Genomic DNA, 57,671 nt, shown 5'->3' with positions numbered 1-57,671 from the left:
GAGCGCGGATTCCGTGCGATCTCCTCCGGCGTTCCGCAGGCGACGACCTCCCCGCCGAGGTCGCCGCCTTCGGGGCCGAGGTCTATCACGTGGTCGGCCGTCTTGATGACGTCAAGGTTGTGCTCGATGATTATGACCGTGTTCCCCGCCTCGGCGAACATCTGAAGAACCGAAAGAAGCTTCCTGATGTCGTCGAAGTGAAGCCCCGTGGTGGGCTCGTCCAAAAGATATACGGTCTTTCCCGTGGCCCTCTTGGAGAGCTCGCGGGCAAGCTTCACTCGCTGCGCTTCGCCCCCGGAAAGGGTCGTGGCCGGTTGCCCCAGGCGGATGTATCCGAGCCCCACCCGCGACAGGGTGGAAAGCTTGCCGCGGATCGGCGGGATGTTCGAGAGGAATTCCAGCGCCTGGTCGACGGTCATGTCGAGCACGTCTGCGATGGTTTTCCCCTTGTAGGCGATCTCCAGCGTCTCGCGGTTGTATCGCTTCCCGCCGCACTCCTCGCAGGTGACGTAGACGTCCGGCATGAAGTGCATCTCGATTTTAAGGATGCCGTCCCCCTCGCAAGCCTCGCACCTTCCCCCTTTGACGTTGAAGGAGTAGCGGCCGGGACGGTACCCGCGCGTCTTGCTCTCCGGGAGCATGGCGAACAGGTCGCGGATGGGAGTGAAGGCGCCGGAATATGTGGCGGGGTTCGACCGCGGAGTTCTCCCGATGGGCGATTGATCGATGTTGATGACCTTGTCCACCAGGTGGATGCCGGAAAGCGCGTTGTGGGCGCCCGGCCGCTCGCGGGAACCGAATATCTTCTGGGCGAGCGCCCGGTAGAGGGTGTCGAGGACGAGCGTCGACTTGCCGGAGCCGGAGACGCCGGTGACGCAGGTGATCACGCCGAGCGGGAACGAGACGTCTATGTTCTTCAGATTGTTTGCACGGCATCCGGAAACGGCAAGGAAATTCCCGTTCGGGCGCCTGCGGGTCCGCGGCACGTCGATCCGTTTCCTCCCCGAAAGGTACTGCCCCGTGAGGGACGCCCCGTTCCCCACGATCTCCTCCGGCGGCCCCGACGCCACCACCGCCCCGCCGTGCTCACCCGCGCCGGGCCCCATGTCGATCACGTAATCCGCGGAGCGGATCGTCTCTTCGTCGTGCTCCACGACGAGCACCGTGTTCCCCAGGTCCCGAAGGTCCTTCAAGGTGAGGAGAAGCTTGCGGTTATCCCGCTGGTGCAGCCCGATCGAGGGCTCGTCGAGTATGTAGAGCACCCCCATGAGCTGCGACCCGATCTGCGTCGCCAGCCGGATCCTCTGCCCTTCCCCGCCGGACAGGGTGCCGGAGGCGCGGTCCAGGGATAGATAGGAAAGCCCGACGTTTCGCAGGAACGAAAGCCGGGACCGGATCTCCTTCAGGATCCGCGACCCGATCTGCTCCTCCTTCCGGGTGAGGGTGAGCGCCTTGAAGAATTCCTTCGCATCCTTGACGGAGAGCTTCGTCAGATCGTAAATGGACAGGCCTCCGACCCTGACGCAGAGGGCCTCTTTTTTAAGGCGTGCCCCGCCGCAGGAACGGCACGGCCGGTTGTTCATGTACCGCGCCAGCTCGTCGCGGATATCCTCCGAGCCGGTTTCCCGGAAGCGGCGCTCCAGGTTCCCGATAACCCCCTCGAACGGCCGGGTGAAGAAGTGGCGCCGGTCTCCCTCTTCGAGGAAAAACCGCACCGGCTCGTTCGACCCGTGCATGAGGATCTCCTTCGCCCGTGCGGGAAGCTTCCCGTAGGGGGTGTGCAGGGAGAATCCGAAATGTTTCGAGAGCGTTTCCAGCATCTGGTAGTAATAGATCGTCGTTCGCTTCTTCCACGGGTCGATCGCACCCTCGCGGATGCTTTTTTCCGGGTCGGGGACGACTAGGTCGGGGTCGAAATAGATCGTGCTGCCGAGACCGTCGCATTCGGGGCAGGCGCCGTGCGGGCTGTTGAAGGAGAATAGCCGCGGCGCGATTTCGGGGATGCTGACGGCGCAGTCGGTGCATGCGAACTTTTCGCTGTAGAGAGCGCCCTTGCCCCTGGAGTCCGCGATGCGGACCAGCCCGCCCGAAAGGGAAAGTGCGAGCGCCACGGAGTCGGCGAGCCGCCCCTGCGAAGCGGGGGAGATGCGTATACGGTCCACCACCACGTCGATGTCGTGCTTCCGGTTCCTGTCGAGGGCGATATCCTCCTCGAGGTCCCTCGGCGCGCCGTCGACGATCGCCCGGGTGAAGCCGTCCTTGACGAATTTCGCGAGCTCCTTTCGATACTCCCCTTTCCTTCCGCGGACGACCGGGGACAGTACCTGGATCTTTTCCCCCTCTCCCATCCCCATGACGGCGTCCACGATCTGCGTAACCGTTTGCCTCCGGATCTCCTTGCCGCAGGACGGGCAGTGCACCGTTCCGATCGATGAGTACAACAGCCTCAGGTAGTCGTATATTTCGGTGACGGTGCCCACGGTGGAACGGGGGTTCTTGCTGACCTGCTTCTGCTCGATGGAAATGGCGGGGGATAGCCCTTCGATCACGTCGACGTCGGGCTTCTCCATCTGCTCCAGGAACTGGCGCGCGTACGCCGACAGCGACTCCACGTACCTGCGCTGCCCCTCCGCGTAGATCGTGTCGAAGGCGAGGGAGGACTTGCCCGAGCCGGATACGCCGGTGATGACTACCAGGCGGTCGCGCGGGATCTCCACGTCGACGTTCTTCAGGTTGTGCTCGCGCGCGCCGCGCACGACGATCCGGTCGAGAGCCACGGCCGCCTACCTTTTCGCCTTCGCCATCTCCGCGGCCATCCGGATCGCGGCAAGCAGGCTCGCGGGGCTTGCGATCCCCTTCCCCGCGATGTCGTATGCGGTTCCGTGGTCCACCGAGGTGCGTATGATGGGGAGACCCATGGTCACGTTGACCCCGTCCTCGAAATGGACGAGCTTCAATGGTATCAGTCCATGGTCGTGCGTCATCGCCACCACGACGTCGAATTCCCCTTTCCAGGCGCGATGGAACACCGTGTCCGGCGGATACGGGCCGGTAGCAAGGATTCCGTCGGCTGCGCATGCGGCGACCGCCGGAGCAACCAACGTTGCCTCCTCGTCTCCGAACAGCCCCCCCTCTCCGGCATGGGGATTTACTCCCGCCACGGCGATCCGGGGAGAGCCCGCACCCATGTATTTACGGAAGAAGGAGTCGGTGATCCGTATCGTTTTTTCGATGATCCGGGGTGAAAGAAGTTCCAGCGCCCGGCGCAGCGATACGTGGATGGTCGCGAGCGCCACGCGCAGCCGGTCCCCTGCGAGCATCATGACCACCTCCGCCCCTCCGCACAGTTCGGCGAGGTACTCCGTATGCCCCGGGTGCCGCACGCCTGCGAGTTTCAGTCCCTCCTTCGTGATGGGGCAGGTTACGACAGCGTCGGCCCGCGCCGCAAGGACGTCAACCGCGGCCGCGCGGATGTAGTCCGCCATCGCCCGGGACCCGGCGGCGGTCCGTTTTCCGAAAGGAACCTCCTCGAGGGATAGAGCGGAAAGGGACAGCACGGCTATCCTTCCCGGAGCGGGAGCCTCGTCCGCAGGGACGATCTCGACGGACGCTCCGATTACGGCGGCGGCGCGGCGAATAACCTCCGGGTCCCCGTACACCACAGGAATGCAGACCGAGAAAATATCCGGGATAGTGTGCGCCATGACGACGATCTCCGGTCCGATGCCGGCCGGGTCTCCCATCGTCACGGCGATGCGCGGAAGCATGTCCTTCCGCCTTACAGCCGGATGTCGATCGAAGCGGTTTTTTTCAGTTCCGCCAGGATGTCGGCGTACGCCTTCTCGCTCCGCCGGTCGGCGATTTCCTCTGCCAGCGCGTCCTTCAGGTTCGAAAATTCGGGCAGCGTTCCGCCCTGCCGTTCCTTCACGTGGACCAGGTATGCTCCGTTCTCCATGAAGAACGTAGGGGAGGTCTCGAATGTGCGCAGGCGCCTGATCTCCTTCTGGATCTCCGGGAGCAGGTCGGAGGTTTTCACGAAATTCGACGTAAGGACCGACGTTCCGGGAAGGGTCTTCGAAATCAGCTCCGACACGTCGGAAAGCGCCCTGCCGGCCCGGACATATTCATTCGCCTGCTGCGCGGCGATACGCAGGCGGACAACGCGGTCGGGTCCCGCATCCTCGGGCGGAAGCGGGAGATAAAGGGTCATGAGCCGGACTTCCCCCCCCTCGCGGAACCGCTCCGCGTTCTCCTTGTAGTAAATCTTGACTTCCTCGTCCGTCACGGTGACGTCCTTCAGCTTCTTCGCGCGGACGATCGCGCCGCGTTCCATCTGCCACCGCAGGCGCCTCCGGTATCCTTCCAGGGAGATCCCCTCACGGACGAGCGCCTCCTTGAAATCCGCCTCCGAAAGGTTGTTGTTCCTTCGGACGGATTCCACCGCCCGGTTGATGTCCGGCTCCTGGATGTCCTGCCCGAGCTTCTTCAGCTCCTTGTGGAGCAGGACCGACTCCACGAGCGTCTCGATCCAGTGGAGTATCCGCCGGGTGTCCTTCTCTTCCCGCAGGTACAGGTCTGCGTCGCCGACCGGGATGCCGAGCCCCTCGGCCGCCGCATCGCGGACCTCGGAAAAAGTGATCGGATCGTCGTCAACAACGGCAACTACGCCGTCGACGACCCTTGCCTGGGCCGGGATCGCCTGCGCCGCCGCAAGGATGCAGAAGAGCAGGATCGCCGGTAACCGCATTTTTTTCATTTTCCCCCCTCTGTCATCCGGTCGAGCAGCGTTTCCTGGACCCGGATGTCCGCCTTGCCGACCTTCGCCCGCAGCCATGACCGGAACGCGTCCTCCCTGCGGCTGCGCAGCAGCCCCTCGCGGATTTCCGGCGCGGCCGCGGCAAGGGAAAGCGCGTGGGCGGGCTCTTTACGGACCACCACGAACAGGCTGTAGCTTCCCTCCCTCGGAACGATTCCGCTCACGCCGCCCTCATTCAGCGAGAAAAGCTCCGCGGCGATTTCCTCGGGAAGGTCTTCCCGGGTGACTTCCCCAAGGTCGGCAGCCGTGGGACGGACATCTCCGGAGGAAAAACGCTCTACGACCTTATCAGGGCCCTCGCCTTCCAATATCTTACCCCGTGCGGTTCGGGCGTTTTCCTCGGAATCGAACAGGAACTGGCGCACCCGGATCCGTTCGGGACGGGAAAATTCCCTTTCCCGGCGGCGGAAAACCTGCTCGACTTCCTCCCGGGTCACCGACGCGCGGGAGTCGGCTATGGCCGCCGCGGACTTCCGATAAAGAAGAGAGCGGGCGAGTTCTCTCCGCCACGATTCCATATCCCTCCCCGTCTGGATAATCGCCTTCTCCAGTCCGCCGGGAGGAAAGTCGGCACGGAACCGTTCGACTTCCTTTTCCACCTCGGCGCCTGAAACGGCTATCCCGAGACGCTCCCCCTCGGCAAGAACGACCGACCGTTCGATGAGGAGCCGCAATGCTTCCTGCGCCTCCCTGCGCCCTGCGCTTTTCGTTGAAATGGAGGGGGCGGCGCCCCCGGAATCGGCGGCGGGTGCAAGCCCCCTCTGCGCGGCGATCTCGTTCTTCAAGTCTTTCAGTGAGATGGGAGCCCCGTCGACCTGGGCCACGACGACGTCCGCATCGGAACGCGGCGCCGGGTCCCGCGAGCAGGAAATAAGAAGGGCCGCCAGCGCGGCGGCAAGGGCCATCCTGGACGTGACGTTAGCCAGCATTTCTCGGCATGCCGGGATACGACGCGATCAGCGCCCCCCGTGCGGCGAAACCGGCCCCCCGGCCGGAGCCTGCTCACGGCCCGCCGGCTTGTCCGCCGGTCCGGGCTGCGGGGCCGGAGCCCCCGGAGGCGGGGGCGGTTCCCCTGCGGGAGCGCCCACGACCTGGACCTTCGCCTTCTGCTTTACCTGCGCAAGGAGCGTCTCGAACGCGTCGCGCTGCGCCTGCTCCCGCAGGTCGGCCGCGATCTGCCCCTTGACCTCCTCGAAGGGCTGGAGCCCGGCGGGCTTCTTCTCCCCCACCTGGATCAGGTGGTATCCGTAGGATGTCCGGACGGGTCCGGCAACCGACCCGGTGGGCGCCGCGAACGCCGCGGCTTCGAACGTCTTGTCGAACTTCCCGCGCTCGATGAACCCCAGGTCCGCCGTTACGCCGCCCTCCTTCGACGCCTGTTTCATCAACTCCTCGAACGGCGTGCCGGACCTGGACTGCCGGGCCATCGCCTCGGCCTGCGCGCGGTCCTTGAAGAGAACATGGCTTACCCGCACCCGATCGCCGACGCGGAAACTATCCACGTTCGCTTCGTAGAATTTGCGCAGCGCGTCGTCGGACAGGCCCGGCGCCTTCTCCGTAACGTCTTTAAGGAGCGCTTCCAGGAGTATCGACCTGCGCGCCATGTTCAGCCGCTCGCGGACCTCCTCCTTGCGATCGAACCCGCGGCGAAGCGCTTCCTGCATGAGCAGGTCCCGGGTTATCAGGCTTTCAAGGAACTGCGCCCTGCCCTGCGGGGTTTCCAGGATCGGCCGGACATAGGGGGGAAGGGACTTCGCCTCTTCTTCCAGGGTCGCCTCGGTTATCGGCTGGCCGTTGACCGTGGCGAGAATCCTGTCCGTCTTCCCCTTCTCGATTCCGCTGCAGGCCCACAGGAACGGGATCGTCCCCACGAGCAGCACCACGGATAACTTGCGCATGCGCCGGCCTCCTTCCCGCTGGTCAGGTTGCTGTGGTTTTCGGATGCATTTCGGAAACATCATATGCTACGCCCCGGTATAAATCGGTTCAACAGGTTTTTGGCGGCGGCAAGTACGTCTTCCGGCCCTGCGCCGGGGATTCTCATCGCGAGGACCTCTCCGTGGGCGAAGTGGAAATTCTTCCGCTCCTTCGTCACCCAGCGCACCATGAGGCTGCGGTCGACTTCCGAACGGTCGGAAAGCGACAAAAAGATAGACCCGTTCCCACGCTTGATCTCACGTACTCCCAATTCGCGCATCCGGACCCTGATACGCGACAGGTCGCAAAGGGCGCTCGCCGGAACCGGCAGCCGGCCGAACCTGTCCAGAAGCTCGAGTTCCAGCTCATCTACCGCATCTTCCGTCCTCGCCATCGCCAGCTTCCTGTAGAAATCGAGCCGCATCCCCGCCTCGGGGATGTAGTCGTCTGGAAGAAAAGCGGGAATCCCGAGATCGAGCTCCGGCTCTTCTTCCGTGGCGGCTGCTTTCCCGGAAAGCTCCGCCATGGCCTCCGACAGGAGCTGGGTGTACATCTCGTATCCCACCTGGTGGATCTGTCCCGACTGGTCCTTTCCCAGCAGGTTCCCCGCCCCGCGGATTTCAAGGTCGTGGGATGCGATCTTGAACCCGGATCCGAGCTCCGTCAGCTCTTCGAGCACGGCCAGGCGCTGAGCGGCTTCCTTCGTGGTCGTAACATCCTTGGGCACCAGGAAGTAAGCATAGGCGCGGTGCCGGTCGCGGCCTACACGGCCGCGGAGCTGGTAGAGCTGGGCGAGCCCGAACCTGTGCGCGTCGTTTACGAGGATCGTGTTGGCGTTGGGGATGTCCAGCCCCGACTCGATTATGGCCGAGCACAGAAGAAGGTCCACGCGGCGCGATGCGAAGTCGTCCATCGCCAACGCCAGCTCCTCCTCCTCCATCTGCCCGTGGGCGACGCCGATTTTGACCCCCGGCAGGATTTCCCTCAGGAACCGCTCCATCTCCGGGAGAGTCTGAACGCGGTTGTGGACGAAGAAGACCTGCCCCCCGCGCCGGATCTCCCGGTCCACGGCTTCCCGTACCGTCTCCCCTGCGAAGGGAAGAACGAAGGTTCGAATGGAGAGGCGGTCCTCCGGCGGCGTCGCGATGATGCTGATGTCGCGGATGCCGGAAAACGCCATGTGAAGCGTCCGGGGAATGGGGGTGGCGGAAAGCGTCAGGACGTCCACCGACGCGCGCAGCCGCTTCATCTTCTCCTTGTGCGTCACGCCGAACCGCTGTTCCTCGTCGATGATCACGAGCGCGAGGTCCTTGAAGGCGACGTCCTTCTGGAGAAGGCGGTGTGTCCCGATGACGATGTCCACATTCCCCCGGGCCATCTCCTTCAACACGTTCGCCTGTTCGGCCTTCGAGCGGAAGCGGGAAAGGTTCTCCACGCGTATCGGATAGGCGGAAAGGCGCCGGCGGAACGTATGGCAGTGCTGCTCGGCGAGGACCGTCGTTGGCACAAGGACTGCGGTCTGCCGGCCCTCCTGCGCGACCTTGAACGCGGCGCGGATCGCGACTTCCGTCTTGCCGTATCCCACGTCCCCGCAGACAAGGCGGTCCATCGGGCGGGAGGAGGAAAGGTCTCCGGTGACTTCGCGTATCACCCGCTGCTGGTCGGGCGTTTCCTCGTGGTCGAAGGATGCCTCGAACTCCCGGTAGATCTCGTCGGGTGCGCCGAACGCGGGGCGGGCGGCGAGCTGCCGCTTCGCCTGGATCGCGATCAGGTCCTGCGCCATTTCCAGGAGGGAGTCCCGCACCCGCTGCTTCGCCCGCTGCCATGCCGTCCCGCCCAGCTTGGCAAGCCGCGGCTTCGCCTCCTCGGAAGCGATGTAGCGCTGCACGCGGGACATCTTCTCGACGGGGACGAAGAGCCTGTCCCCTCCCGCGTACTCCAGTACGAGAAAATCCCCCTCCACTCCACCCGCCGAGCGACGCAAAAGCCCCCGGTATACCCCGACACCGTGATCGGCGTGGACCGCGAGATCGTTCACGCGGATCTCCCGGAGCGAGAACTCTTCCGCCGGCGCCGCCGTCTCCCTGCGCGCCTTCCGCGCGCGCGCCTTCTCGCCGAAGATTTCCGCCTCGGTGACCAGCGCAACGCGCAGTTCCGGGAACCGGAACCCCCGCGTCACCTCGGAACGGCAGAGCGCGATCCCCCGCCCTCCCGAAAGCGCCTCCGCAAGCGTTTCGGCCTTCGCCAGGGGAAGCGCGTATCTGCCCAGCAGCTCCTCCATCCGATCGGCCTGGGAAGGGGTCAGCGAAGTAACCGCGAAGCGGTCCCCCCGCTTCCACCACTCCTTGGCCTCCGCGGCCAGGGGATAAAGAAGCCCCTCGCCCGTGGACTGCACCGTGCTCCGCCGGATGTCCTCGTTTCCCCTGGCGTCGATCTCCCCGCGGACGAAATCCGTTCGCCCGAACGGGGCCGCCTCGATCGAATCGAAGGAGAGAACCGGCCTGGCCTGGAGCGCCCCGAGGAACTCTTCCGGCGTCGCGAAACAATCAGCGGGAGGCGGCAGGCCGCTTTCCCGGCCCGAAAGCAGGTAATTCTCCTCCGCTTCGGCGAAAGACCGTCTTGCCTGCGCGCCGCAGGCGACGGAATCGACGGCGGCGATCGGCGTCCCTTCCGGGAGGTAATCGAAGAGAGAGGAGGCGCGCCCGTACAGAAGCGGAAGGACCGCCTCGATCCCGTGATAACGGATCCCCTGCCTCAGCGCATGCCCGGCGGACGCGCCGACTGACGCAGCGGCCGAGGACAGGTATTCCGGACGGGTGATCACCTGGGAACAGGGGAGGACGACGAGCGCCTCTTCTTCCGTCTTCCCTTCCCCGCCCCGCGGCAGGGTCCTCTGGGTTACGGGATCGAACCAGCGGATCGATTCGACCCGGTCGCCGTCCAGCGTGAGCCTCGCGGGCAGCGGATGGGCGGGGCTGTACACCTCGACGATCCCTCCCCGGACGGAATAGTCGCCCGCCTCAGCGGTCGAAGGGAGCCTCGCATACCCCGCCTCGGAAAGACGGCGGGAGAACTCCGCGACGTCGATATCGTCTCCCGGCGCCACCCGCCGAACGGCACGCAGGAACACCTCCCGGGGAAGCGTCTTCTCCACCGCCGCCTCCACGGAAGAAATAACGACGGCGGGATCGCCCGCCGCAAGGCGGTCGAGCGCCCGCATCCGGTCGTGGACCGCGGGGGCGTAGGGAGGCATCGACTCGTACGGCGCGACTTCGGAGGAGGGGAAAAGAAACACGCAGCCCGGCCCCGCATACGCGGAGATCTCCCGGAGGGTTTCTTCCGCCTCGGCCGCCGTCGGAGCAAGGAGAAGGACGGAGCGGTTGCTCCTCAGGAACCATCGCGATACGAGGAACGAACGAAGCCCGGCCGGTACGCGCAGGACCTGCAGGCAGGGACGGGCCTGCGTCTCGAAGGCGCGCGCGATGTGCTCGAATGAAAGGGCCGGTGTAGAGGAAGGCATCCGTATACGGTTCAGGCGTCGCGCGGAACGCGCAGCATCGCCTCCAGGGCGGCATGTGCCTTCTCCCGGATATCTCCCGGCACGGTCACCACGGGGGAAAGCGTCTCCAGTGCGTCCTTTACGTCCTCCAGCGTGGTCAGTTTCATGTTCGGACAGATGAGCGCCCTCGAGGCCAGGTGGAACTTTTTCTCCGGGTTCTCCTTCCGGAGACGGTACAGGATCCCCATCTCCGTCCCGACAATGAACTCCTTCGCCCCGTCCCCGCGGCAGAAGGAATACATTCCTGCGGTGGACTTCACGGCGTCGGCCATCGCCACGACTTCCGGACGGCACTCCGGGTGGACGATCAGCAGGGCGCCGGGATGGGCATCGCGGGCCTTCCCGATATCCTCCACGGTTACCCGCTCATGAGTCGGGCAGTAGCCGTCCCACCATGAAATCCGCCGCCCGGAAATCTTCGCCACGTACTGCGCCAGGTTCCGGTCGGGCACCATGAATACTTCCTTGTCCTGCGGGATCGACCGGACGACGTTGACGGCGTTCCCGGAGGTGCAGCAGATGTCGGATACGGCCTTGACCTCCGCCGAGGAATTCACGTAGGTTACGACGACGGCGCCGGGGTGCTGCGCGCGCCAGGCGTTCAGGTCGTCCGCCGTGATCATGTCGGCCATCGGGCAGCCCGCTTCCATTCGGGGAAGGAGGACCGTCTTTTGCGGTGAAAGGATAGCCGCGCTCTCCGCCATGAAGTGGACGCCGCAGAATACGATCACCTCCGCATCGGACTTCGCCGCCTCCCGGCTCAATCCGAGCGAGTCTCCCGTTATGTCGGCGATCTCCTGGATCTCGTCGCGTTGATAGTTGTGCGCCAGGAGCACCGCTTTCCGCCGGACCAGAAGCCCCCGGATCTCCTTCTTCAACGCCGCTTGTTCCCTCATGCCCCTTGCCCGTCCCTTTCCTGCCGCAGCGCACGCGCGAAAAGCCTGTCCACCGCGGATTTGACGTCCTTCCCTTCGTGCAGGATGAGGTAAACCTGCTCGGATATCGGCATCGGCACTCCCGTGCGCCGGGAGAGGTCCATGGCGGCCCGGGCGGTTTCCACCCCTTCCGCTACCATCTTCATCCCTGCGAGTATTTCGGAGATCCCCTCTCCCCGTCCGATGCGCAAGCCCACGGTCCGGTTCCGGGATAGGTCGCCGGTGCAGGTCAGCACAAGGTCGCCCAACCCGGCAAGCCCCGCGAACGTCTGCGGGTCGGCCCCCAGGTGGACGCCCAGTCGGGAGATTTCCGCCAGCCCGCGGGAGATGAGAAGGGAGCGTGCGTTATGCCCGAACCCCAGGCCGTCGCACATCCCGGCGGCGATGGCCATGATGTTTTTGAGAGCGCCGCCGATCTCGATCCCCACCACGTCGGTTTCCGCGTACACCCGGAACCGGCCCCCCGAAAAAACGGCCTGGAGGAAAGCGGCCACCGAAGCGTCGCGGGAGGCCACCGTGGCGCCGGTGGGCTTCCCTTCGGCGACTTCGCGCGAGAAGGTGGGGCCCGAGAGGACCGCAAGCCGCGGCGACGCGTCGGGAAGTTCCTCCGCAAGGACCTCCGTCATCCTCATAAGCGTCCCGTTTTCCACCCCCTTGGCCAGCGAAACGACGGTTGCCCCCGGCTCGATGCATCCGGCGATTTCCCTTGCGACCGCACGCAGGTATTGCGAGGGGACAGCCATCGCAACGATCTCCCTGCCGGAGACCGCCTCCCGAAGGTCCGTCGTCGGGCGGAGAGACGGCGGGAGTTTTATCCCGGGGAGGAACGTCCGGTTCTCCCCCGACTCGCTGATTCCGTCGCATACTTCCTTCTCGCGCACCCAGAGCGAGACATCCCTGCTTCGCGCCGAAAGCATCGCGGCGAAGGCCGTCCCCCACGACCCGCCGCCGACGACCGCGACCCGGGCCTTCCCGACCTCCATCATGCCGGTCCCTCCTCCCGTCATGCTAACGCACCTTCATGCGGCGTTTCAGGCGGTCGATCTTCTCGGCAACGTACGAGGGGTCTTCCCAGTCGTTCCGGATCGCCTCGTACTGCTCCACCGCCTCCGACAGACGGCCCAGCCCTTCGAGCGATTGCGCCATCCCCCAGCGCGCCCGCGCGATGCCTCTACGGTCAGTCGCAAGGTAGGACAGCTTCCGGAACTCCCGGTCGGCCTCCAGGAACTTCCCTTCGGCCAGCAGCGCGAACGCCAGCATCCATCGGCCCTCCGCCGCCCGCGAGGACTCGGGGAATTTCTCGACCAGCTCGGAAAGCGCCGCGAACTCCCGCGGCCGGTCGGAAGCGCCTTCGTACGCTTTCGCCAGGAGGAGCAGAACCTCGTCCATCCGTCCGAACCGCGGGTGCAGCTTCCGGATCATCTCCAGCTCTTCCGCCGCCGCGGCGTGGTCGAGGAAATGAAGGAGGTGGATCTCGCCCCGCCGGAGCAGCGCCTGCGGCGCCTCGGACGCCCGCGGGTAATTGAAGACGAGAGACTCGTAGGCTTCGAGCGCAGCCGGATAGTTCCGGTAGTAGGTCCCGAACAGCTCCCCCTGCCGCAACAGCGCGGTGGGTGCATGCCGGGACTGGGGGTATTCCTTCGGGATCGACCGGTAGCCCGAAAGCGCGGTCTCCATCTTCTGCTCCAGCAGCGCCTTCTCCGCCGCTTCGAACCGCTCCCTCGCCGGATCCGTGCACCCGGCAAGGGCCAGAAGCCCGAGGCAGAGCAGGATAACGGCGCACAGTCTTTTCACCGCGCGGGCCGCGGCGTGTCTCCTGTCAAAAATAGGGCGTGGCATCGAGGGCCGAATGCAGCCATATTTTGGATAGGAGGCACGCCGCGGCCTTACTCCTCCTTCTCCGCCAGCCGGGCGAGCGACGCGACGCGCTCGTTCTCCTGCAATCCGATCAGGCGCACCCCCTGGGTATTCCGCCCGATGACGCGGATTTCGTCGACGGCCATCCGGATGATCTTGCCGGAGTCGGTGACCAGCATCACGTCGTCGCCTTCGGAGACCTGTGCCACTCCGACGATCGCGCCGGTCTTCTCTGTGACCTTGAGGGTAATGAGCCCCTTCCCGCCCCGGGACTGGACACGGTATTCCTCTATGGCGGTGCGCTTGCCGAACCCGTTCTCCGTCGCCGTGAGGAGCGTCCCCTGGGGACGCAGGATTTCCATGCCTACGACCGCGTCGCCTTCTTCCAGGTCGATCCCGCGGACCCCTACGGCTGCCCGTCCCATGGAGCGGACGTCCCCCTCGTGGAACCGGATCGACATCCCGTGCCGCGTGGAAAGAAAGATCTCGTCCTGCCCCGAAGTGATCGCAGTGGCGATCAGCTGGTCCCCCTCGTTAAGCCCCATCGCGATGATCCCGCCCGCCCGCGGCCGGGAGTACTCCATGAGCTCCGTCTTCTTGATTACCCCCTGCGCCGTCGCCGTCACCACGTATTTCCCCGCCACGAACTCCTTGACGGGGAGGACCGTCGGGGTCGATTCCCCCGGCGACAACGACAGCAGGTTCACGATGGCGCGCCCCTTGGCGGCGCGGCTGGCCTCCGGCAGTTCGTGGACCTTCAGCCAGTACAGCTTCCCCGTGTTGGAAAAGAACAGGATGTATGAGTGCATGGAGGCGATGAATACGCTTTCGACGAAATCCTCTTCCTTGGTCCCCATCCCCACCTTGCCGCGGCCTCCGCGGCGCTGCGTCCGGTAGAGGCTGATCGGGTTCCTCTTGATGTAGCCCGTGTGCGAAACGGTGACGACCATCTCCTCGTCGACGATCAGGTCCTCGAGCCGTATGTCCTTCGTCTCCCGGACGATCTGCGAGCGCCGCCCGTCGGCGTAAGCTTCCCGGATCTGCCGGAACTCCTCCCCGATGACGCGAAGCAGCTCCTTCTCCTCGGCGAGGATTTTCTTCAGGCGCGTGATCTCCGCCTTTACGTCCTTCAGCTCCTCGAGGATCTTCTCCCTTTCCAGGCCGGTCAGCCGCTGCAGCCGCATGTCGAGGATCGCCTGCGCCTGGATCTCCGTCAGGCCGAACTTCGACATCAGGCCGTCCCTGGCCGTCCTGGGATCCTTCGACGCGCGGATGAGCTTGATAACCGCATCGAGGTTCTCAAGCGCTATCTTGTAGCCCTCCAGTATGTGGGCCCGCGCCTCGGCCTTCCGCAACAGGAACAGCGTCCGCTTCGTCACGACTTCCTTGCGGTACGCCAGGAACTCCTCGAGCGTCTGCTTGAGGTTCAGCGTGCGCGGCTGGTTCTGGACGATCGCCAGCAACTGCACCCCGAAGGAGGTCTGCATCTGCGTCTGCTTGTAGAGGTTGTTGAGGACCACTTCGGCGACTGCGTCTTTTTTAAGCTCAACGACGACCCGCATGCCGTCGCGGTCCGACTCATCCCGGATGTCGGAGATCTCCTCGATCTGTTTCTCCCGGGCCAGATCGGCGATCTTCTCGATCATCCGCGCCTTGTTCACCTGGTAGGGAATCTCGGTGATGACGATCGCCTCGCGGTCCCCCTTCTTCATCTTCTCGATGAAGGCGCGGGCGCGGATCTGGACGCTGCCGCGGCCCGTCCGGTAGGCGTCGCGCACCCCTTCCAGCCCGTAGAGGATGCCGCCCGTGGGGAAGTCCGGCGCAGGGACGAATTCCATCAGCTCGTCGACCGTGATCTCCGGGTTGGCGATGAGGGCAGCGAGCGCGTCGAGCACTTCGCCCAGGTTGTGCGGCGGGATGGAGGTGGCCATCCCGACGGCGATCCCCGCGGAGCCGTTCACGAGCAGGTTGGGGATGCGGGCGGGCAGGACGCGCGGTTCGGAGAGCGAACCGTCGTAGTTGGGGACCGTCTCGACCGTCTCCTTGTCGAGGTCGGAGAGGAGCTCGGCGGTAATCTTCGCCATCCGGACCTCGGTGTACCGCATCGCGGCGGCCGAGTCCCCGTCCACCGAGCCGAAGTTCCCCTGGCCGTCGATGAGCGGATAGCGGAGGGAGAAGTCCTGCACCATCCGCACGAGGGCGTCGTAAACGGCGGTATCGCCGTGGGGGTGGTATTTACCTATGACGTCTCCGACGACGCGCGCGGACTTCTTGTACGGCTTGCCGTACTCGTTGCCCAGCTCGTACATCGCGTACAGGATGCGCCGCTGGACGGGCTTGAGGCCGTCGCGCACGTCGGGCAGCGCCCGCCCCACGATCACGCTCATCGCGTAATCGAGGTAGCTCTGCTGCATCTCGTCCTGTACGGTGCGACGCTGCGCCGGTCTGCTAAACAGATCCATCGGCTATGACACTCCTGTGCCGGATCAGATATCCAGAGAGGTGACGTCCAGGGCGTTCTTCTCGATGAACTCGCGGCGGGGCTCCACCTGGTCGCCCATCAGTTTCGTGAAGATCTCGTCGGCGTCGGTTTCGTCCCCCACCTCCACCTGGAGCAGGTCGCGGGTCTCCGGGTTCATCGACGTCGTCCAGAGCTGGTCGGGGTTCATCTCGCCCAACCCTTTGTACCTCTGGATCGTCTGCCCCTTCTTCCCCGCCTCCAGAACGTGCCCCAGGAGACACAGCGGGCCGTCCGCCTCGGGAAATCCCCCGTCCCCTTCCAGCCGGTACGGCGGAGGGAGAGTTTCAAGAACTTGTGAGAACAACTGGTTCGCCTCGCGCAGGTCGGCGGAGGCCATCAGGTGGCTGTTTACGAGGCATTCCATCGGCAGCCCGCCCCTCTTCCAGCGCAGCATGACCCGCACGCTTTCGCCTTCCGTGTCGGGATCCGGTTCGACGGAGAATGTCGAGTGGGAGATCTCGGGCCGCGACACATTCCACTCCTTGAAAAGCGTGTTGAAGAAATTTTTCGCGGATCCCTCGCCGGAGAGCGCCTTCGCGCCTTCGGCCGCGCGCGCCCCCAGCGAAAGCAGGACGAACGCGGGCAGGCCCCTTCGCTCCGCGCGAGTCGCGATCGTTTCCAGGCGGGAGATTTTTTTAAGCCACGCCGTCATCCTCTGGCCGGTGAGCGACCCAAGGCCCCCCTTGCCGCTTACCCTGCGCCCGTTCGTCCCGTTCTCGATGAGGTAATCCCTGAACGCGGCGTTGTCCTTGAGATAGGTGATCTCCTTCCCCTTGCGGATGCCGTAGAGAGGCGGCTGGGCGATGTAGACGTTCCCGCGCTCGATCAGCTCCCGCATCTTCCGGAAGAAGAATGTGAGCAGGAGCGTCCGGATGTGCGCGCCGTCGACGTCGGCGTCGGTCATGATGATGACCTTGCCGTAGCGCAGCTTCGCCGGATCGTAGTCCTCGGCGCCGATCCCCGTACCCAGCGCGGTGATCATCGTGCCGATCTCCTGCGAGGAGAGCATCTTGTCGACCCGCGCCTTCTCCACGTTCAGTATTTTCCCCTTCAAGGGCAGGATCGCCTGGTACCTGCGGTCCCGTGCCTGCTTCGCCGAGCCGCCTGCCGAGTCCCCTTCCACGAGGAAGAGCTCGCACCGCGACGGATCGCGTTCCTGGCAGTCGGCGAGTTTACCGGGAAGCCCCGCGGAGTCAAGCGCCCCTTTCCTGCGCGCAAGCTCCTTCGCCTTACGGGCGGCCTCGCGCGCGCGCGCGGCTTCGAGCGCCTTCTCCACGATTTTTTTGGCGACAGAAGGGTTTTCCTCGAAGAAGCTTGCGAGCTTTTCGTAGACGAGGGAGTCGACAATCCCCTTCACTTCGCTGTTGCCGAGCCGGTTCTTCGTCTGTCCCTCGAACTGCGGCTCGGGGACCTTGACGGAGATGACCGCCGTCAGTCCTTCACGCAGGTCGTCGCCGGAGAGGTTCTCCTTTACGCCCTTGAGCAGGTTCCCGGCGTTCGCGTACTGGTTGATCGCGCGGGTCAGCGCGGACCGGAAGCCGATAAGATGCGTTCCCCCGTCGTGCGTGTTTATGTTGTTGGCGAAGGTGAACACGGTCTCCTGGTAGGAGTCGTTGTACTGGAGCGCGACCTCGATGGTTACCGCCTCCTTCTCACCATCGATGAAGATCGGCTTCGAATGAAGCGGCGTCTTGTTGCGGTTCAGGTGCTGGACGAAGGAGACGATCCCGCCCTTGTACTGGAACTCGTGGGACTTGCCCGTCCGCTCGTCCAGCAGGACGATCTTCAGGCCCGCGTTAAGGAACGACAGCTCCCGCAGCCGCCCCGAAAGGACGTCGAATGAAAATTCCGTTTCCGTGAAAACCTCGGGGTCCGGCTTGAATGAGATCTTCGTCCCGGTCTTCCGCGATTTACCCGTGACGGAAAGAGGTGTGACGGTCTCTCCGCGCTCGAACCGGACCTGGTGCACCGAGCCGTCGCGCCGGATCTCAGCGTTAAGCCACTCGGAGAGCGCGTTCACCACAGATACGCCCACTCCATGGAGCCCGCCCGATACCTTGTACGATTCACGGTCGAACTTGCCGCCTGCGTGCAGAACCGTAAGCACGACCTCGGCGGCGGGCCTCCCCTCTTCCTCGATGACGTCGACGGGAATCCCGCGGCCGTTGTCGTCGATAGTGATGGATCCATCGGTTTGTATGGTGACTGAAATGGCGTCGCAGTGACCCGCCATCGCCTCGTCGATGGAATTGTCGACAACTTCGTAAACGAGGTGGTGCAGCCCGTGGGTATCCGTGCTCCCGATGTACATCGCCGGGCGCTTGCGGACCGCCTCCAACCCCTTGAGAATCTGTATGTTTTCCCCGGTGTAATCGGTCGCGCCGTTCCCGTTCCCGGGGCCGTTGTTTCGGCCTTCTGGCATGGTTCTCCCGTCCTTTGTCGGTAAATCAATTTATTATATTACAGATGATGCCGCGGCGGGGTTAATTCGTCAGTAAACGGGGGCGTTTTCCCGGTGGAATACGCGCACAACGACTACCCTCACGACAACTGCCGGCCTGTCCCGGAAAAACACTTCCAACCTTACGGCGCTTAAAATATCCTCATAGGCATGATGATAGCCAGAAATCCCTTGTCTTCATCCGGGCGCACGATGACCTGGGATACTTCGTCCTTCATTTCCATCTTCGCTGTCTGTTCGGAAATCCCTGCGAAGGCATCCAGAAGATACTTTCCGTTGAACCCGATCTTGAGCGGCGGGCCGCTGTAATCCACGCCAAGCAGATCGCTTGCCTCGCCGTGCTCCGGGCCGGCGGTCGACATCTCCAGCTGCTTTCCCGAGAACGACAGCTTGACGCTGTGGACTTTTTCCGGCGCCATGACGAGGACGCGGCGCAGCGCTTCCGTGAATTCCTCGCGGGGAATGCGCGCCACCATCTGGTTGTCCTTCGGCATTACCTGCCGGTATGGCGGAAATTCGGCGTCCAGCAGCCGCACCCAAAGCTCCGTGTCTCCCTTTCCCGCGTAAAGAAACTTCTCGGACATCGACAGGCTTATCGAGCCGGGGCCGCCCTCCGCGAGCTTGCGGATTTCCATCAGTCCTTTCTTCGGCACCAGCGCCTGCCTTTCTCCCAGCAGAGCATCGATGTTCGGAACATCGCCGTCCGCCAGCGCCAGCCTGTGACCGTCCGTGGCCACCATCCGAAGGAGTTTCTTTTCTTCCGCATCCTGTTTCTCCAGCAGGATGCCGGCCATGTGATACCTCGTCTCGTCCATCGAGGTGAACGGTGCAACGCGATCAACCGATTTTCTGAATACTTCGGAATCCACCGGGACCGCGGCGGCCTTCGGCTTTTCCGGCATCTCCGGAAACTCCGTGCTGGGCAGCCCCGCAAGACGGAAATGTCCCCTTCCCGCCGAGATATCCATGCAGTTACCTTCCTTGCCGGCGATTGAAACCTGGCCCTTCGGCAGCACCTTGGCGATGTCGAAAAACTTCTTCGCCGGAACGGCCACCGACCCCGTATCCTTCGCCTCCACGGGCTGAACGCATCGCACCACGATCTCAAGGTCCGACGCCACGAACGTAGCTTCGGATTTCCCGACCGCGAGCAACGTGTGGGAAAGCACCGGCATCGTGTGCCGGCGTTCCGCGACTCCCTGCACGCGCGTCAGCATGCCGATGAGCTGGTCACGATCCACAGTGAAGTTCATGTCTATCCTCTTCTTTCTGAAAATCTAAAAAGACCGTAGTCGTAATAGTCGTTGTGGAATTGTGGAAGAAGCTCGGAAACGAAGGAGCGGCCGGGAGATCCGACGGCCGGAGCCTGCGGAGAAGTTGTCGCATCGCTGTGAGCGACTTGCGGAAAAACCGTTCTCCCCTTTCGTGTCCACAGGTTTATCCCTCGAGTTGTTTGCGGAGGGACTCGATCGTGTTTCTCAAAGATACATCTTCCTTGGATCTATTTTCTATCTTTTTTACGGCGTACATGACCGTGGTATGGTCCCGGCCGCCGAACCGAAGCCCTATGTCCGGAAACGAGCATCGGGTCATCCCGCGCATCAGAAACATGGCGACCTGTCTCGGAAGAGCCACCACCTTGTGCTTCCGCTCCGAACGAAGATCGGAAACCTTGATGCTGTAGTGGTCGGCGACCGCTTTCAGGATGGTGTCCGGAGAGATGACCTTCTCCGCCGGCTCGATGAGCCGCGCCAGAACCTCGCGGGCGAGGTCAAGGTTGATCTCCCGCTTCGTAAGGGAGGCGTGCGCACCGATCCTTATCAGCGAACCCTCGAGTTCGCGAATATTGGTCTTGATCACCGTGGCAAGGAAGTGCGACACGTCCTGCGGCAGCGGGATCTGCTCCGACTCGGCCTTCCGGTTCAGGATCGCGATGCGGGTTTCCATGTCGGGCGCCTGGATGTCCGCCACCAGCCCCCACTCGAAGCGGGACTGTATCCGCTCCTCGAGATCCGGGATCTCCTTCGGGAACTTGTCGCTGGACACCACGATCTGCTTGCGGGAGGAGTAGAGGTCGTTGAAGGTGTGGAAGAACTCCTCCTGCGTGCGCGGCTTGCCGGCGATGAACTGGACGTCGTCCATGAGAATCATGTCGACGTTTCGATACTTCTCCTTGAAGTTCGACATCTGGTTCGTGCGGAGGCTGTAGATCAGCTCGTTGGTGAACTTCTCCGCCGTGATGTAGCAGACTTTCAGCCGGTGGTTCCGCTCGAAGACAAGGTTTCCTATCGCGTGCAGCAGGTGCGTTTTTCCGAGCCCCACGCCGCCGTAAAGGAAAAGAGGGTTGTAGTTCTTTGCCGGGTCGGTCGCCACTGCGTAGGCGGCCGCCTGTGCGAACTGGTTTCCCGCGCCTACGACGAATAACTCGAAGTTGTAACGCGGGTTCAGCGCGCCGTTCCGTGTCTTTTGCCGGGTATGAACCTCCGCGTGAGGGAAATCGGAGGAAGGGTCGGTCGCCGCCTGGCCCGCATCGATGTCCTCCTCCCCTCCCACGACGATTTCTACGGAAGTGTCGTTTCCGAGTTCCCTGCGTGCGGCCTCTTCGATCTGGGGGAAGTAATTTTCGTCGACCCACTGCTTGAAGAACTGGTGCGGCGCCGCAAGAAGAAGCAGGGAGCCTTCCCGGGAGACGTATCGCAGCGGCCGGATCCACGTCTCGTATCCGGGGTCGTTTCCGAGCCTCTCCTTGAGGCTCAAAAGGATCCTTTCCCAGCCCCTGGCGCTCATGGTCGGATGTCCGGAAAATTGACGATCGAGCGCGGAAAGTCGACGGGAAAAGCGTTCATTCTTAACGCCTTAAGGTCCTTCTGATGCGAAAGTTGCTAACACGGTTATTCACAGGTGTGGATAAAATTATTTCTGTTTAATATCAATGGCTTGCAAATAAAATACGGTGGTTCGCCAAGGAATCCGCGCGGTCGGAAGATCCAAGCGGCATATCTGCATTTGGCCCTCCCCCGGAATGCAGGGCGAAGGAAGGGTACCACACGCCGAAAAGCGGAATCAAGGATAATTTCCTGACGCTCCCCGTTCGGCGATACGGGAGCGGTAAAGGTCCCAATCGATCGCGATGCGAGAGGCGGAAAAAGCCTCATCCCGCAGGCTCCGGTAGTCGTCGGACCGAAGATATCGGCGCAGCCCCCCTCGCACAGGCATCACCTGTTCCGCAGGCTCCCACGGGAGCGGTTCCCCGGTGTGAACGTCGATCATGCAGCCGGTCTCGATCGCCTCGGACGCAAGCGCGAGCGGGACCCCTTTCAGGTCGCGCGCGATCGCCAGGAAGCGGCCCTCCCGCTCCGGCTCCAGGAACCGGAATGCGCGGGAATAGAAAAGCGCGGTGTGAAAATGATCGGGTACGTCGAGCACGCCGTCGATTGAGAGCTCCCTTGCAAAGACCTTCAACAGCGCCAGGCTCTGCGGCATGAGGCCGAGTCCCGGACGTTGCTGCCCCGGAAGCCGCGGGCGATTGGGCGAAAACGGCCGGTCCGGGTCGGAAAGGGAGAGCCAGTGGATCGTCATCATGCGGAAGGTCGCTCCTTCCTCGAAGGGCCCCACGGCCTTCCGCAGGCGGAAGCGGCAAAGCTCGAATCGCGCCTCGAGGAGGAGGCGCTCCCGGGATGCCTCTCCGGCGAAAATCGACATACGCTGGTCTGCGGATTCTTCGCACTCCAGCACGATGAGCGGGTCCGGATATCCGCGGCGGCCAAGCCCATCGAGAATGCCTGCCCGGGCAAGCCGGTTCCGCAAGCTATCCTCGTCGTAGCGGCCGAACAGCAGGTTTCCGGGATTTTCCCCCGAAAGTTCGAAAAGCAGCTCGCTTTCCGACGGAGACGGGCTTTCCCGCTTTCCATCCGCGCGCAACAGCGGAAAAGCGAGGAGGCGCCGCAACGAATATCTCAGCGAGCTCTTGCGGTCCATGACGCCGGGAAGTGTATCATAAACGGGTAAAATGAGATTGACATGCCCGGAAAGATGGGGATAAAGTAACCAGTTCGCAATGTTTTTCCCGTTTCCAGGAAGGAGCAGAAGGGATGAAACGCACCTACCAGCCGCACAATCTTCGGCGGAAACGCACCCATGGATTTCGCAAGCGCATGTCCACGCCGGCGGGAAGGGCGGTCCTCTCCCGCCGCCGTGCGAAAGGGCGCAAGCGTCTCTCCGTGACGATAAGCGGCAAGAAGTGATATCGGCTTAGCGGTCCCCGAAGGCATGGCGCAGGGCAATTTCCGGTATTATCGGGAAGAGAGGCTGCGCACCGACCGTGAGTACCGGGAGGTGGTGCGAAAGGGGGAACGCGCCTCCACCCCGCATTTCAACGTCTACCGCGATTTCCTGGGGGGGGATGCCGTAAAAGTCGGGATCTCCGTCGGGAAGCGAGCCGGACGGGCGGTCGCGCGGAACCGGGTCAAGCGGGTCTTGCGGGAGTTTTACCGGCATCATAAAAGCGTATTCCCCCGCGGAAGCCGCACGGCAATCACGGTGAAGAAAGCCCCTCCCCTGCCGGGTCTGGCATCCGTCACCGGGGAGCTTCTTCCGGCGATCCGCCGGCGGTGGGGGCCGAAGTAAGGACAATGCGCCCAGGCGATCTCCTCATCGGCGCCCTGAAGGGTTACAAGAGGGCGATCTCTCCACTCCTTGGAGAACATTGCAGGTTCTACCCGAGTTGCTCCGAGTACATGATGGGCTCTATCCGTGAGAACGGGTGTATTTTAGGTGTGCTTGACGGGTTGTGGAGGATCCTGCGCTGCCACCCGTTCAACCCCGGCGGCGTGGATGAGCCGCGGAAAATCCGGCTTATTTAGGAAGAGGGTACGATGGAACGAAGGATGATCCTGGCGATCGTGCTGTCGGTCGCCGTGCTGCTAATCTATCAATACATGTTCGCACCCCAGCCCAAGGGCCCGGGTGCTCCGGGAACCCAGGGGACGGCGCAGAAAACCGATAACGCGGCTCCCCAGGCCGCACCCGCACCCGCAGGCGCGCAGGCACCGGTCCAGGCCGTTTCGGGGGGCATAAGCCCAAGGACGTCCCATCCCGTACGGGGAATCGTGGTATCCACGCCTCTCTATACGGCGACGATCACCACCGAGGGAGGCGGGCTCAAGTCCTTCCTGTTGAAGGGCCACAAGGATGTTCCCGGGCCGGCGGGGAAACCGCTTGAGATCATCGGTTCCGGCGCGACGCATCCCCTGCCGGCGGAGCTTGCTCTCGAAGAAAGCCAGCCGGTCTTCCCTTCCTTGCCGGTATTCGCTTCGAACTCGCCCGATACCGTCAACGTTTCCCCGGGAGAAAAGAAGATCGTACAGCTTGCCTGGGAATCGGCAGGCGGGGCCAGGATCGTCCGGGAGTACCTGTTTTCCGGTGACAAGTACGATTTCGAAGTCCGCGCACAGGTCACCAACGGCTCCCGGGAAACGGTCCGGTTCAAGCCGGGGTTCCAGATATCTCAGGATTTCAGGGGGGAGCTCGCGGCCGACTCCTATACCTTCACCGGTGCGGTCGTCGAGACCAAGGGAGGAGCAGAACAGCTCGACCTGAAGACGATCGGCAAGGGGAAGGTCGAAAAGTACCAGGTAACGTGGGCGGCGGCCGACTCGAAGTATTTCGGGATCATCCTGCTGCCGGACAAAACGTGGACGCTCGAGAACATCGCGCTGGTCGGCGAAAACGGCATCCGAATGTCGGTGGTGGACGCCCCCGTTTCCCTTGCCCCCGGGGATACCGTCCGGTGGCAGGCGAGGATGTTTGCGGGGCCGAAGCTGTACGATCTTCTGAAGGAGACGGGGAAAGGCCTGGACGACCTCGTTGATTACGGATGGTTCTCCATAGTCGCCAAGCCGCTCGTCTGGATGATGAAGGCCAGCAACAAGGTGACCAGGAACTACGGGATCGACATCATCATCCTGACGATCCTGATAAAAATACTCTTCTTCCCGCTAACAAAGAAGTCGATGGCCTCCATGAAGAAAATGCAGGACCTCCAGCCGATCATCGCCAAGCTCCGGGAGAAGTACAAGGACAACGCGCAGCAGCTGAACCAGGAAACCATGCAGCTTTACAAGACCTACAAGATCAACCCCCTCTCCGGCTGCCTGCCGATGCTGCTCCAGATCCCGGTCTTCATCGCACTTTACAAGGGGCTGCTGGTGACGATCGAACTGCGCCACTCCCCGTTCTTCCTGTGGATCAATGATCTCTCCGCCCCGGAGCACCTGTGGGATATCCCCGTTGCGGGATACATGATCCCGATCCGTCTGCTGCCGCTGCTTATGGGAATCTCAATGTTCTACCAGCAGAAGCTGACCCCGGCGGCAGGCGATCCGAACCAGCAGAAGATCATGCTGCTCATGCCGGTCGTTTTCACCTTTATGTTCTGGAGCTTCCCGACCGGGCTCGTCATCTACTGGCTTGCCAACAATGTACTTAGCATCGGGCAGCAGTTGATCCACAACGCCCAGGAAAAGGCAGCCAAGGCGGCTGCCGCATAACATGCGTGGAAAATGCGGGCCAGGCGTGGCCACGATGCGACGATAGTCGCCCCGGCGACCCCCCCGGGCCCCGGGTCGGTTTCCATCCTCCGCATCTCGGGGCCTGACGCGTTTTCCATTTCCCGCCGCCTTACGGGCGCCCTTCCGGACGACCATCCCGCTCGAACGCTGTCCCGTTGCGCCATACGCAACGCCGCCGGAGAGGAGATCGACTCGGGGCTTGTCGTCCACTTCCCCGAGCCCAACAGCTTCACCGGGGAAGACGTAGTCGAAATCCACCTGCACGGAAATCCCCTGATCGTTGCGGAAGCCGCGGAGGCGGCATGCTCCCTGGGCGCGAGGCCGGCGGAGCCGGGGGAATTCTCCCGCCGCGCCTTCGAAAACGGGAAGATGGACCTCACGCAGGCGGAAGGGCTGTGCGACCTCATCCTTGCGAGGACGAAGGCATCGGCGCGGGCTGCGCTTCGGCAGATGAAAGGGGGGATCCGGGACGCGGTGGGACTCATGCGGGAGAGGGTGCTTTCCCTGCTGGTCCTGCTGGAGGCTTCCATCGATTTCTCCGACGAAGAAGACATCCGGCCTTTAACCGGGTTGCAACTTATAGAACGGGTATCGGAAATCAAATCGGACATTTTACGTTACCTTGCTTCCTATGAACTTGGACATCTCCTGCGTGACGGGGCGGTCGTCGCGATTTGCGGCGTGGCCAACGTGGGGAAGTCCAGGCTGCTCAACCGCCTGCTGGGGGAAGAGAGGGCGATCGTCACCGAGGTCCCTGGAACCACGAGGGACTACCTGTCCGGGGAACTGTCCCTTGGGGGAATCCCGGTCCGGCTGATAGACACCGCGGGCCTGAGGGATACGGACGATCCCGTGGAGCGGGAGGGGGTGCGCAGGAGCAGGGAAATACTCGCCGTGGCGGACCTTGCGCTGTTTCTCCTGGACGGCAGCCGGCCCGCGCACGAAGGGGACCGCCAGGCCTATGCGGAAGTCGCAGGTCGCCCGCACTTCCTGCTGCTGAACAAGTGCGACCTGCCTCGTTTGGAGGCGGGAGAAGGCTTTTCCGGGCAGGGGATGAAGGGGACTCTCACCGTCTCCGCGAAGACGGGGGAAGGGATGGAAGGGCTTCTTGCCGCGATGAGGCGCGAGCTTGCGCCTGCGGAGAGTGATATCATCCACGAGGCGCCGATGACGCGGTTGCGGCACGTGGACGCCGCCAGGAGGGCGGTGTCTGCGCTCGAAAGGGCGGAGGCTGCGGCGGGGGAGGGGCTTTCGATGGAATTTCCCGCAGCGGACGTCCGGGAGGCGGCCCTGGCGCTCTCCGAGATCACCGGGGAGGTCGCGCCGGAGGAGGTTCTTGCCGCCATCTTCGGGTCCTTCTGCATCGGAAAGTGAAACCGGAACGGGCAGGGGGGCGGCGCTTCGTGAAAACGTTCCACGTGGAACATGGGGGTTAAATGACCGGTTTCAAATACGATTATCCCGTCGAGTACGATGTGGTGGTCGTCGGCGGAGGTCATGCCGGATGCGAGGCGGCCCTGGCAGCGGCGCGTATGGGCCGCCGAACGCTGCTGCTCACGATCAATGCGGACGCGATCGGCCTCATGTCCTGCAACCCGGCGATCGGGGGGCTTGCCAAAGGGCACCTGGTCCGGGAAATCGACGCTCTCGGCGGTGAGATGGCCCGGAACATCGACGCGACGGGGATACAGTTCCGGCAGCTCAACACCAGCAAGGGCCCGGCTGTCCGCTCCTCGCGGGCGCAGGCGGACAAGCAGCTCTATCGCCTGCGGATGAAGCGGACGCTTGAAAGCGTCTACGGTCTCGACGTCAAGCAGGCCATGGTCGACGCCGTGCTCGCGGAGGGGGGTAAGGCCGTCGGAGTGGAGACGAACCTGGGGGTCCGCTTCAGGGGGAGGACCGTCGTCCTGTGCACCGGCACGTTCCTGAAAGGGCTCGTGCACATCGGGCTGGTCAATTTCCCGGCGGGCCGAGCCGGAGACTTCCCCGCGATGAAGCTCTCCGATTCCCTCCGGGAGCTTGGGCTTACGGTCGGGAGGCTGAAAACCGGAACCACCCCGCGGCTCGACGGAAAGACCATCGATTTTTCCCGGACCGTCCGGCAGGAAGGGGATGCGGACCCGGTCCCATTTTCCTTCGGAAACAAGAAGTTGGCCAGGCCGCAGGTCCCTTGCTACATGACCTGGACCAACGGGGCGACGCACGAGGCGATACGTTCGGGCCTTTCCCGTTCTCCGCTTTATTCCGGCGTGATCAAGGGGATCGGCCCCCGCTACTGTCCTTCCATCGAGGACAAGGTGGTGCGTTTCGCTGAAAAGGAGCGTCACCAGGTCTTCCTCGAGCCGGAAGGGCTTCGCACCGCCGAGTATTATCCCAACGGGGTGTCTACGAGCCTGCCCTACGACATCCAGGTCAGGATGCTGCGGACGATCCCGGGACTGGAGCAGGTGGAGATCGTGCGGCCCGGGTACGCCATCGAGTACGATTTCGTCGACCCCGTCCAGCTGAGGCCGTCCCTGGAAACCAAGGCCGTGGAAAATCTCTTTCATGCCGGGCAGATAAACGGCACCAGCGGGTACGAGGAAGCCGCGGCGCAGGGGATTCTCGCCGGGATCAACGCGGCGCGGAAGGTCAAGGGCGAGCCCCCCGTGATTCTTGGACGGGCGGACGCGTACATCGGCGTTCTGATAGACGATCTGGTCACAAAGGGCGCCCAGGAGCCGTACCGGATGTTCACCTCGCGGGCCGAGTACCGGCTGCTGCTCCGGGAGGACAACGCGGACCTTCGCCTTTCGGGAATCGGGTACCGCGCGGGGCTGCTGCCCGAGGAACGGTACAGGGAATTCCACCGAAGACGCGAAGGGCTGTCCGCATTCCTGCGGCGGCTGGAGGAAACGCGGGTGACTCCGGGCCACCCGGTCTGCCGGGTGGTGGAGGAAGCGGGGGGAGGGGCGGTCCGGCCGGGTATCTCCTACACCGAGCTTTTGCGCCGGCCGGAAGTGACGGCGGCGATGCTGATTTCCTGCGACGGGGACTTCGCCCTGGCGGAACCGGGGGCGGCGGAGCAGGCGGAGTTGACCGTCAAGTACGAAGGGTACATCCGCAGGCAGGAGGAAGAGGCCAGGAAGCTCAAGAAATACGAGGACATGCAATTTCCATCGGGATTTTCCTTCGAGTCGGTATACGGCCTGTCCGCGGAGGTAAGGGACAAGCTCGTCCGGGTCCGGCCGGGATCGATCGGGCAGGCGCAGCGCATCCCGGGGGTGACCCCCGCGGCGGTGGCGCTCCTGCTCGTGGCGCTGAAGCGGGGTGTTGCGCCGGCGCCTCCCAAGGTGGAGTAGCGGTGGCGGAAAACGGTGTTCGGCTCGATAATTTCCTTTACGAATCCAAAGTTTAAACCGAATGTTCCACGTGGAACATACCGCCGGATGACGGCGCTTGGCGATAAGGAGCTGTCGGAGCTCCTTGCCGGAGCCGGAATCGCGGTACCGGAGGATGCGGCGGCGAAGCTCGTCCGCCATGCCGGGGAGATGCTGCGCTGGAACCGTGCTGTCCGGCTGACGGCGATAACCGCCCCTCGGGAAGTGGCGGTAAAGCACATTCTCGATTCACTCCTTCTCCTGGCTTTTTCCCCGTTCACCGGAAGGACGCTGGATTTCGGGTCCGGTGCGGGCTATCCCGGCATACCCCTGGCGATCGTGCTCCCGGAGGCGCGGGTGGTCATGCTGGAATCGTCCGCTAAAAAATGCGCGTTCCTTTCCCATGCGTGCGCGATGCTGGGTCTCCGCAACGCCGAAGTGGTCCGGGGGAGGTTGGTGCCCGGGTCGGTTCTGCCGATCGGCCTGTTCGAGCAGATCGTCACGCGGGCCACGCTTCCGCCCCTCGAAGCGGCGCGCCTTCTCGTCCCATACCTTTCTCCGGGAGGGAGGCTCCTGTTGATGACCGGGCCCGGGAAGGGGGAAGGCGGGACGGACGACGCGGGGGGGGAGTCCGGCGGGGAAGATATGCTGCCGCCGGGCGCGGCGTACGGCAGGCGCGAGCGGTTCGCGCTCCCGCGGGGAATGGGCTCGCGCGAAATCCGGGAGGTCCGCGCAAAGTGACACGGTTTTTATTGGCGCGGGCCTCCCGCCGCGTGGTACAAAGGTAACTTATTTCCGCGATATATCCCGGATATGCCGAAAGGACCGTCGTTGGACCGTATCATCGCCGTTGCGAACCAGAAGGGGGGGGTGGGGAAGACCACAACGGCCGTAAACCTTTCGGCCTCCCTCGCTGTTATGGAGAAGAAGACGCTGCTGGTCGACTTCGATCCGCAGGCCAACGCGACGTCGGGAGTGGGCGTGACCCCGGGGCAGGATTCCGGAAATGACATCTACCGCGTACTTCTCGGCGAAATTCCCATACAGGAAGCGATTCGCGCGACGGCAATCCCGTATCTTCACCTGGTCCCCTCCTCGGCGGACCTTATCGGCGCGGAGATCGAGCTGATCTCCCTTTCCCGCCGGGAAAGCCGGCTGGCGGACGCGCTTCGCCCCGCGAAGGACGACTTCGAAGTGATAATCATCGACTGTCCGCCATCGTTGGGGATGCTCACCTTGAACGCGCTGTGCGCCGCCCGCACGGTCCTTATCCCCCTTCAATGCGAATATTACGCGCTCGAAGGGCTGACCAGCCTGTACCGGACCATAACCATGATCCGGGAGGGCGCGAATCCGGGCCTGAAAGTGGAGGGAGTGGTCCTCACCATGTTCGACGCCAGGAACAACCTTTCCCACCAGGTTGCCGCGGAGGCCCGCGATAACCTAAAAGATCAAGTATATCAAACAGTTATACACCGCAACGTGCGCCTGTCCGAATCTCCCTCGTTCGGGAAGCCGGCCCTGCTGTACGCCGTGAGCTCCCGCGGGGCGCAGAGCTATCTCGAGCTGGCGAAAGAGATGGTGAGCCGATGGAACGAAAGCCCGACCCGCTGAAAAAGAAAGTTCTGGGAAGGGGGCTCTCCGCGCTCTTGCCCGGCCCTGCGGAGCGCGATACGGAATTCCTGAGGATTCCGGTGGACCAGATCCGCACCAGCCCCTTCCAGCCCAGGAGGACCTTTTCGCCGGACGATCTGCGCGAACTGGTGGATTCCCTCCGGGAGAAAGGGGTCCTCCAGCCGCTTCTCGTCCGCCAGACCGCCGGCGGGTACGAACTGGTGGCGGGCGAGCGGCGTTTGCGCGCCGCCCAGGCGGCAGGCCTCGAAACCGTTCCCGCGGTCGTGCGGAAACTCTCCGACCGGGAAGCGCTCGAGGCGACGATAGTGGAGAACGTCCAGCGGGCGGACCTGAACGCGATCGAACTTGCGGAAGGGTTTCACCGCCTTGCGCACGAATTTTCCCTTTCCCAGGAAGATATCTCCAGGCGGGTGGGGAAGGACCGGGTCACGGTCGCGAACACGATGCGGCTCCTCAAGCTCCCTGCGCAGGTCAAGCAAGCGGTCGTGGAGGGAAAATTGTCCGGCGGACATGCGCGGGCGCTGCTTGCCGCTCCCCCGGAGAAAATCCTCGAAATCTTTGCGACTGCGGTGCGCAAGGGCCTGTCCGTACGGGAAGTGGAGGAACTCTGCAAGAACGCCGGGAAAAGAAGGCACGTGCGGAAAACGGCGCGTCATGATCCTCATCTCCGGGACCTCGAAGAAAAACTGTCTCGCCGGGGCGGGACCAAGGTGAGGATTCGCGGTACGCAGAAAAAAGGCGTTATCGAGGTAGCTTACTTCTCCGACGGGGAGTTCCTGCGCCTGTGCGAGCTTTTATTCGGCGGCCGTTAATCGCGTAGGGGCATGAAAAAAAAAGATTGCATAGCGTTTTGCATGTGCTATATTTCGCCGCATAAGTAACCCAAAATCCGATATCCGGTAACGGATAAATCCTCGATGGGAAAGGAGTGACAAGAAAATGCGTAAGTATTGGGCATTGTTCTTCGCGCTGTTGCTTGCGGCAACGATCGGCCTCTCCGCCTGTGCGGAAAAGAAAGAGCCGCCTCCGCCTCCGCCGGCCCCGCCCGCGGCACCTGCGGCCCCGGCTGACAACGCGGCCAAGCCGCCCGCGCCTGCCGAGGCGCCGAAGAAGTAACCTCCGCAAGGCAAGCTTTAGCGGAGTGCCCTTCCGGTCATCCGGAGGGAGAGATGAAAAACGAGGGCGTCGGAGTCACCTCCGGCGCCCTTGCTTTTTTAGGGACGGTCCTGAACGAGGGCTCTCTTTGGCCGAAAAGCATCCTGAATATCCGACAATCATGTAAAGGATGATAAGAGAACTCGGGACCTTCCCCGTTCTTCATTCCCGTTTTACTCTTGACACGCCTTCCCCTGCGTGATACCAATTTCCCGTTTCAAGTATTTCCAGCCGACCGCTTGCCTGTTTGGGAACCCCGGGGGGTACGGGACTCATGGAGCTTGTTGGAAAAATTCTCCAGACGCTCGAGATCAGCCAGCTGGCTTTTCTCCAGATGGCGCTCGTCGTGGTCCTTGTGTTCATCCTTTCCGCCACGCTGATCCGCCCGATCCTCGCGACGTTCAAGGAGCGGGAGCGCCGCACGATCCTTCCGGTGGAGGAATCGAAAGGGCTGCTTTCCGACGCCGAGGCGAAGACGGCGCGTTACGAGGACTCCCTTAAGAAAGCGTCCGCAGACGCCCTCGCCTCGAAACGCAGGAAAATGGAGGAATCGGGCCGCGCGGAACGGAAGCGGATCGAAGGAGTTCTGGAGGAGTGCAACAGCAAGGTCGAGGATATGAAATCCCGGATCGACGCGGAGAAAGCCGAGACATCGAAAGCTCTCCAGGCCGAAGTATCCCTCCTTGCCGTGGAGATCGCCGCAAAAGTGCTTGGAAGGCCGGTGGCATGATTCCGGTCCTTTCCGCTGCGTTCCTTGCGTTCGCCGCCGCCGCCTTCGCATCCGAAGCCGCGGGCGGCCATCACGGCGGCATCCCCTGGGGAGACATCGTCAAGCAGTTCGTAAACTTCGCGATCCTCGTCGGGGCGCTCGTCTACTTCCTCAAGAAACCGCTTTCCTCGTTCCTCAAGGAGAGGAGCGAGATGCTGCGCAAGTCGATCGAGGACGCATCGCGGGCAAGGGAAGAGGCAGCCGCGAAACTCGCCGCCATCGAGACGCGGGTGGCGGGACTCGCCGGCGAGATAGCGGAGATGAACCGGAAGATGGAGGCCGAGGCAGATGATGAAGCGCTGCGCATTCACGCCGCGGCGCAGGCCGAAATCGAGCGGGTCCGGGTCCAGGCGCAGTTCTCGGCGGACCAGGAAGTGAAGAAGGCCCGCGAGGAGCTGCGCCGCGAGGCGGCCGCCCTCGCCACCGGCGCGGCGGAGGAGATTGTCCGGAAGGCGATGACTCCGGAGGACCAGGAGCGGCTCGTGAGGGAGAACATAGAAAAGATCCGTGAGGTCGTGCGTTGATCGGCAGCGGCCTGGCGAAACGGTACGCCCGCGCGCTGCTGGACATCGGGCGGGAGGAGCGGCAGGTGCGCCGCGTCCTCGGAGAAGTGGACCGGTTCGCCGCCCTTCTTTCCGAGGTCCCCGCTCTCCGCGAGGCGCTTGAAGCTTCCCACATAAACGGCCGCGACAAGCTCGCAGCCCTGGACGCCGCCGTTTCCGGTGAGGGGTTCCTGCCGGATACGGCGAACTTCCTGCGCCTTCTCATCGAGAAGGGCCGGATGAGCGCGCTTCGGCAGATTCTCTCCGAGCTCCGCCACCTGGTGGAGGAACTGGAAGGGATCGAGCGCGTCGAGGTCGTCTCCGCGGCCCCTCTACCGGGCACGCAGCGGGATTTCCTCAAGAGCGTGCTGGAACGGCAGACGGGGAAGCGTATCGAACTGGAAGAGAAGCTCGACCCCGCCGTGCTGGGCGGAATGGTGGTGAAGGTGGGCTCCACGGTCTACGACGGAAGCGTCAAAACACAATTGTCCCAGATCCGGGAAAACCTACGGAAGGGGTGAGGCAGTCGCCATGAGCATCCGCGCGTCAGAAATCACAGAAATTCTCAAGAGCCAGATCAAGGGGTACGAAAAGCGCGTCGATGTCGCGGAGACCGGAGTCGTGCTCTCCGTCGGCGACGGCATCGCCCGGATCCACGGGCTGGAACGGGCGATGGCAGGGGAGCTGCTCGAGCTTCCCGGCGGCGTCCGCGGGATGGTGCTGAACCTGGAAGAGGACAACGTCGGCGTGGCGCTGCTCGGCGACGACTCCCTCATCAAGGAAGGGGACGTGGCCCGCCGGACGGGCCGCATCGTTTCGGTCCCCTGCGGCGACGCCATGGTCGGGCGCGTCGTGAACCCCCTGGGGCAGCCGCTCGACGGCAGGGGCCCCATCGAAACGAAGGATTACCGCCTCATCGAGATCAAGGCCCCCGGCATCGTGAAGCGGCAGCCGGTGAAGGAGCCGCTCCAGACGGGCTTGAAGGCCATCGACGGCATGATACCGATCGGGCGCGGGCAGCGCGAGCTCATCATCGGCGACCGCCAGACGGGGAAGACCGCCGTCGCCCTCGATACGATCATCAACCAGAAGGGGCAGAACGTCATCTGCGTCTACGTGGCGATCGGGCAGAAGCGCTCGACGGTGGCGCAGGTGGTGGAGAAGCTCCGTCAATACGGAGCGATGGAATACACGATCATCGTGGCGGCGACCGCTTCCGAGTCCGCCCCGATCAACTTCATCGCCCCCTATACGGGATGCACGATCGGCGAGTTCTACCGCGACAGCGGCCGCCACGCCCTCTGCATCTACGACGACCTTTCAAAGCACGCCGTGGCGTACCGGCAGCTCTCGCTCCTGCTGCGGCGCCCGCCGGGACGCGAAGCGTACCCGGGCGACGTCTTCTACATCCACTCCCGGCTGCTCGAGCGGGCGGCGAAGCTGTCCGATTCCGAGGGGGGCGGGTCCCTGACTGCGCTTCCCATCATCGAGACGCAGGCCGGGGACGTCTCCGCGTACATCCCGACGAACGTCATTTCCATCACGGACGGCCAGATCTACCTCGAGGCCGACCTGTTCTACGCCGGCGTCCGCCCCGCGGTGAACGTCGGGCTCTCGGTTTCCCGCGTCGGCGGCAACGCGCAGATCAAGGCGATGAAGCAGGTCGCCGGCCGCCTCCGCCTGGAGCTGGCCCAGTACCGCGAAATGGCCGCCTTCGCCCAGTTCGGCTCCGACCTCGACAAGGCGACCCAGATGCAGCTCGCCCGCGGAGCCAGGCTGGTGGAAATACTCAAGCAGGACCAGTACTGTCCGCAGCCCGTCGAGCAGCAGGTCGTGACGGTCTTCGCGGCGACGAACGGCTTCACCGACGGATATGAGGTCTCCTCGCTGGGGCGCTACGAGATCGAGCTTGCGGCCTTCATGAAGGACAAGCACAGCGACACCCTGTCCCTCCTGCGCGAGAAGAAGACGATCGACGACGCCGTCAAGGGAAAGCTCACCGCCGCCCTCGAGGATTTCAAGGGCGTCTTCAAGGAATAGCGGGACACCGGCCAAAGGGGCTACGGGGAAACGATGGCGAACCTCCGCGCGATCCGCAAACGGATCGGAAGCGTAAAGAGCACGCAGCAGATCACCAAGGCGATGAAGATGGTGTCGGCGGCGAAGCTGAAGCGCGCCCAGGACGCCATCGTCGCCGCAAGGCCGTATGCAAGGAAGATGCGCGAGGTCGTTCAGGCGCTGGCCGCCCGCGTGGGGGAGGATGCGCATCCGCTCCTGGCGGCGCGGGAAACGAAAAAGCTGGCGCTACTCGTCGTCACCACGGACCGCGGGTTGTGCGGGGGGTTCAACTCGAACCTGCTGCGCGCAACGTACCGTTTCCTCGTGGCCAACCGGGAGAAATACGAAGAGATTTCGGTCTTCGTTGTGGGGCGCAAGGCCCGGGAGTTCCTCCGCAGGCGCGGCGTTTCCCCGTGCAAGGAGTATCTCGGCGTTCTGGGGTCCCTTTCGTACGCGCATGCCGGCACGCTCGCGAAGGATCTCGTGGGGGGCTTCCTCGATGGGGAGTTCGACGAGGTCCAGGTGGCGTTCAACGAGTTCCGGTCGGCCATCTCCCAGGTGATCCGGTTCGAACGGCTCTTCCCCATCTCCGTCGAGCGGGGAGGGACTGAAAAGCAGGCGGCAGGGAGCGACATCGACTTCCTGTATGAACCCTCGCAGAAGGAGATCCTCGCCGCACTGCTGCCGAAGTACGTGGAGACCCAGCTTTTCCGGGTGCTCCTGGAGTCGGTGGCGGGAGAGCACGGAGCCCGGATGTCCGCGATGGACTCGGCGACGAACAACGCGGTGGACATGATCGCGCGGCTCACGCTCCAGATGAACCGCGCGCGGCAGGCCACCATCACGAAGGAGTTGATGGAGATCATCGGCGGGGCGGAAGCGCTCAAGGGATAGTTCTTCAAGGCCAGTCGAAGGAGGAAGAGGGAGACCATGAACAGCGGAAAAATCGTCCAGGTGATCGGGCCGGTGGTCGACGTGCGGTACGAGCCCGGCCAGCTCCCGGCGCTCTACAACGCCATCAAGATCACCAACCCGAGCATCAGCGACAAGGAAGGGAACCTCATCGTCGAAGTTGCGCAGCACCTGGGCGACAACATCGTCCGCTGCGTCGCGATGGATTCCACCGACGGCCTGGTCCGCGGAATGGACGCGACCGACACGGGCGGCCCCATCACGGTTCCGGTCGGCCCCGAGACGCTGGGCCGCATCATGAACGTGATCGGCGAGCCGGTCGACGAGATGGGCGAGATCCTGGCGAAGAAACGGTACCCGATCCATCGGCACGCCCCCTCCTTCGAAGAGCAGTCCACCAAGGTCGAGATCCTGGAAACGGGGATCAAGGTCGTCGATCTCCTCGCCCCCTATTCGAAGGGCGGTAAGATCGGGCTGTTCGGCGGCGCCGGCGTCGGCAAGACGGTCGTCATCATGGAGCTCATCCACAACATCGCCATCGAGCACGGCGGCTACTCGGTGTTCGGGGGCGTCGGCGAGCGGACCCGCGAGGGGAACGACCTGTGGCTCGAGTGGAAGGAGTCCAAGGTCCTCGAGAAGGCGTGCCTGGTGTACGGTCAGATGAACTAGCCGCCCGGCGCGCGCGCCCGCGTGGGACTGTCGGCCCTGACGGCCGCGGAATACTTCCGCGACGAAGAAGGGCAGGACGTGCTCCTGTTCAGCGACAACATCTTCCGGTTCACCCAGGCGGGCTCCGAAGTGTCGGCCCTCCTGGGACGCATCCCCTCGGCAGTCGGCTACCAGCCCACGCTGGCAACCGACCTGGGCGAGCTCCAGGAGCGGATCACCTCGACGAAGCGCGGCTCGATCACCTCGGTCCAGGCGATCTACGTCCCCGCGGACGACTTGACCGACCCGGCTCCGGCGACGACTTTCGCGCACCTGGACGCCACTACCGTTCTCTCCCGGCAGATCGCGGAGCTCGGGATCTACCCGGCCGTCGACCCGCTCGACTCGACTTCGCGGATCCTCTCTCCCCTGGTGCTGGGCGAGGACCATTACCAGGTAGCCCGCTCCGTGCAGAAAGTTCTCCAGCGGTACAAAGACCTCCAGGACATCATCGCCATCCTGGGGATGGACGAACTTTCCGAGGACGACAAGATCCTGGTCACCCGGGCCCGCAAGATCCAGCGGTTCCTGTCGCAGCCGTTCTTCGTCGCCGAACAGTTCACCGGGATTCCGGGCAAATACGTGCGCCTCGAGGACACGATCCGGTCGTTCAAGGAGATCGTGGACGGGAAGCACGACGAGCTTCCCGAACAGGCCTTCTACATGGTCGGCACGATCGAGGAAGCGATCGAAAAGGGGAAGAAGCTCCTCGCGGTCTGACGCCCCCGCTTCGCAGGGAAACGAAGAAACAAAGCCCGTTTCGCAGGACGGCAGGGGAAGGTAACGGATGGCTTCGACGATCAAACTGGAACTGGTCACCCCCGAACGCATACTCATCTCGGACGACGTGGACGAGGTGATCGCCCCCGGCTTCGAGGGGGAATTCGGCGTCCTCCCGGAGCACACGTACTACCTCGCGATCCTCAACATAGGGATCCTGAGCTATCGCAAGGGGAACGTGGTGAAGAAAATCGCACTGGGCGGCGGGTTCGCCGAAGTGGAGCCGGAGAAGGTGGTAGTGCTGGCCGACACGGCGGAGAGGGCCGAGGAAATCGATTTGGAGCGCGCCCGGCGTGCGCACGAACGGGCCGAGGCCATGCTTAAGGAAATCACGCTGGACGAGGACACGTACCGGAAAGCCCATGCCGCCCTTCGGCGGGCGATCGTCCGGATGTCCGCCGCGGAGTAATCCGCCCTCCAGGGATCCATTCCCTCAGATACCGGCATTCGAGATCCACTGCATCCCCGCAGGCTTCGTTGCCCTCCTTCACCGTACCACGTGGTACGCTTCAGACGGGCGCCTCGCCTGGCGGGGCGCATTGGACCTCTCTATGCTCGGTCTCTTCGGGAACGGATCCCTGGAGGGCGGCCGCCGCACAGTAAACAGATACCGGCATTCGAGATCCACTGCATCCCCGCAGGCCGTTTTTTCCGGAAACAGGTTTCTCCTTCCCGCAATCCTATTTCCATGTATTCCCGGTTCCTTTCGATAGCCGCCGTTATCGCGTGGATTCTCACCGCCGCGCCGGGATGCCGGGCCGATGCGAATCTGAATGCGATCCGGCTCCCCGAAGGCTTCAGGATCGAGGTCTACGAGGGCGATGTGCCCGGCGCACGCTCCATGGCCCTCGGCGAGAAGGGGACTCTTTTCGTCGGGACGCGCAAGGACCGTGTGTACGCGATTCCCGCTGCGCCCGGACCGGACGGGAAACGCAGGGCGATCGTCATCGCGAGCGGGCTCAATATGCCTAACGGCGTCGCCTTCCGCGACGGGAACCTCTATGTAGCCGAGATCAACCGGGTCCTGCGATTCGACGGCATCGAATCGCGGCTTGAAAATCCCGGGAAACCTGCGGTCGTAAGCGATGCGTTACCGTCCGATACGCACCACGGATGGAAATTCATCCGCTTCGGTCCTGACGGGATGCTGTATGTCCCCGTCGGCGCTCCGTGCAATGCCTGCGAGCGGAAGGATCCAAGGTACGCCGCGATCCACAGGATGAAACCAGACGGGACGGGGCTCGAGCTGTTCGCATCCGGCGTCCGGAACACGGTGGGATTCGACTGGCACCCGGCGACGAAAGAGCTATGGTTCACGGACAACGGGCGGGACTGGCTGGGAGACGATCGCCCTCCGGACGAACTTAATCGCGCTCCGCGGAAGGGGCTCCATTTCGGGTTCCCCTACCGCCACGGGAAAAGCATTTCCGATCCCGACTTCGGAACGAAGGGAGCGGGGCATGTTTTCACCCCGCCTGAAAGAGAGCTTGGTCCGCACGTCGCATCTCTCGGAATGAGGTTCTATACAGGATCGATGTTCCCGGAAAGATATCGGAACGGCATCTTCATCGCTGAGCACGGCTCCTGGAACCGTTCGACGCCTATCGGGTACCGGGTCACGCTCGTCACGCTTTCGGGGAACCGTGCCGAAAGTTACGAAATATTCGCGGAAGGGTGGCTTACGGGAGGCAAGGCGTGGGGCCGCCCGGTGGATGTGCAGCAGATGCCCGACGGCTCTCTTCTGGTGTCGGACGACCATGCGGGAGCGATCTACAGGATCTTCTACGGTCCGGGAGATAAGGGAAGTTGATGCGATATTACAGGCCTGCTTCGTCAGTGCAGGACCGCTTTCACCTTCGGTTTCCCCTCCTCCACGCTCACCCGGAATTCCACTATTCTGCCTCCGGCTTTTTCCGCAAGTTCCCTGGCGCGCGTTAAAAGCGTTTCCCGCGCCAGGGCGATGTCGGCATCTTCGGCGGGAAGGCCGCATGCCCTGCGGGCCGCAAGCAGCTCGCGGAGGATTTTTTCGAGATGGGCGGGGTCGACCGGTGTCCTAGTTGCCGCATGGACGCGCAAGAGGAGGCCGGACCGGTCGCGCACCAGCCGTCCTTCCTCCAGGTCCCGGACGGTGCGTATCCATAGGTTGGAATAAGAGTAGAATCGGCTCTGCAGATTGTTGAACCGGAACTGGTCGTTGCTGTTGCTGATCCTGCGCTGCCCCATCCGGCGCACTGTTTCCTCCACCTCCCGGCGCGTCTCGGACGGCTCCTGGCGGCGTACGCCCTGGAAAAAGAGGTCGTACTGGCGTTTGACCTCGGCGATGTCCGTCTCGATCCGGTCCAGAAGCACTTTCATGTCTTCGCCATTCACCATTCCCATTCCCCGATAAAAACCGGTAAACTCAGGAGGATACCGGTTCAAGGCATTTTATCATCCCGTAAAGGGGCAGGTCGATGAATGAGGTTTCCGCGATCGTTCTGGCGGCGGGGATGGGAAAACGGATGAAATCCGCTCTTCCCAAGGTCGCCCACCACGTGCTGGGACAGCCGATCCTGTGGCACGTGGCGTCCGCGGCGGCGAAGGCCGGCATTCCGGAAATAGTTTTTGTCCTGGGCCATGCGAAAGATGTCGTGATGAAGACGGTGGACCGGTTCGGCGGCAAGTCGGTCGTGCAGGAACGCCAGCTCGGGACAGGGGATGCCGCCCGGGTGGGCCTCTCGGCCGTCTCCCCGGGGGTGAAGGAGGTCGTCGTGCTCTGTGGAGACGCGCCCCTCATCCGGCCGAAAACGCTCCGGGCCCTTATTGCTGCGAGGCGGAAGAAAAAGGCGGCTGCCGCCGTGCTGACGGGGATCCTCCCCGATCCGGCGGGGTACGGCCGAATCGTTCGAAGCCCGGAAGGAAATGTCGCGCGGATAGTAGAGGAGCGGGATGCCGACTCCCCGGTGAAGAAGATCAGGGAAGTGAACTCAGGCACATATGTCTTCGATCGCGCCTTCCTTGCGCGGAACCTTCCGCGCCTGACCGACGTGAATGCACAGCGGGAATTCTATCTGACGGACCTGGTGGTGCAGGCGCTCGAGGAGGGCAAGATCGTAGTGCCGGTCGTGGCCGGAAATCCGGATGAAGTGCGGGGGATAAACTCCCGGAGGGAGCTTGCCGAGGCGACGGCGATACTACTGCGGGCGAAGGTCGAAGCGCTGCTTGCCGCAGGAGTGACGTTCGTAGATCCGGGGCGGACTTACGTGGAGCCGGAAGTTTCCGTGGGCGCCGATACGACGATAGAGCCCAATGTCGCGCTCGCCGGCTCGACAAGGATCGGGCGGGGCGTCAGGATACAGGCGGGTTGCGTGATTGAGAACAGCAGGGTGGACGACGGCGCGCACCTGCTGCCGTACTCGGTCCTCACCGGGGCGCGCGTACGCAAAGGGGCGATAGTCGGTCCGTTCGCCCGTCTTCGCCCGGAAGCCGACATCGGGGAAGGGGCGCACATCGGCAACTTCGTCGAGGTGAAGAAGAGCCGTTTCGGGAAGGGGTCCAAGGCGAACCACCTGGCTTACGTCGGGGACTCCCTTGTGGGGAAGAAGGTTAACATCGGCGCCGGGACGATCACCTGCAACTACGACGGGATCGCCAAGCACACGACGGTCATCGGCGACGGGGTGTTCGTCGGAAGCGATACGCAGTTCGTCGCCCCTGTCACAATAGGCAAGGGGGCGCTGATAGGAGCGGGCGCGACGATAACGAAAGACGTCCCCCCGTACTCGCTTGCCCTGTCGCGGGCGGAGCAGAGGATCCTGGAGGATTGGGTGACGCGAAAGAAGCCCGAGCTGTTGAAAAAAGCGGGATTGAAGATCCCGAAGCTTCCCTCGGAGGTACCGAAGTAATGTGCGGCATCGTCGGATACACCGGCCCTAAACAATGCGTCAAGGCCCTCCTCGACGGCCTCGGGAAACTGGAGTACCGGGGATACGACTCGGCCGGCATCGCCGTGCAGGACAGCGGAGGGATCGCCATCCGAAAAAGCGAAGGCAAGCTCGCGCGCCTTGTGGAACTGGTCGGAAAGGAGCCGGTCGAGGGGACCTGCGGCATCGGGCACACGCGCTGGGCCACCCACGGCCGCCCATCGGACATAAACGCGCATCCGCACCTGTCCGGGAACGTGGCCGTCGTCCACAACGGGATCATCGAAAACCACCAGGCCCTGAAAAGCAGCCTCCAGGCGAAGGGGAGGCATTTCGACTCCGAGACGGACACGGAGGTGATAGCCCATCTCCTCGATGAATACATCTCCGCGGGTTTTTCTCTTGAAGGCGCCGTTCAGCGCGCCACATCGCAGCTCCGCGGCTCATTTGCATTCCTGGCGATTTCGGGCAAGGAGCCGGGGACGCTCGTCGGCGCGCGGCTTAACTGCCCCATGGTTGTCGGCGTCGGGAACGGCGAGACCTTCCTTGCTTCCGACCTGCCGCCACTGTTGTCCCACACGCGCGAGGTCCTCTTTCTCGAGGACGGCGAGATGATCGTCGCGGGGCTGGACGGGGCCAGGGTCACCGATTTCGACGGGAACCCGCGGGTCCGCAATCCGCAGCACATCGACTGGTCACCTGTAATGGCGGAGAAGGGCGGGTACCGCCACTTCATGCTAAAGGAGATACACGAACAGCCGAGGGGGATCATGGACACGCTGGCAGGCCGGATGCTGCCGGACTCGGGAGAAGTATTTTTCGAGACCCTGCCGCTGCCCGACGATCTGCTACGCCGCCTGGAGAAGGTGGTCATCGTGGCTTGCGGCACGTCCTGGCATGCCGGACTCGTCGGCAAATTCATGATCGAGGGGCTTGCGCGCCTCCCGGTCGAGGTGGACCTCGGATCGGAATACCGGTATCGCGACCCGGTGGTCGGGAAGGACACCCTTTGCATTCCCATTTCCCAGTCCGGAGAAACGGCCGACACGCTTGCGGGCTTGCGCGAAGCGAAGGGGAAGGGGGCGATCGCGATCTCCATCTGCAACGTGGTCTCGTCGACGATCGCACGTGAGTCGGACGGCGTCATCTACACGCACGCGGGGCCCGAGATCGGCGTGGCCTCAACGAAAGCGTTCACGACGCAGCTCGCCGCGCTGTATCTCCTCGCGCTGCATCTTGCGGCGGCGCGGGGGATGCTCTCAAAAAATGAAGTCGCGGCCCATCTCCTCGATCTGAGCGAACTGCCGAAGAAGATCGAGGAAGTACTGAAAAACGAGTCCTGCATCGCCGGGATCGCGCGGAAGTACAAGGATGCGCGGGACTTCCTCTATCTTGGCCGCGGCATCTCCTACCCGATTGCGCTGGAAGGGGCGCTGAAACTCAAGGAGATCTCCTACATACACGCGGAAGGGTACCCCGCGGGCGAGATGAAGCACGGGCCTATCGCCCTGATCGACGAGCGGATGCCGGTGCTCGTTCTCTGCGCGCAGGGGGAATCCTACGAAAAGACCCTGTCCAACCTGGAAGAGGCCCGCACCCGGGGCGGGCGCGTGATAGCATTGGGCACGGATGGGGACTCGCAACTTGCGGGGAAAGCGGAAGACATCCTTTACATGCCGCAGTGCAGCCGATTCGCCCGTCCGATCCTCGAAGTCGTCCCGCTCCAGCTCCTTGCCTACCACATGGCGGTGCTGAAAGGCACGGACGTGGACCAGCCGAGGAACCTCGCCAAGAGCGTCACCGTGGAGTGAGCGCCGTCAAGACTAAAGCGATTCTTTCACAAGGAGTTCCGGGAATTCCTCGGGCGGCACTGCCCTGCTGAAGAGGAACCCCTGGATTTCGTCGCAACCGTGCTCGCAGAGGAAGGCCATCTGCTCCTCCGTCTCAACCCCCTCCGCGATGACTTTCAGGTTCAGGCTGTGCGCCATGGCGATGGTGGCCCGGACGATTGCCCCGTCGCTTCGGCTCGACGGAAGGTTCGCGACGAAGGACTGGTCGATTTTCAGGTAATCCAAAGGCAGGCGCTTCAGATAGTTCAGCGACGAATACCCTGTCCCGAAATCATCGACAGCGATCCCGATCCCCCTCTCCTTCATGGAAAGCAATGTTCGGACGGCGTCCTCGGGATTCCGCATGATCGTGCTCTCGGTTATCTCAAGCTCAAGATGCCGGGGGGGGAGCCCCGTGTCCCGCAATACGCCGTCCACGACCTCGACAAGGTTCCTTTGATCGAACTGGCGTCCTGATACGTTTACCGCAACGGTGATGGGTTTCAGGCCTTCATCCAGCCATGTCTTAAGCTGCGCGCAAGCGGCGCGGAGCGAGAATTCCGCCATCGGGACGATAAGGCCGCTGTTCTCTGCGGCGGAGATGAACTTCCCGGGAAAAAGAAGGCCCTTTTCGGGATGGTTCCAGCGGATCAGCGCTTCCATGCCGGTTATCGATCTGGTCGTTGCGTCGAGCCTCGGCTGGTAATACAAAGTGAACTCGCCCCGTTCCATCCCCTTTCGGATCTCGCTTTCGAGCGTCAGCAGCTCCAGCACCGAAGCGTTGAGGGATTGCGAGTAGAACTGGTAGTTGTTTCTGCCTTCCGCCTTGGCATGGTACATGGCGGCATCCGCGTTTTTCAGGAGGTTGTCCACGGTCTCCCCGTCTGCCGGGTAAAGCGATATGCCGATGCTGGCGGTAATGAAAACTTCCCTGCCGCTCACGTCCCATGGAGCGGACAATTCCGCGAGAATGCGGCGGGCTACCCTGGCGGCATCCTGCGCCTCGCATACGTTGTGCAGCAGAACCAGGAACTCGTCACCGCCCGGCCTGCACAGGATTTCATCGACGTTCTCTTCCCCGCAACGGGCGACGTAATCGCTGCTGCGGAGTAAGCTCGACAGCTTTTGCGAGACCGATTTCAGAAGCATGTCGCCGGCGGTGTGCCCGAAAGTTTCGTTGATCCGCTTGAAATTGTCGAGGTCCATGTAAAGCAGGGCGAATTTCTGTTTGTGCCGCCTGGCGATTTCTATCGTCCTTGCCATCATCTGCGCATGCAATACGCGGTTCGGCAATCCTGTCAGGTCGTCGTAATAAGCGAGGCGGTGGATCCTCTCCTCGAGGATTTTCTGCTGCGTAACGTCCTTCGCCATGGAGATGAAATTCGTTATCTCTCCCTTGCCGTCCTTGAGAGGGGTAATCGTATGGAAAACCTCGAACAGCTCCCCGTCCTTCCTCCTGTTGGAAATTATCCCTCTGAATGTCCGGCCGGAAAGGATCGTCTCCCACATTTCCTTGTAAAAGGATTCGTCGTGCCTGCCGGACCTGAAGATTCCGGGCGTCCGCCCCAAGAGATCCTCTTTCCGGTATCCGGACATCGTTTCCACGGCCCTGTTCGCGTACTCGATCCTGCCGTCCCGTCCGGTCACGAGGACCCAGTCGGAGGACTCTTCCACGGCGACGGACAGTTTCCTCAACGATTTGTCCGCCATGGCTTGCTCGGTCACGTCCCGGAGGTACCAGACCCTTCCGTAATACGTTCCGTCGGGTCCCATCATGGGGGAAGTGTACCGGTCGAACAGCCGGCCGTCCGCAAGCGGGATCATGTCGCGGCCACTTTCCTCCCTGCGCTCGTAGAGGTGCCCGAGTCTCGCGACGAAGCCTTCCGGGTCGCCCAGCTTTCCCAGAATCGGTCGCATCGCCTCGGCATGGTTCCTGTGAAGGAGCGACTCCGGCGGAAAGCCCCACATCTCCGCGAATCGCCTGTTATGCGATATCACGACGCCGTTTTCGTCGACGATCAGGATGCCGTCTATCGAGGCTTCCTGCTGCGTTTCGAGGATTATGTTCTTGAACTCCAGGCTGCGGGCCTGCTCCAGGGAAGCCTGCTCGAACGTCTTGAGAAGCTCTTCCAGCCCGGCAACGTGCGATTTCAGTTTCCAGACTTCGGAGATCGTCCGAACGCCACTATTCACCGGAGCTTTTGCGGCGCCTCTCCTCATCAGGCGAAAACCGTTCCGCCGGCGAACGGCAGCAAGGCGATCTTCGCGCTCAAGGACAAGGTCTTGAACATGTCCGTCTTTTCCCGCGGAACGACGGTCCTGGAGAACATGATGATAGCGAACAGATTCCCGTCGGGCAGCATTCCTCCGAACCCGAGGACCGACCTGATCCCGAATTTCACTACGAAGTCCTGTTGCGCGGGGACGTATGGGCTTCCGGCGGCTTCTTCGACGTGGAAGACGTTGAAGGTTTTCTGTTCCAGTTCAAGGAGAACCGCCGGATCGGGTCTAACCACGTCACCGATATCGAGGCCGAACTGGACGATGAGCTGCGAGATCATAGGGGCCTGCGAGACGACTTTGGCGCTCGGCAAAGGAACGGCCTTGTGTCCCTCGGAACTTTCGCGGGAGTTCCATTCGGACCGGTCCCCCGCCGTCGCAAGTAACGTCAGGCATTTGGTTTCGGGGGATATTTCAGCACCACCGCCAAGGCGTCGCGCGAAATACTTGAGTTCACCGTCCAGCTCTCCGTACGGGCACGTCCTGTAAAGCCGCACGAGTGCGCAGGACTGTGCACCGGTACGCCGGTCTCCGAAATTCTCGTGCAAATATCGAACGATACGCCCCGCCGCCTCCTCCATACTGCCGGCACCCGCGCCCATACCGCGGATCGCGGAACCGCATTCGATCATTTCGCTCATACGGAATGTGGCAAAATCGAAAATCGCCTGCCTCCTGCCGCCGAACCCCTCGGACAATTAGGATTTCGGAAACGGCCGCAGAAATCTTTATTGAATACGCAGGACTTGCCCCCATTTTTACCATGCATCCGCTACTGCGGCGGATACAGGTCCGTCCATGGCAGCAAGCCGCAATACAATGAATCATGGTGAGAATTGCGGTTCGGGGGAAGGAGGATGCAAAGGACGTTACATTTAAGGGTTGCCACGTCCGGAGAACGCTAAAATCGCTTCCGCCCGAATTCGGGCTTCTTCGTCAAGTTCGGCGGAACCGTGGCCGGTGGTCCGCGCAAGAAACTCCCGTACCTGTCGCTCCGTCCTTTGCCGGAATGTCGCCTCCCATTCCGTGTCAGGCGCCTTTTCCCCCCACAGTTTGCGCGGTCCTTCGTGCCCCCCCTCGGCCAGGTACCAGTTCTTGACGAGCGTGAACCCCGACCGGAAAAGAAGGAAGCCCATCGGGGTCGCGGCAGGAGGGACGCCTGCGTCAAGGAGGCGCAGGGTTTCCCGGTGGATCGCTCCATCCGTTTCGTAGGAAACCATGATGTGCCCTCCGGGCGGGATCAGCCTCTCCAGGGTGCCGAACAGATCCGCGTCCAGCCCGAGGCGGCGAAGGGAGATCCCCTCTCGTGTCGCTTCCCCCTCGGAAAAATCCACGTCTTCCCGATATTCGATGTCCAGCCACGGCTTCACCCCCTTGCCTCCGGAGCTGTGGATCCCCTCGATCACCGGGCCGGTGCAATGACGGCTGTCCGGGCGTTGAAGGAATAGGCGGAACCCGGTCCAGCCGATCCGGCGCAAGGGTTTCTCGTCTTTAACGGAAATGGTGTAATCGCCGAGCGTGCGTCCCTCCAGGGAGGAGGGGCGGGGGGGAAGTTTCGTTACGTTACGGTCATCCGCGGATTCATCGCGCTGGGGGAAATTTATTGGCGCCATGATGCATTTTCCTCATCCGATTCATTCGCGTGTCTCACCATGTTGGAGACGCAGCCGCAGCCGCCGGATTCTCTCCGGCCCGAAAAAAGAAAGGGAATGCGATGCCGCAGGATGATAAAATTCAAAGTCTTAGCGCTGCAAATGGAAAAACATAGTAAAAACGGACCCTCGCGAAGCACGATGGCACACGGGCAGGTTGCGCGCATCGCCGCCGGCGACGTTACCGGCGGCGGATAGGAGGGGGGATGGAACGGAAGCCTTCTTCTCTTCCGAAACGCCATCACGTCATCATAGGGACTCTCGTTTTCATCGGCCTCTTCCTTTCCAGCCGATACAGTTATCTTCTCTTCCACAGTTTTGCGGAGCTGTTCAGCGTTTCCGTCGCCGGGACCGTCTTCATGGTCTCCTGGCACACACGGCGCGATTCCGAATCCGGATATTTCCTGTTTCTCGGAATCGGTTCACTGTTTTTCGCGTTCATTGACCTCCTCCACCTGTTGTCCTACAAGGGCATGGGGGTGTTTCCGGGGTACGGCGCGAACCTGCCGACACAACTTTGGATCGCCATGCGGTATCTCATGGCCTTTACCTTTTTGGCGGCTCCTGCATTCATCGGAAAACGCCTGAACCATAGACTGGTTTTAGCATCGTTTGCCTCGGTCGCCGCCTTCCTGGTCGCTTCGATCTTCTCATGGGGGATCTTCCCGGATTGTTTCGTCGAGGGGAGCGGACTGACGCCGTTCAAAATAATCAGCGAATACGTTATCTCCGGCGTCTTCCTCGCCTCGATCGCATTTCTCGCGAAGAAAAAGGGCCGGATCGACCCCGAAGTTCTGCAGCTCCTCGTCGCTTCCATCGTCGCCGCAACCGGAACCGAGCTTCTGCTTACCCTGTACACCGACGTTTACGGATTGACCAATCTGGCCGGTCATTACCTTGAGATCCTTTCCTTCTACCTGATATATCGGGCGGTCGTCGCAACCGACCTCGTCCGAAAGCACGAGCTGGGCATAAGGCTGCGGCAGGAGCTCGAGGATCGCAAGTTTGCGGAGAAAATGCTGCTTGATACCAAGCAGGAATTGGAAATCCGCCAGGCGGAGCTTGCCGCGCTCCTTGAAGGTGCGCGATCGGTCCTGGCGCAACGCGGATTCGAGGATACCGCGCGGTCCATATTCCTCTCCTGCAAGGAACTGGTCGGCGCCGCCGCGGGCTACGTTGCCCTGCTGTCGAAGGACGGGACGGAGAATGAAATAGCGTTCCTTGATTCAGGCGGGCTCTCCTGCACGGTCGATCCTTCGTTGCCCATGCCGATACGGGGGCTTCGCGGGGAGGCTTTCCGCGCCGGAACGACGGTTTTCGACAACGATTTCTCCCGCAGCGAGTGGACCAGGTTCCTTCCCGAAGGACATGCTCATTTGGAAAACGTCATGTTCGCCCCGCTGCTGATCGAAAAGAAGGTGGTGGGCCTTATCGGCCTTGCCAACAAGCCGGGGGGGTTCACGGAGGGGGATTCCAGGATGGCATCCGCGTTCGGAGAGCTGGCGGCGATCGCCCTGTTGAACGCCAGGATGCTCGAATCGCTTGAGGAGAGCGAGGAGCGGTTCCGGTCCGTTGCGCAGACTGCGAACGACGCGATCGTGACCGTCGACGGGAACGGCGCCATCGCCCTGTGGAACGAGGGAGCGGAGAAGATGTTCGGTTACGCGGCGGATGAGATAACCGGAAGACCGCTGTCCACCATCATCCCTCCGCGCCTGCGGGAAGCGCATGAACACGGAATGGGCCGGGCGGCCGCCGACGGAGAATCCCATATATTCGGAAAGACCCTCGAGATGACGGGACTTCATAAAGGCGGCGGGGAATTTCCCGTCGAACTGTCGGTGGCGAGCTGGAAAGCCGGGGAGAAGGTTTTTTTTACCGGAATCATGCGGGACATCACGGATCGTAAACGTGTGGAAGAGCATATCCGGCATCTTGCCTCGTTCCCGGAATTGAATCCGAATCCCGTCCTCGAAATGGATTATTCGGGGAAGGTCGTCTATTTCAATCCGGCGACCGAAAAGACACTGAAAAAACTCGGGATGGAGATAGGCGATGCCGCCGTGTTTCTCCCTCCCGGCCTGGACGTCATCACAAGCGGTCAGGATGGCATCGGCGAAACGGTTATCCACCACGAAGTGACCGTCAAGGACATGACTTTCGCCGGAAACGTCTCCCTCTTTCCCGCCTCGCGGATCGCCCGCCTCTACATGCGCGACATCACCTCGCGCAAGAAAGCGGAAGTCGAATTGAAGGCGGCGAAGGAGGCGCTGGAAACGCGGGTGGCCGAGCGCACGGCGGAACTTTCCGTTCTCGCCGACCGGCTGCGGGCGGAGCTCGAGTACCGCCTGAAGACGGAAGAGGCGCTCCGGGAATCCATGGCGCTGCTGGAAAATATTTTCTCGAACATTCACCTTTGCGTCGTGTATTTGGACCCGGAATTCAACTTCATCCGGGTCAACAAGGCATACGCGGACGGATGCGGCTATCCCCCGGAGTTCTTCCCCGGGAAGAACCATTTCGATCTCTATCCACACGCTGAAAACGAGGCGATCTTCAGGAAGGTCGTGGAAACCGGCGTGCCGTTCAATGTCGTCGCCAAGCCGTTCGAGTTCCCGGATCATCCCGAGTGGGGGGTGACCTACTGGGACTGGAGCCTTCTCCCGATCACGGACCCCGCCGGCAAGGTGAGCGCGCTGATCTTCTGCCTCGTCGACGTCACGGAGAGAAAGAGGGCGGAGGCGGATCTTGAGAGGAGCGAGGAGTTGTTCCGCTCCCTGGTTACGGAGTCGCCCGTCGGCATCTTCATCCTCCGGAACGGAAGGATCGGCTACATGAATCCCGAACAGGAAAGGCTGTTCGGCGGCATTCCGGAGAATTACGCCTTGCGGGAATTTCCCGACATCCACCCGGAAGACAGGAAGATGTTCGAGGAGTTCTGCAACGCGGTCCTATCTGGAGAACGGAAACCGCCGACCCTGGATCTTCGTTTTTACCCGTTCGGCGGATCGACAGAGTACGCCGATATGCGATGGGTGCATTGCCGCGCCACCCCGATCGGGGCGTACGGCGACGTAGCATTCCTCACGATCATGGTGGACATCACCCGGCTGAAGGAGATGGAGCGCCAGTTCGTTATCCGCGAGAAATTGGCTTCCCTGGGCCATGTCGCCGCGGGGATCGCCCACGAGATCCGAAGCCCCCTCTCCGGGATCAACATATACCTCTCGGCGCTCGGGAAGATCCTGCTGGAGGCGGATTGCATTGAAACCCAGGCAAGGGAGGAGGCTGGGGAGGTGGTCCTTCAGATCCAGTCCGCCTCTCACAGGATAGAATCCGTCATAAGGAAGATCATGGATTTCGTCCGTCCGTCCTCTCCCCGGAAGGAGCAGGTGGATTTGAGCGTCGCCGTCGAGAGCGCCGTCGATTTCACCGCCCTGACGTTGCGCAAGAGCGGGATCGTGCTGGACAGGACCGCAATCGTTCCGCTTCCGAAGTGCCCGGCGGACCCGGACCTCATCGCTCAAGTCGTGATGAACCTGATCGCCAATGCTGCGCAGGCTATGGAGAACGCGGCTTCGAAAATCATCGAAGTTTCCACCATTCCGGAGGACGGGAGAATAGTAATCCGGGTGGCAGACTCCGGGCCGGGGGTGCCGCAGGAGATACGCGACAGGATATTCGACCCGTTCTACACAACGCGCAAGGACGGGTACGGGATAGGTTTAAGTTTCTGCCGCCGCGTGATCGAGGACCACGGGGGGGCTCTGCAGGTCGGCCGCAGCCGCCTGGGCGGGGCCGAGTTCCGGATCGAGATACCCGTCGAACCACGAAATGCGCAGGTATGAGAGGGATATCAGGTTCGGCGCATATTGCGGCGTCCCTCCTGCTCCTTGCGGTTGCGTCCTTCGCCACCGGCTGCGACCGGGGCCCCGCGCGCACCGGACCGGCAGGAATGAAAAAAATCACCATCGCCGTAACTCCATGGCCCGCATCCGTCGCGTTATACATCGCGCAGGAAAAGGGGTATTTCCGCGAAGAGGGACTTGATGCGACCCTCGATTCCTACCTATCGGGCCACTTGGGGATAAACGCCGTCCTTTCGGGTAAGGCGGACATCGCGACTTCAACGGAAACGCCCATCGCCCGGGCTGCGCTCGAAGGGAAGCGGCTTGCGGTGATCGCAACCGTCGCCGAGGTAGAGCGGGGGATGCTGATCGTCGCAAGAAAGGACAGGGGGATATCGAAGCCCGGAGACCTCAAGGGGAAAAAGGTCGGCCGCGTCGCGTGGACAGCCGCTGACTTTTTTCTCGATATATACCTGACGACTTCCAGTGTCGATCCGGGGAAAGTCCGGATCGTGGATCTTGCCCCGGAACAGGTGGTCCGGTCGCTGCTGGACGGGGAGGTCGACGCCGTCAGCACATGGCCGCCCCAAACGACAATCCTCCGGGAGAAGCTCGGAAGCAACGGCGTCGTTCTTCACGAGCCGGGGCTCTACACGATGACGTGGAACGTCGTGACTTCCATGGAGCTCTCCGGGCGGGATCCCGACATGATCGCCAGGTTCCTGCGGGCGATACTCAAGGCCAACCGGCTGATCGACGAACGGCCGGAGGAGGCCATGGCCATCGCCGTGAAATGTTGCGGGATGAGCATGAGCGACTTCGGGATGGAATGGACGGACATGGAGTTCACCTTGCAGCTCGACCAGACCCTTCTGAGTTACCTGGAAGACCAGGCCAGGTGGATGAATCGCAAGGGGACCGGCGGCGCGGGGAAAGCCCCGAATTTCCTCGATCACATCGACGCGAAGGGGCTCCGGGCGGTCCGGCCCGAGGCCGTTCTCATCGTGGGGAAATAAGGGCACGCCATGAGGATATCGACAAAGCTCGCAATGGCGTCTCTTATCCCCGCGCTGATGGCGCTGGTGACGGCAGCAGGCATGTTCTCCTCATACAGGTCCATAAATTCGCTGGAGAATAAGGAGATCGTCGCATACCGGATCAGCAACGAGTTGAGCGAGCTGAACGGCCTGGTCCGCACCTATATCCTTTACCACGAGGAGAGGCCGGTCCGGCAGTTCTTCATCAAACACGAGGAAACGAAAAATCTTATAGCCGGATTGACTTTCGAAGACCGGCGCCGGCGGCAGTTCGTGGAAGGCATTGCCAGGAACACGGAGACGATAAAGGTCCTGTTCCTGAAGCTGGTTTCCAACCGCGAGTTCCACGGTTCCGCCGGTGACGCCCGCCTGATTGAGGAGGCCGAGCGGCGGCTCCTTGGCCAGGTGCTCATCCGGTCCCGCGCCGCCAAGGCCGACGCATCCCGCCTGACCATCCTGATGAGCGAGGAAATCATTGCCGGCCAGCGGCGGATCTCTTACCTTGTCATCGTGTTGCTGGCTGCCGCCGTGGTTGTTTGCACTACGTTGCTCCTCGGCATGACTAATAAACTGACGGGGTCGCTTGAAAGGCTGCGGAACGGCGCGGGGATCGTCGGGAGCGGAAACTTCGATCACAGGATCGGAATTTCGTCCGAAGACGAGATCGGCGCGCTGTCGGCGTCTTTCGATCTAATGACCGGGAAGCTGAAGGAAACAACCGTGTCGCTGCACGAGAGCGAGACTCGTTTCCGCACGCTGATAGAGAACTCTCCCGTGGGCGTGTCCCTTGTCAGGGACAGACGGGTTCTGTTCATCAACCCGGAGCAGCGGCGTCTCTTCGGGTCGATCCCGGAAGAATTCGACCTTCGTGAATTCAGGGACGTCCACCCCGAGGACTCGGGGAGGTTCGCAAGGCTATGCGAAGCGGTATCGGTGGGAGGCACCGGGTCGCTCGAGACGGACCTTCGATTTTTCCCGTACGGGAAGTCCGTGGAAGGGACGGAGATGCGCTGGGTCCATCTTCGGGCCATCCCGCTGGTATACAGTGGCGAAAATTGCACCCTTTTGAGCATGGTGGACATAACCGGCCGGAAGGAGATGGAGCTCCAGCTCATGGCCCAGGAGAAGATGGCGTCCCTGGGGCAGATTGCGGCGGGCATCGCTCACGAGATCCGGAACCCCCTGTCCGGGATAAACATTTACCTGTCGGCGCTGGAGGAGGTTCAGGAGGCCCCCGAGTTGCAGGATGAGGAGAGGAAGGAGGCGATCCGACGGATCATGGAACAGCTTCATTCGGCCTCCTCCCGGATCGAGGATGTGATAAAGAAGGTCATGGGTTTTACCCAAACCCGTGCTCCGCGCATGGAAGCCATAGACATCAACCTTGCGATAGAGGAGGCGATCGACTTCACGTCGACGCATCTTCGCAAGATCGGGATTACGCTCGTCCGTTCCTTGCCGAAGGACCATCCGCGTTGCCGGGCCGACCATCAGCTTATCGCACAGGTTCTCGTCAACATGATATCGAACGCGGCGCAGGCCATGGAAAACGCCGCGGCGCCGAAGACCATAGAGATCTCTTCCGTCGTCGAGAACGGGAAGATCGTCATCCGTGTGGCCGACTCCGGCCCGGGGGTGCCGCAGGCGGTACGCGACAAGATCTTCGCCCCGTTCTATACAACGCGGAAGGACGGGTACGGGATAGGATTGAGTTTCTGCCGTCGCGTGATCGGGGACCATGGCGGAACTCTGTCGGTCGCCGCCGGCCCGCTGGGCGGGGCCGAGTTCCGGATCGAGATTCCCGCCGGGGAAGGCGAGGTAGTCGCTTGATCGCCTATTCGGTCTATATCGTCGACGACGAGGAAACGATCCGGTCCGGGCTGACCCATATTTTAAAAGGTAAATACCGGACAAAGACTTTCCCCTCTGCGGAAGAGGCGCTGGCGGCTGTCAAGAAATCCTCTCCCGATCTCATACTCCTCGATCTCGGCCTTCCAGTCATGAGCGGGCTCGACGCGTTGCGCGAGATCAAGACGATCTGCCCGGAAGCGCAGGTGGTCGTGATAACCGCTTACGACGACGTCAAGAGCGTCGTCACCGCGATGAAGAACGGGGCGTACGATTACATCGTCAAGCCCCTCCAGGTGGATACGCTCGAAGTCAGCATCGAGAACGCGCTGGAGACCGTACGGCTTAAAAAGGAGATCCGGAATCTTCAGGAAAGCGCCTTAAGGGATAACCTCCCCGGATTCATAGGCAAAAGCGAGACGATCCAGGACGTCATGGACCTCGTGAAGACACTGGCGAAAAGCCCCGACACACCGATCCTGATCCGGGGGGAAACCGGCACCGGGAAGGAGCTGATCGCAAGCGCCATCCACTACCGGAGCCCGAATTTCAAGGGCCCGTTCGTGAGCGTAAACTGCGCCGCAATCCCGAAGGAGCTGATCGAGAGCGAATTGTTCGGTTACGAGAAAGGGGCGTTCAGCGGCGCGAGCGCGGCGGGCAAGAAGGGGCTGGTGGAGCATGCCGCCGGCGGCACATTGTTCCTCGACGAGGTGGGGGACATGAGCATGGAAGCGCAGGCGAAACTTCTTCGGTTCCTCGAGGAGGGGGAATTCTACCGGGTGGGTGGAACCCGGGTTCACAATGTACGGACAAGGGTGGTGTCCGCTACGAACAAGGATCTCGGTGCGATGATCGAGAAAGGGCTCTTCCGCGAAGACCTGTACTACCGGCTTGCAGTGGCGATGGTGGAGGTGCCGTCGCTGAACGACCGTCCCGAGGACATCGTTCCCCTTGCGCGCTATTTTCTTCTCGAGTTCAGCCGCAAGTTCGGCAAGCGATACACGGGGTTTTCCCCCGACGCCGAAGCGGCGCTGAAAAGTCATCGTTGGAGGGGCAACGTCCGCGAGTTGAGGAACATCATCGAGCGCGGAGCGCTTATCGGCACGGGAGAGGTACTCGCAGCCCGGGAAATCGGTCTCGACGCCTCGGACGATGGACGTGAAATGAAGCAGGCGCCGGAAGACAGGACTTTCCCGGAAATCCCTCCCGAGGGGATAGACCTGACCTCTGTCCAGGAATCGATCGAGAAACGCTACATCGAGGAGGCGCTTCAACGGACCGGCGGGAACGAGAGCAAGGCGGCGGTGCTGCTGAACATCAATCATCACACTTTTCGATACAGAAAGAAGAAATTGAAGGTTTAGTGCTCTTTAGCACATCCGGTTTCTGGTTTTTTCGAATTCCTTTTCGCAATTTCTCGATATATTCACGCCGGCGGCAACGTCCGGATTGTGGAAAAATACCTATAACCTGCCGGTTTTATAAGAATAGATAAATTTACACCTCCATGGCATGCCCCTTGCGGATACAGGGACATGTCATTCACTTCCAACGAACAGAGCGGAAACGAACCCAGGCGCAAACCGGGCATGAGCATATACGAGAAGCTGAAAAACATGAAAATCGTCCTTATAGAAGACGACCCCTGGATCCAGAACGGACTGCGGATGTATTTCCGTTACCACGGGTGCGTTCTCGAAAGTTTCGAAAACGGCGCGGCCGCGGTTGATGCGCTAACGAAGGACCGGGCCGACATAATCATCTGCGACTACTGGCTGCCGGACCTCGACGGCCTTACGCTTCTGCGGAAGGTGCGCCCATATCAACAGGACACCGTAACGATACTGATTACGGCGTACCCCAGCGACGGGTTGCGGGAAGAGGCCATAAGGATGGGAGTCCGCGATTTCATCCCGAAACCGTTGACGATCCAGAAACTGGAAGCCTCCCTCGAGGCGCTGATCAAGGACCCGGCTGCCCGCGAAGATAACGCCGATTGAAGACGATTCGCCTTCCGGGCGAACTGCGGTAATGAATCGCATGGGAAAGAGAGGTCGAGGATGGGGGGAGAAGCTGTCCATCGCGATGGATTTCGAGCCGGGGAGCTCCGATTTCCATTGAATGAAATTCCCCTTGCGGATAAGGGAAAAGGCGTAAAGACCGCCACCCTGGAATATGCGCGAATGCCGGAAGGCAGGGATGTCGTATCCGCAAAGGTCGCCGGTACCGATTCCCGCCGTGAGGAAGCGGTTCTTCTCGAAGAGATCCGCCGGGGAACCCCCGCCGCGGTCGAAGAATTGTTCAGCCGGTATCATGCCAAGGTCTACAGCCTCGCGAAGTCGATACTGAAAAACGACGCCGACGCGGAGGAAGCCGCGCAGGACGTATTCCTGACGGTGGTCCGGAAGGCCGATCTGTTCCGGGGCCAATCCGCTCTTTATTCCTGGATTTACAGGATCTGCGTCAACACCTGCCTGATGCGGGTCAGGAGGCAGCGGAGGAACGGCACCGTCCCGATCGAGGAGTTCCTTCCCGTCTTCACGAAGGATGGGATGCATGCCAATCCCGCGGGGGACTGGAGCAGGGAAGTCGAGCGGCGGATGCTGCAGAAGGAACTGGGGATGATGATAGAGAAATACATGGACACTCTCCCCGAAAAGTACCGCTCGGTGTTCGTCCTGTGCGATGTACAGGGATTCTCGTACGAGGAAACGGCCCGGATCATGGAACTTTCGATCCCCGCGGTGAAGTCCCGCCTTCATCGCACGAGGTTGTTCCTGAGGGAAAGGTTGGGCAGGTACCTGCGGGAAGGAACTTCGTAAGACCGGGATCCAAGGAAACAGAAATGCGCCGTCTCGCCCACCCCTCGGACGGTGCATCGACGGCCCTGCCGGCGCGGGCACCGCAGGGCCGTCCCCTCATCAACTTCATATCGGTGCGTTATCAGGAGCCTATGAAAAGCTCGAAATCGCCCTCCCTTTCTCCTCCCTCGGGACGGGAGTACGGGGTCGCCGGGGACTCCTCCTGCCGCTTCCGGAGGACCGCAAAAAGAAATGTCGCCGCCCCGGCGGCGAGAAGCGCGGCAAGGAAAAGGCGTCTCCCCATTTTCGATCCTTTCTGTCGTTTCGTGCCGGTCGAAGCCGTTGGTCCTTCATTAAATATAAGGGGAAGCGCATCCTCGCGCCAAGGGGAAAGCCGCTCAATGGAAAATTTGCCTGCACTCCTTGCGCCGGTCCGGAATTTCGTGGTAATTCTTGTTTTTCGGTTCGCCGGGGCGAAACCCGTAATCGCCGGGCGAATCTAACGAGGAGCGATCGATGCCCGCGGAACGGGTGGCCGACGATAACGTTCTTCTGGAAGGGCTTCGCAAGGGCACGCCAGAGGCTGCGGAAACCCTGTTCGACCGGTACCACGGCCGTATCTACAGCCTTGCGATGTCCATCCTGAAGAACGACAGCGATGCAGAAGAAGCCGTTCAGGACGTCTTCCTGACGGTGGTCCGCAAGGCGCACACTTTTAAGGGGAACTCGGCCCTCTATTCGTGGATGTACCGGATCTGCGTGAACACGTGCCTCATGCGGCTCCGGGGAAAGCGCCGTTCCGATACGGTGGCCATCGAGGATTTCATGCCGGTGTTCACCGAGGACGGCATGCATGCCAGCCTGATCGACGACTGGAGCAAGGAAGTCGAACGGCGGGCGCTGGAAAAGGAGCTGGGACAGGTGATCCAGCGATTCACGGAGGACCTCTCCGAGAAGTACCGCGTGGTCTTCGTGTTGAGCGACATGGAGGGGATGTCCAACGAGGAGACGGCGCAGATCCTCGGCCTGACGGTTCCCGCCGTGAAGTCCCGCCTCCACCGTGCAAGGCTGTATCTGAGGGAAAGACTTTCCGTATATCTCAGGGAAGGGAAGACGGAGCGGCGATGAACTGCAAAGAACTGGTGTACCTGCTGGGCGACTACCTGGAAGGTACGATGGAAGAGCACTTGCGGCAGGAATTTTCCCGCCACCTCGAGCTATGCGAACCTTGCATGAATTTCCTGCGCACCTACGACACGACGCGCATCCTTTGCCGGCAGATCCGTCCCGAGGAGATTCCCGAGGAAGTCCGTTACCGCCTGAAGGCGTTCATACTGGAGAAAGTCCGCGAGCACAACCTGGATATCGGGAAATACGTCGAACGGGCGGCCAGGGAACGACGCGAGCAGGTGGAAACGTTGCTGCGGGCCTACGCCGCAGACCGTCTTTCCCCTACCATGGCGGTGCTGTTCCGGACACACCACGACCGGTGCGAAATGTGCGGCGCATTCCTGAAGGGCATCGACGGTGAAAAGAAGACGGCGGTGATGACCGAGCTGTCTCCTGAAATAGAGGAACACATCGCAGGATTCATCGAAGCGCTTCCCCCTGGGGAACCCCCCACGCTTCCTTAACCCGCTTTTCTCACCATGGTTCGTAGCGAGGCGGCGGGATAAGGCTTGCCTTCCGTTGTAGAATGATTCGGATGCCGGCGTTCCTTTCCGAAGGGCGACGTCACTTTTCCCCATTTTCCGCCATCCAAGTTTAAAGGGTGAGATTATGAGGCTGTTTCCGTTCAGCGCGATGGTGGGCCAGGAGCTTCTGAAGAAGGGCCTTCTCGCGAACGCGGTGGACCCTTCGATCGGCGGTGTCCTGATCCGTGGCGAGAAGGGGACGGGGAAGACGACGGCGGTTCGGGCTT

At 62.2% G+C, this 57,671-nt stretch carries 47 protein-coding genes and 1 pseudogene (1 of these 48 running past the window's edge); 29 read left to right on the top strand and 19 right to left on the bottom strand.

All coding sequences use genetic code 11. From position 1 onward, the window contains the following. The 14 genes from uvrA to HY896_13780 form a co-directional block, all read right to left on the bottom strand. A protein-coding gene (uvrA, locus tag HY896_13845; protein ID MBI5577429.1) for an excinuclease ABC subunit UvrA crosses the window boundary here: on the bottom strand, window positions 1–2,777 show its 5' portion. It extends 88 nt beyond the left edge of the window; 2,777 of the gene's 2,865 nt are visible here — the first part of the coding sequence; its start codon is at window positions 2,775–2,777; its stop codon lies off the left edge, out of view. A 6-nt stretch (window positions 2,778–2,783) separates the two neighbouring features. Continuing rightward, window positions 2,784–3,767 carry a 4-hydroxythreonine-4-phosphate dehydrogenase PdxA gene (gene pdxA, locus HY896_13840; protein MBI5577428.1) on the bottom strand — a complete coding sequence of 328 codons (984 nt, stop codon included), beginning with the start codon at window positions 3,765–3,767 and terminating at the stop codon, window positions 2,784–2,786. 11 nt (window positions 3,768–3,778) lie between these two features. Beyond that, entirely contained in the window at window positions 3,779–4,756 is a 978-nt protein-coding gene (locus HY896_13835; protein ID MBI5577427.1) for a peptidyl-prolyl cis-trans isomerase, read from the bottom strand. Beyond that, window positions 4,753–5,745, bottom strand: a complete 993-nt coding sequence (locus HY896_13830) for a peptidyl-prolyl cis-trans isomerase (protein MBI5577426.1) — start codon at window positions 5,743–5,745, stop codon at window positions 4,753–4,755. The genes HY896_13835 and HY896_13830 overlap by 4 nt, the downstream gene beginning before the upstream one ends. Before the next feature lie 27 nt (window positions 5,746–5,772). Further along, entirely contained in the window at window positions 5,773–6,714 is a 942-nt protein-coding gene (locus HY896_13825) for a peptidyl-prolyl cis-trans isomerase (GenBank protein MBI5577425.1), read from the bottom strand. 59 nt (window positions 6,715–6,773) lie between these two features. Then, window positions 6,774–10,253 carry a transcription-repair coupling factor gene (gene mfd, locus HY896_13820; protein MBI5577424.1) on the bottom strand — a complete coding sequence of 1,160 codons (3,480 nt, stop codon included), beginning with the start codon at window positions 10,251–10,253 and terminating at the stop codon, window positions 6,774–6,776. An 11-nt stretch (window positions 10,254–10,264) separates the two neighbouring features. Continuing rightward, window positions 10,265–11,188, bottom strand: coding sequence for a quinolinate synthase NadA (nadA, locus tag HY896_13815; GenBank protein ID MBI5577423.1), 924 nt, complete (start codon window positions 11,186–11,188; stop codon window positions 10,265–10,267). Further along, window positions 11,185–12,210, bottom strand: a complete 1,026-nt coding sequence (locus HY896_13810) for an NAD(P)-dependent glycerol-3-phosphate dehydrogenase (protein MBI5577422.1) — start codon at window positions 12,208–12,210, stop codon at window positions 11,185–11,187. Before HY896_13810 ends, nadA begins: the two co-directional genes overlap by 4 nt. A 25-nt stretch (window positions 12,211–12,235) precedes the next feature. Next, window positions 12,236–13,021 carry a tetratricopeptide repeat protein gene (locus tag HY896_13805; GenBank protein MBI5577421.1) on the bottom strand — a complete coding sequence of 262 codons (786 nt, stop codon included), beginning with the start codon at window positions 13,019–13,021 and terminating at the stop codon, window positions 12,236–12,238. A gap of 92 nt (window positions 13,022–13,113) precedes the next feature. Then, window positions 13,114–15,546, bottom strand: a complete 2,433-nt coding sequence (gene gyrA / locus HY896_13800; protein MBI5577420.1) for a DNA gyrase subunit A — start codon at window positions 15,544–15,546, stop codon at window positions 13,114–13,116. Window positions 15,547–15,570: 24 nt separating this feature from the next. Beyond that, window positions 15,571–18,027, bottom strand: a complete 2,457-nt coding sequence (gene gyrB, locus HY896_13795) for a DNA topoisomerase (ATP-hydrolyzing) subunit B (GenBank protein ID MBI5577419.1) — start codon at window positions 18,025–18,027, stop codon at window positions 15,571–15,573. 170 nt (window positions 18,028–18,197) lie between these two features. Further along, complete coding sequence (gene dnaN / locus HY896_13790) at window positions 18,198–19,319, bottom strand: DNA polymerase III subunit beta (protein ID MBI5577418.1); 1,122 nt, start codon at window positions 19,317–19,319, stop codon at window positions 18,198–18,200. Between the two features lie 184 nt (window positions 19,320–19,503). Then, window positions 19,504–20,853 (bottom strand): chromosomal replication initiator protein DnaA, encoded by a 1,350-nt coding sequence (gene dnaA / locus HY896_13785; protein MBI5577417.1) that lies wholly within the window; start codon window positions 20,851–20,853, stop codon window positions 19,504–19,506. A 276-nt stretch (window positions 20,854–21,129) separates the two neighbouring features. Then, the gene (locus HY896_13780) at window positions 21,130–22,044 is read right to left on the bottom strand and encodes a hypothetical protein (GenBank protein ID MBI5577416.1); all 915 of its coding nucleotides are present in this window, start codon (window positions 22,042–22,044) and stop codon (window positions 21,130–21,132) included. Window positions 22,045–22,157: 113 nt separating this feature from the next. Here HY896_13780 and rpmH point away from each other — a divergent pair, with 113 nt between their 5' ends. From rpmH to HY896_13690, 18 genes and pseudogenes are all read left to right on the top strand, one after another. Further along, entirely contained in the window at window positions 22,158–22,310 is a 153-nt protein-coding gene (rpmH, locus tag HY896_13775; protein ID MBI5577415.1) for a 50S ribosomal protein L34, read from the top strand. A gap of 25 nt (window positions 22,311–22,335) precedes the next feature. Continuing rightward, the gene (rnpA, locus tag HY896_13770; GenBank protein MBI5577414.1) at window positions 22,336–22,692 is read left to right on the top strand and encodes a ribonuclease P protein component; all 357 of its coding nucleotides are present in this window, start codon (window positions 22,336–22,338) and stop codon (window positions 22,690–22,692) included. A 5-nt stretch (window positions 22,693–22,697) separates the two neighbouring features. Beyond that, the gene (gene yidD / locus HY896_13765) at window positions 22,698–22,928 is read left to right on the top strand and encodes a membrane protein insertion efficiency factor YidD (protein MBI5577413.1); all 231 of its coding nucleotides are present in this window, start codon (window positions 22,698–22,700) and stop codon (window positions 22,926–22,928) included. A 12-nt stretch (window positions 22,929–22,940) separates the two neighbouring features. Beyond that, window positions 22,941–24,614: a membrane protein insertase YidC gene (gene yidC / locus HY896_13760; protein ID MBI5577412.1), complete on the top strand. Its 1,674-nt coding sequence runs from the start codon at window positions 22,941–22,943 to the stop codon at window positions 24,612–24,614. A gap of 12 nt (window positions 24,615–24,626) precedes the next feature. After that, window positions 24,627–26,009, top strand: coding sequence for a tRNA uridine-5-carboxymethylaminomethyl(34) synthesis GTPase MnmE (mnmE, locus tag HY896_13755; GenBank protein MBI5577411.1), 1,383 nt, complete (start codon window positions 24,627–24,629; stop codon window positions 26,007–26,009). 62 nt (window positions 26,010–26,071) lie between these two features. Further along, window positions 26,072–27,976 carry a tRNA uridine-5-carboxymethylaminomethyl(34) synthesis enzyme MnmG gene (mnmG, locus tag HY896_13750; GenBank protein ID MBI5577410.1) on the top strand — a complete coding sequence of 635 codons (1,905 nt, stop codon included), beginning with the start codon at window positions 26,072–26,074 and terminating at the stop codon, window positions 27,974–27,976. A gap of 87 nt (window positions 27,977–28,063) precedes the next feature. After that, window positions 28,064–28,735, top strand: coding sequence for a 16S rRNA (guanine(527)-N(7))-methyltransferase RsmG (rsmG, locus tag HY896_13745; protein ID MBI5577409.1), 672 nt, complete (start codon window positions 28,064–28,066; stop codon window positions 28,733–28,735). A gap of 90 nt (window positions 28,736–28,825) precedes the next feature. After that, window positions 28,826–29,608, top strand: a complete 783-nt coding sequence (locus tag HY896_13740; GenBank protein MBI5577408.1) for a ParA family protein — start codon at window positions 28,826–28,828, stop codon at window positions 29,606–29,608. Then, window positions 29,584–30,441 carry a ParB/RepB/Spo0J family partition protein gene (locus HY896_13735; protein ID MBI5577407.1) on the top strand — a complete coding sequence of 286 codons (858 nt, stop codon included), beginning with the start codon at window positions 29,584–29,586 and terminating at the stop codon, window positions 30,439–30,441. Before HY896_13740 ends, HY896_13735 begins: the two co-directional genes overlap by 25 nt. Before the next feature lie 127 nt (window positions 30,442–30,568). Further along, window positions 30,569–30,745, top strand: a complete 177-nt coding sequence (locus HY896_13730; protein ID MBI5577406.1) for a hypothetical protein — start codon at window positions 30,569–30,571, stop codon at window positions 30,743–30,745. Window positions 30,746–31,058: 313 nt separating this feature from the next. Further along, on the top strand, window positions 31,059–31,514 hold the full coding sequence (locus tag HY896_13725; GenBank protein MBI5577405.1) for a hypothetical protein: 456 nt from the start codon (window positions 31,059–31,061) through the stop codon (window positions 31,512–31,514). After that, window positions 31,511–32,077: an ATP synthase F0 subunit B gene (locus tag HY896_13720; GenBank protein ID MBI5577404.1), complete on the top strand. Its 567-nt coding sequence runs from the start codon at window positions 31,511–31,513 to the stop codon at window positions 32,075–32,077. The genes HY896_13725 and HY896_13720 overlap by 4 nt, the downstream gene beginning before the upstream one ends. Beyond that, window positions 32,074–32,616, top strand: coding sequence for an ATP synthase F1 subunit delta (gene atpH / locus HY896_13715; GenBank protein MBI5577403.1), 543 nt, complete (start codon window positions 32,074–32,076; stop codon window positions 32,614–32,616). The genes HY896_13720 and atpH overlap by 4 nt, the downstream gene beginning before the upstream one ends. A gap of 10 nt (window positions 32,617–32,626) precedes the next feature. Then, the gene (locus HY896_13710) at window positions 32,627–34,135 is read left to right on the top strand and encodes a F0F1 ATP synthase subunit alpha (GenBank protein MBI5577402.1); all 1,509 of its coding nucleotides are present in this window, start codon (window positions 32,627–32,629) and stop codon (window positions 34,133–34,135) included. Window positions 34,136–34,168: 33 nt separating this feature from the next. Then, window positions 34,169–35,047 carry an ATP synthase F1 subunit gamma gene (gene atpG / locus HY896_13705; protein ID MBI5577401.1) on the top strand — a complete coding sequence of 293 codons (879 nt, stop codon included), beginning with the start codon at window positions 34,169–34,171 and terminating at the stop codon, window positions 35,045–35,047. 36 nt (window positions 35,048–35,083) lie between these two features. Beyond that, a pseudogene (atpD, locus tag HY896_13700) lies at window positions 35,084–36,493 on the top strand (F0F1 ATP synthase subunit beta). Between the two features lie 67 nt (window positions 36,494–36,560). After that, complete coding sequence (locus tag HY896_13695) at window positions 36,561–36,962, top strand: F0F1 ATP synthase subunit epsilon (protein ID MBI5577400.1); 402 nt, start codon at window positions 36,561–36,563, stop codon at window positions 36,960–36,962. 279 nt (window positions 36,963–37,241) lie between these two features. Continuing rightward, the gene (locus tag HY896_13690; protein ID MBI5577399.1) at window positions 37,242–38,363 is read left to right on the top strand and encodes a sorbosone dehydrogenase family protein; all 1,122 of its coding nucleotides are present in this window, start codon (window positions 37,242–37,244) and stop codon (window positions 38,361–38,363) included. 23 nt (window positions 38,364–38,386) lie between these two features. On the opposite strand, the gene HY896_13685 is transcribed toward HY896_13690, so the two are convergent. Then, on the bottom strand, window positions 38,387–38,926 hold the full coding sequence (locus HY896_13685; GenBank protein MBI5577398.1) for a hypothetical protein: 540 nt from the start codon (window positions 38,924–38,926) through the stop codon (window positions 38,387–38,389). 80 nt (window positions 38,927–39,006) lie between these two features. Between HY896_13685 and glmU the strand changes: the two genes are divergently transcribed. Both glmU and glmS read left to right on the top strand, forming a co-directional pair. Further along, complete coding sequence (gene glmU, locus HY896_13680; GenBank protein ID MBI5577397.1) at window positions 39,007–40,437, top strand: bifunctional UDP-N-acetylglucosamine diphosphorylase/glucosamine-1-phosphate N-acetyltransferase GlmU; 1,431 nt, start codon at window positions 39,007–39,009, stop codon at window positions 40,435–40,437. Further along, on the top strand, window positions 40,437–42,266 hold the full coding sequence (glmS, locus tag HY896_13675; protein ID MBI5577396.1) for a glutamine--fructose-6-phosphate transaminase (isomerizing): 1,830 nt from the start codon (window positions 40,437–40,439) through the stop codon (window positions 42,264–42,266). The genes glmU and glmS overlap by 1 nt, the downstream gene beginning before the upstream one ends. A 12-nt stretch (window positions 42,267–42,278) precedes the next feature. On the opposite strand, the gene HY896_13670 is transcribed toward glmS, so the two are convergent. The 3 genes from HY896_13670 to HY896_13660 form a co-directional block, all read right to left on the bottom strand. Continuing rightward, window positions 42,279–44,477, bottom strand: a complete 2,199-nt coding sequence (locus HY896_13670; protein ID MBI5577395.1) for an EAL domain-containing protein — start codon at window positions 44,475–44,477, stop codon at window positions 42,279–42,281. A 26-nt stretch (window positions 44,478–44,503) separates the two neighbouring features. Further along, window positions 44,504–45,205 carry a hypothetical protein gene (locus tag HY896_13665; protein ID MBI5577394.1) on the bottom strand — a complete coding sequence of 234 codons (702 nt, stop codon included), beginning with the start codon at window positions 45,203–45,205 and terminating at the stop codon, window positions 44,504–44,506. Between the two features lie 234 nt (window positions 45,206–45,439). Continuing rightward, window positions 45,440–46,177: a DUF1122 family protein gene (locus tag HY896_13660; GenBank protein ID MBI5577393.1), complete on the bottom strand. Its 738-nt coding sequence runs from the start codon at window positions 46,175–46,177 to the stop codon at window positions 45,440–45,442. A gap of 245 nt (window positions 46,178–46,422) precedes the next feature. Here HY896_13660 and HY896_13655 point away from each other — a divergent pair, with 245 nt between their 5' ends. The 6 genes from HY896_13655 (at window position 46,423) to HY896_13630 (ending at window position 55,771) form a co-directional block, all read left to right on the top strand. Further along, the gene (locus HY896_13655; protein ID MBI5577392.1) at window positions 46,423–50,064 is read left to right on the top strand and encodes a PAS domain S-box protein; all 3,642 of its coding nucleotides are present in this window, start codon (window positions 46,423–46,425) and stop codon (window positions 50,062–50,064) included. Beyond that, window positions 50,061–51,080, top strand: a complete 1,020-nt coding sequence (locus HY896_13650) for an NrtA/SsuA/CpmA family ABC transporter substrate-binding protein (protein ID MBI5577391.1) — start codon at window positions 50,061–50,063, stop codon at window positions 51,078–51,080. The genes HY896_13655 and HY896_13650 overlap by 4 nt, the downstream gene beginning before the upstream one ends. 9 nt (window positions 51,081–51,089) lie before the next feature. Beyond that, a complete protein-coding gene (locus HY896_13645) occupies window positions 51,090–52,931 on the top strand; it encodes a PAS domain S-box protein (protein MBI5577390.1) in 1,842 nt (613 codons plus the stop codon). Beyond that, window positions 52,928–54,313 carry a sigma-54-dependent Fis family transcriptional regulator gene (locus HY896_13640; protein ID MBI5577389.1) on the top strand — a complete coding sequence of 462 codons (1,386 nt, stop codon included), beginning with the start codon at window positions 52,928–52,930 and terminating at the stop codon, window positions 54,311–54,313. Before HY896_13645 ends, HY896_13640 begins: the two co-directional genes overlap by 4 nt. A gap of 171 nt (window positions 54,314–54,484) precedes the next feature. Continuing rightward, on the top strand, window positions 54,485–54,949 hold the full coding sequence (locus tag HY896_13635; protein ID MBI5577388.1) for a response regulator: 465 nt from the start codon (window positions 54,485–54,487) through the stop codon (window positions 54,947–54,949). Window positions 54,950–55,066: 117 nt separating this feature from the next. Next, window positions 55,067–55,771, top strand: coding sequence for a sigma-70 family RNA polymerase sigma factor (locus HY896_13630; protein ID MBI5577387.1), 705 nt, complete (start codon window positions 55,067–55,069; stop codon window positions 55,769–55,771). Window positions 55,772–55,892: 121 nt separating this feature from the next. Here the strand turns inward: HY896_13630 and HY896_13625 are convergent, their stop codons facing one another. Further along, complete coding sequence (locus HY896_13625) at window positions 55,893–56,054, bottom strand: hypothetical protein (GenBank protein MBI5577386.1); 162 nt, start codon at window positions 56,052–56,054, stop codon at window positions 55,893–55,895. A gap of 212 nt (window positions 56,055–56,266) precedes the next feature. On the opposite strand from HY896_13625, the gene HY896_13620 reads away from it, so the two are divergent. The 3 genes from HY896_13620 to HY896_13610 all read left to right on the top strand — a co-directional run. Next, window positions 56,267–56,878 carry a sigma-70 family RNA polymerase sigma factor gene (locus HY896_13620; GenBank protein MBI5577385.1) on the top strand — a complete coding sequence of 204 codons (612 nt, stop codon included), beginning with the start codon at window positions 56,267–56,269 and terminating at the stop codon, window positions 56,876–56,878. Next, on the top strand, window positions 56,875–57,384 hold the full coding sequence (locus tag HY896_13615) for a zf-HC2 domain-containing protein (protein MBI5577384.1): 510 nt from the start codon (window positions 56,875–56,877) through the stop codon (window positions 57,382–57,384). Before HY896_13620 ends, HY896_13615 begins: the two co-directional genes overlap by 4 nt. Before the next feature lie 145 nt (window positions 57,385–57,529). Continuing rightward, window positions 57,530–57,671, top strand: a 142-nt coding sequence (locus HY896_13610) for a magnesium chelatase (protein MBI5577383.1), incomplete at its 3' end; no start/stop codon positions are given.

It is taken from the genome of Deltaproteobacteria bacterium (assembly GCA_016218975.1).
Lineage (GTDB): Bacteria > Desulfobacterota > Deferrimicrobia > Deferrimicrobiales > Deferrimicrobiaceae > JAENIX01.
Note: the sequence above shows the minus strand (reverse complement) of the source record. Positions and strands in the feature narration are given on the sequence as shown.

Coding starts and splice junctions, on each gene's coding strand:
- rsmG (MBI5577409.1), top strand. CDS start 28,064: ATGACGGCGCTTGGCGATAAGGAGCTGTCGGAGCTCCTTGCCGGAGCC.
- HY896_13725 (MBI5577405.1), top strand. CDS start 31,059: ATGGAGCTTGTTGGAAAAATTCTCCAGACGCTCGAGATCAGCCAGCTG.
- HY896_13645 (MBI5577390.1), top strand. CDS start 51,090: ATGAGGATATCGACAAAGCTCGCAATGGCGTCTCTTATCCCCGCGCTG.
- HY896_13810 (MBI5577422.1), bottom strand. CDS start 12,210: ATGGAGGTCGGGAAGGCCCGGGTCGCGGTCGTCGGCGGCGGGTCGTGG.
- HY896_13825 (MBI5577425.1), bottom strand. CDS start 6,714: ATGCGCAAGTTATCCGTGGTGCTGCTCGTGGGGACGATCCCGTTCCTG.
- HY896_13695 (MBI5577400.1), top strand. CDS start 36,561: ATGGCTTCGACGATCAAACTGGAACTGGTCACCCCCGAACGCATACTC.
- glmS (MBI5577396.1), top strand. CDS start 40,437: ATGTGCGGCATCGTCGGATACACCGGCCCTAAACAATGCGTCAAGGCC.
- yidC (MBI5577412.1), top strand. CDS start 22,941: ATGGAACGAAGGATGATCCTGGCGATCGTGCTGTCGGTCGCCGTGCTG.
- HY896_13615 (MBI5577384.1), top strand. CDS start 56,875: ATGAACTGCAAAGAACTGGTGTACCTGCTGGGCGACTACCTGGAAGGT.
- rnpA (MBI5577414.1), top strand. CDS start 22,336: ATGGCGCAGGGCAATTTCCGGTATTATCGGGAAGAGAGGCTGCGCACC.
- HY896_13730 (MBI5577406.1), top strand. CDS start 30,569: ATGCGTAAGTATTGGGCATTGTTCTTCGCGCTGTTGCTTGCGGCAACG.
- HY896_13655 (MBI5577392.1), top strand. CDS start 46,423: ATGGAACGGAAGCCTTCTTCTCTTCCGAAACGCCATCACGTCATCATA.
- HY896_13650 (MBI5577391.1), top strand. CDS start 50,061: ATGAGAGGGATATCAGGTTCGGCGCATATTGCGGCGTCCCTCCTGCTC.
- HY896_13835 (MBI5577427.1), bottom strand. CDS start 4,756: ATGAAAAAAATGCGGTTACCGGCGATCCTGCTCTTCTGCATCCTTGCG.
- HY896_13665 (MBI5577394.1), bottom strand. CDS start 45,205: ATGAGCGAAATGATCGAATGCGGTTCCGCGATCCGCGGTATGGGCGCG.
- yidD (MBI5577413.1), top strand. CDS start 22,698: ATGCGCCCAGGCGATCTCCTCATCGGCGCCCTGAAGGGTTACAAGAGG.
- nadA (MBI5577423.1), bottom strand. CDS start 11,188: ATGAGGGAACAAGCGGCGTTGAAGAAGGAGATCCGGGGGCTTCTGGTC.
- HY896_13625 (MBI5577386.1), bottom strand. CDS start 56,054: ATGGGGAGACGCCTTTTCCTTGCCGCGCTTCTCGCCGCCGGGGCGGCG.
- HY896_13720 (MBI5577404.1), top strand. CDS start 31,511: ATGATTCCGGTCCTTTCCGCTGCGTTCCTTGCGTTCGCCGCCGCCGCC.
- HY896_13620 (MBI5577385.1), top strand. CDS start 56,267: ATGCCCGCGGAACGGGTGGCCGACGATAACGTTCTTCTGGAAGGGCTT.
- dnaN (MBI5577418.1), bottom strand. CDS start 19,319: ATGAACTTCACTGTGGATCGTGACCAGCTCATCGGCATGCTGACGCGC.
- mnmG (MBI5577410.1), top strand. CDS start 26,072: ATGACCGGTTTCAAATACGATTATCCCGTCGAGTACGATGTGGTGGTC.
- HY896_13660 (MBI5577393.1), bottom strand. CDS start 46,177: ATGGCGCCAATAAATTTCCCCCAGCGCGATGAATCCGCGGATGACCGT.
- HY896_13830 (MBI5577426.1), bottom strand. CDS start 5,745: ATGCTGGCTAACGTCACGTCCAGGATGGCCCTTGCCGCCGCGCTGGCG.
- gyrB (MBI5577419.1), bottom strand. CDS start 18,027: ATGCCAGAAGGCCGAAACAACGGCCCCGGGAACGGGAACGGCGCGACC.
- HY896_13685 (MBI5577398.1), bottom strand. CDS start 38,926: ATGGTGAATGGCGAAGACATGAAAGTGCTTCTGGACCGGATCGAGACG.
- glmU (MBI5577397.1), top strand. CDS start 39,007: ATGAATGAGGTTTCCGCGATCGTTCTGGCGGCGGGGATGGGAAAACGG.
- HY896_13780 (MBI5577416.1), bottom strand. CDS start 22,044: ATGGACCGCAAGAGCTCGCTGAGATATTCGTTGCGGCGCCTCCTCGCT.
- HY896_13690 (MBI5577399.1), top strand. CDS start 37,242: ATGTATTCCCGGTTCCTTTCGATAGCCGCCGTTATCGCGTGGATTCTC.
- dnaA (MBI5577417.1), bottom strand. CDS start 20,853: ATGAGCGCCAGGGGCTGGGAAAGGATCCTTTTGAGCCTCAAGGAGAGG.
- rpmH (MBI5577415.1), top strand. CDS start 22,158: ATGAAACGCACCTACCAGCCGCACAATCTTCGGCGGAAACGCACCCAT.
- mnmE (MBI5577411.1), top strand. CDS start 24,627: ATGCGGGCCAGGCGTGGCCACGATGCGACGATAGTCGCCCCGGCGACC.
- gyrA (MBI5577420.1), bottom strand. CDS start 15,546: ATGGATCTGTTTAGCAGACCGGCGCAGCGTCGCACCGTACAGGACGAG.
- mfd (MBI5577424.1), bottom strand. CDS start 10,253: ATGCCTTCCTCTACACCGGCCCTTTCATTCGAGCACATCGCGCGCGCC.
- HY896_13710 (MBI5577402.1), top strand. CDS start 32,627: ATGAGCATCCGCGCGTCAGAAATCACAGAAATTCTCAAGAGCCAGATC.
- atpG (MBI5577401.1), top strand. CDS start 34,169: ATGGCGAACCTCCGCGCGATCCGCAAACGGATCGGAAGCGTAAAGAGC.
- HY896_13735 (MBI5577407.1), top strand. CDS start 29,584: ATGGAACGAAAGCCCGACCCGCTGAAAAAGAAAGTTCTGGGAAGGGGG.
- pdxA (MBI5577428.1), bottom strand. CDS start 3,767: ATGCTTCCGCGCATCGCCGTGACGATGGGAGACCCGGCCGGCATCGGA.
- HY896_13635 (MBI5577388.1), top strand. CDS start 54,485: ATGTCATTCACTTCCAACGAACAGAGCGGAAACGAACCCAGGCGCAAA.